This is a genomic window from Fibrobacter sp. UWH1 (genome assembly GCF_002210365.1).
Taxonomy (GTDB): Bacteria; Fibrobacterota; Fibrobacteria; order Fibrobacterales; family Fibrobacteraceae; genus Fibrobacter.
Genome location: NZ_MWQG01000003.1, coordinates 1 through 57,671 on the forward strand (window position 1 = coordinate 1; position 57,671 = coordinate 57,671).

Here is a 57,671-nt window from a genome sequence, read left to right on the forward strand (position 1 = left end):
GCGAATGTCAACAAAAAAGGGTGGCGAAGCCACCCACACATGTTGATGAAGAGCCTATATTTTTTAATATATGTCCACTATCGATATCTCAAACGCTATCTCCGCATTGGCCAAGACCTACTACAAGGTCTTGAAAGTCAATTTGACGGACGATACCTATCAAGTGGTCAAAATTCTCCCTACAGAGACCCCCGACGAGCAGAAAAACGACATCAAGAGCATTTCTCTATGGTTCATGATGTTCGCCGACAGGGGAAATATCTACGAAGCAGACGAAAATATCTACCGAACAAGGCTGACCCTGGATTCCCTCCGCAGCTTCTTTAAGGAAAACGACCGTTTCCGCCTAAGATACCGTCGAAAGACCGACGGCGTGTTCCGCTGGGTGTTCATGGAAATCATCAAGGCCGATGACTACACCGACAAGAACCAGTCCACATGGCTGTTTGTCCAGGACATTCACGATTCCTACGTCCACGAGATGGAAGTGCAGCGTGAACTGGAGCATTTCTGCAAGTATGACACTCTAACCGGATTGAATAACTTTTACTCTTATCAGACCCAGTGCCGCAATTACGCAAGCCAGCAGGAGCCAGAAAGTATCGGCGTGATCTTTGCCGACCTAAACGGTCTCAAGCTGATTAATGACACTCGCGGTCATGCTGCCGGCAATGACTTCTTGCGTTCCTTCACCAGCAAGCTGGTCGAAAATTTCAAGCACGAACTCATCTACCGAATCAGCGGCGACGAATTTCTGATCGTGATCCACGGAAGCGACAAGGAAGACGTTCAATTCCTGGCCGACAACTTCCATGCCTACCTGAGCAAGGATCCCGTTCCCCAGGCCTCCATCGGCTGCAGCTGGAGCAAGAATCCCAAGCATATCGAAGACGTGGCCCGCGATGCCGAAACCAAGATGTATAAGGACAAGGAAGCCTTCTACGAGAAGCATCCCGAATACAAGCGCGGCATTGCAGAACTGAGCTACAAGCGCGAAATTGACGCCATCCTTCGCAGCCTTTCCAATTCTTACGCCCTGATGGCAACCATCGACCTAGAAAAGAACAGCTACTGGGTCTTAAAAACCTTGGCAAAATCCAACGCCCCCAAGTCCTTGACCTTTACCGGAATCATGAACGACACCATTCAGCTGGTGGATCCCGAATACAAGGAAATCGTAGCCCAGTTCTTTGACATCCAGTTCCTGAAAAGGGATCTGAAAAAGAACAAGAGTCTCGTTTACGAATACAAGACCATCGCCGGACAATGGCATCAGGCCACCTTCAGAACCATCGAAGAAATTGATGGGGAACCGTCCAAGGCACTATTCATCCTGGAACTGGTGGACCATGGCCGTGCCGCCCGACTGGAACAAGTTCGCGATTTGCAATTCGAACATCAGATTATCGAAGGTCTCAGCAAGAACTACACCATGATCTGCCGAATTGAACTGGCCTCCAAGAAAGTTCAGCTGTACAAGAATATTTCGCTCGTCGAAAATGTCACTACAGCCATGAAGGTTCTTGACTACGATGCCGTCGTCAAATGGTTCATCCAGAAATATGTTATTCCCGAAGACCAGGATCGTCTAACGGCATTCATGGACTTCAGCAATGTACGTTCTAAACTTGAAAAAATGGAACAGACTTCAATCCTGTTCCGCACCACGCCGGATTTCCACAACACAAAGGGCATTAGCTACAGCCAGTTCCTCTTCTACCGACTGAAAAGCGACCCCGACAAGATTGTCATGGCCACCAAGAACGTGACCAACTCCATGGGATAATTCAAAACCACTTAAGCAAACTTAATCCACTGGATATCATTCAGTGGAATTTTTGTATCTACAATTTGGAGCGTTGCCGTATTCAAGTCCAGTTTGGCGGCAAGACCTTCAATTTCTCTGTAGGTCCCTACGCCTGCAGCAAGGATTTTGTCTTGCACAAAATAACTGACACGAATTGTCGGATGTTCACCACGTTGCAGACGTTCCGACAAGGCGGCCAACGCCTCGTCCAGTTCAATGCGGGAATCCTCCATCAGTTCTTCCTGACGGATGGTCAGCTTCTTTTCGGCAGTTTCCGCAATGGCATCGCTATGGCCGCGGAGGGCGGCAAAGGGAGCAAAAATCTTCGCACGATTTTCAATAGACATGCGAGGATGCTTGATGAGAAAATTCCAGTCGTTCCGCGGGTAAGGCAAATTGATAATGTCTTCGTAGTTATCAGGCACGATGACCTCCGATTTGTCCATTGCGTTCCACCGTAGTGGCTCCTTCCTGCAAGTCCATGCCCTTGATAATGGCATTCTTGCCAAAGCGTTTCTTGATCAGCAGTTCCGCCTTCAAGCGTTTCTTTTCCTTCTCCTGCTTTTCAACATCGGTAAAAAGGTCCACTTCCTCGTAACTCACGTCCAGCACATCGTTAGCCACAAGATTCAGACGTTTCAAGGTCAGCTTCGGATTCACAATCCGGTCGAACAGTTTCATCACCGCCTCGGCAATAGCGGACTGGGAACAAGTATAGCGGCCCAGATTTGCAGATCCGTGAGCGGGCTTCGGTATTTCCCGTCCGTAGTTATCGATAACCGTAGGGCCTACATAAATTCCCTTGTCCACATTTTCGCGGTCATAGCCCATCATCAAGGTTAGACTGTTTGTCACCAGATTCTTGTCTATCAAATCCAATGTCAGGGAATCTACCATTTCGCGAACGACAATGCGGGCCTTTTCTGCCGTGTAGGGGCAGCTCAAAACCTGGCCGCCACCAATGCTGTTGGATTTTGGTTTGTACTTCTTGATTTCGGCAATGGTACAAGGTTCATAGCCCCAGGCATGGTCAATCAGGATTTCGGCATTAATGCCGAACATCTTATAAAGGGCATCGGCATTCTTGATACTTACACGGGCAAGGTCACCCATGGTATAAATTCCACGACCGCGATTCAGGTTACAATTTTCCAGACGTTCCGCAATCCCGCGGCCAATCTGCCAGAAACTGGTAAGAGGACGATGATTCCACAGGTTCCTGCGAAAACTCATTTCGTCCAGTTCCGCAATGCGGACTCCGTCTTCATCGGCATCTACATGCTTGGCCATAATATCCATGGCAATCTTGCACAAGTAAAGGTTGCTGCCGATTCCCGCCGTTGCGGTTATACCCGTAGTTTCAAGTACGTCCTGGACCATGGTCTTCGCCAATTCCCGGGCCGTTTTCTTATAAAGTTTGAGGTACTGGGTAACGTCCAAAAAACATTCATCGATGGAGTAATTGTGAATGTCTTCGGCACTCACATATTTTAGGTAGACGTTATAAACCTTGGTAGAAAATTCCACATATTTCGCCATGCGGGGCGGAGCCACAATGTAATCCACATCCACACCTGTACGACGCTTCACCTCTTTTAATTTCTGGATTACTTCGAATAAGCGGGCTCGGCCAGGAATTCCGTAAGCTTTCAGGCTCGGGCTCACCGCCAGGCAGATGGTCTTTTCAGTACGGCTGGCATCGGCCACCACCAGGTTCGCCTTCAACGGATCCAGCCCCTGCAGGACACATTCCACAGAGGCAAAAAAGGACTTCAAGTCGATCGCTATAAAGGTGCGCCTTTGAGAATTTGCCATAAGGTCAAATATAGATTTTCCTAGATTTTCCCGCATGAACTTTCTAGAAGAAAAAATTCTCCGTGACGGCAACATTAAGGAAGGCAACATCCTTAAGGTTGACAGTTTTTTAAATCATCAGATCGACGTTGACATTATGCGCCAGATGGCCTACGAATTCCAGCGTCGTTATCGCGATGTGGAAATCAACAAGATCCTGACTATTGAAGCCAGCGGTATTGCCATAGCCACTTTGCTGGGCCACCTTTACGACGTACCCGTGGTTTTCGCCAAGAAGAGTCAGACCGCTAACAGCACCGACGACAAGTACGTTGCCCAGGCCTACTCCTTCACCCACAAGAAGATGAACAACGTGTTCATTTCCAAGCCCTACATGAAGGCAACCGATAAAGTCCTCATCGTAGACGACTTCCTGGCAGATGGAGCCGCAGCCCACGCCCTCATCGACCTGGTCCATCAGGCCGGCGGCACTGTGGCAGGTCTCGGCATCGCCATTGAAAAGGGTCAGCAGAAGGGAGGCGCAACACTCCGCGCCGAAGGCTACCGCGTAGAATCCATCGCCATCGTCGAATCCATGGACTGGCAGACTCAGACCATCAAGTTCCGCGAACAGCCGGAACTGCCGTTGCAGAATACAAATTTGAAACTGGGGTAACAGTATGAACAATTCATCAGAAAACATCTATCAGCTGGACGGTCGCGTTCCAGTTCTCAAGGCGTTACCTTTCGGCCTGCAGCATGTGCTAGCCATGTTTGTCGCCAACATCACCCCCATCATGATCCTTGCCGGGGTTGTAAACCTGGATAAGGGGCTGACTGCGGCCCTCGTTCAGAACTGCATGATCATCGCCGGTATCGGCACCCTGGTGCAGCTTTTCCCCATCTGGAAAATCGGTTCCAGATTGCCCATCGTCATGGGCATCAGCTTCACCTTCCTTTCCGTTTCCATCGGCATTGCCACCACCCAAGGCATGGGCACCCTCATGGGCGCCGTGATTGTAGGCGGTATCGTCGAAGGCTTGCTTGGTCTTTGTGCAAAATACTGGCTGAAACTTATCCCCCACATCGTCGCTGCAACCGTGGTGACGGCCATCGGATTTTCTCTCTTGCCTATCGGTGCAAATTCCTTCGCCGGCGGCCAGGGTTCTGCTGACTTCGGTGCCACCCACAACTGGATTGTAGGAAGCGTCACCTTGCTCACTTGCTTGCTCACTCAAGTGTTCGCCAAGGGTTTTCTCAGGTCCCTTTCTGTACTGGTAGGCCTTATTGTTGGCTACATTCTCGCCCTTTGCATGGGCATGGTGGACTTCTCCGGGCTTTCTAACTGCAGCATCATCGCCCTTCCCAAGATACTCCCCTTCACTCCGGAATTCCACTTGGGCCCCATCCTTTCTGTGGTGGCCATCTTCCTGGTTTCTGCTACAGAAACTGTGGGCGATTCTAGCGCCCTGGTGAACGGCGCACTCAAGCGTCAAATCCACAAAGTCGAAATGGGAGGCGCCATCTCCTGCGATGGTTTTGTCAGCACAATTTCCGGTATCTTCGGTTGTACCCCCATCACCTCCTTCAGTCAGAACGTGGGCCTGGCTTCCCTCTCCGGCGTCGTGAACCGATTCACCATCGCTACAGGAGCAGTCATCATGTTGCTGGGCGGTATCTTCCCGCCGGTGGGAACGTTGCTTACAACTATCCCCCAGGCTGTGCTTGGCGGCTGCACCATCATGATGTTCGGATCCATTCTTTTTGCAGGATTCGGCATGATGTCCAAGAGCGGTTTTAGCCAGCGTAACATGATCATTACCAGCCTCTCCCTTAGCGTAGGCCTAGGCTTCACCCAGGCAACTGGCATGTTCAAGGAATTCCCCCAAATTATCCAGACCATCTTTGCAGAGAATTGTGTGGCTGTGGTTTTTGTGTTAGCGGTAATTCTAAATCTTGTTCTGCCCAAGGACAAAACAAAAACAGCATAAGGCTCCAATTCTAAACTATTGTTTACGATCAGGCACAATAGTTCGTGACCTAAATCATCTTTTGCAAAAAAAAGAGAACGACTTTCAGAAAGCCGTTCTTTTTGTCTATATTTATTTTCATGAAAAATACAAGGTTAGGAACACATCTCGCTATTATAGCCCTTTCTTCGGCATGTTTCATCGCATGTGCCGACGACACCAGCACAACCACAGGCTCATACAGATCCTGCAGTCGCGTTTCTTCACTGAATGACTATCAGAAAAATTTCGGTAAGTACAAACTGAACGAAAAAATTCCATTCAAGCATTCCGACGGACAAGACATCTTTCTCACCGTCACAAAGGCGCTTAACGACGCAGACAGCATGTCTTGCCAGGTCTTTCGAGATGTTTGGCTGGAATCCGACTACCCCATCTTATCAATCAAGCTGAATGCCAGTTCCGTCGATTCCTCAAGCACTTCTATCAGAACGATCAAGGCTACCATAGGCAAGCACGAATTCTATCTAGACGATCCGTCTACATCTAACAATCTAGACACTTTGATTGAATCGCTGAAAGTCAACAAGAATACCTATCACGACGTAGCCGTGGTCAAGGACCTTAGTTCCCTCAATAGTGGAGCCATGGTTTACTACAATCAGAAATCGGGAATCATAAGAATCGACCTAGAAGACGAAAGTTCCATCACCTTGAACGAAAGGGAGGGATACTAATGAAAAGATTTCTCATCCTTGCCATGAGTGCACTGTATTTTACCGGCTGCTCGGATTCTTCGTCTTCAGCCAACGACCATCTATATTTCTCCGACACATTAATCCCATACGTCGATGGTCATAAACATTTTACCAAGGATAGTTCCATTTACTTCAAGGACTCCCGTGGTTTTACAGATGAAATAAGGCACTCTATTTCTTTTACCGAAGACGACATTCCTTCATTGAAATACGAGGGAGTCGCAAGCACCATGCCGATTGAACTCGGACTAAGAATAGACGCAACAACTTACGGAGGATCCATTTTTGTCACTTGCGGAGAAGTCAACGCTTTTGTCAGCTCTCGCCCGATAGACGAAAACGACCAGGACAATCCGTTTTTCAAAGGTGAATACAAGGATTCTGTCTCGATTAACGACACGTACTACAAAAATGTCCTTGTCCTTGAAACGCCCCAAAAAAAGGGTGATTCCTGTAACGTAGGCAAATTCTACTACGCCGCCAGAGAAGGCATAATCAGAATAGTTGCCAAGAACGGGACCAATATCGACCGCATCAGCAAGAAGATGTATCAGGAAATCAAGGACAAACGTATCGAAGATGCTGCAAGGGCTGACTCCATTCAAGCCGCCATCGCAGACTCCGTTGCAAAAGCCGTTGCAGATTCAATCATCAAGGCAAATTCCCAGCCTTCCGATACATCAGACGGCACTATCATTTCCCAGGAAGTAATTGATGCAGCCGAATCCATCGCCGACTGCATCAAAAAGGCATACGCCGCAGGCTCCCTTACTGCAATCAAGGATTGCAAGATTTAAGCAAGTTCCTAGTCCGATTTCTTCACCGATGTGTTCATGCTCTTAACATACAGAAAAACGTTAGGGGATTCATCGGTGTAATCGGACGCTCTCAAGAGTTCCATCAAGGCTGTTTCTACACCTAGCTTGGTATTCTTTCGATAGACAAACGAGAAGGATTTCCGCCCATTCACAAAATGCTTGCGCAGATTTTCAAGATCGGTCTGTTGCAAAAAGTTTTTCACATCATCTATATACACCCGACCCTGTCGGGCGTAATTTTCAAGCCACTTGGAATGTTCCGTAGAAAAGCCTCGACGCGGGTCTCTTTCGCTGGGATCCATCTGGACAATGTCAAAAGTATCCGTAGCCAAATTCAACTTCAGGATCTTCGTATAGGAATTACAGACCGCCCCGAAGGCTTCACGCAATTTTCGACGGTCGACACCCTTATTCCTATAATAGTTACTCTTGTCCAATCGCATCATATTGTCAGCGATAGCCTTTAACTCAACCACATCTGACATGGGGAAATTCCGCTTTTCGGCAAAGCCAATGGACAGCGCAAGTTCCTTCACCTTTTGACCTTGCCAGCGAGAGACTTCATTTAAAAGTCTCGTTTTAAAGAAGGTTCCATCGCCATCAAAACGAGCCAAGACCATGAACTCTTCACCACCATATCGGTAAACCTTTCCTTTGGAACCGAATGCCCTGGAAATACAGGCCGCAGCAGCCAACACCAATTCATTACCGGCTTCCTGGCCCAGGCTATCATTTACCTGTTTGAGCCCGTTAATGTCTATGGAATATACAATAGCAGAATCTTCCAACGGCTCATTCCTATAACGTTTAGCGTCTTCTTCCATGGCGTGGCGGTTAAACACCTTGGTAAGGCCATCGGTATTCGCCTCCACCGTCATACGTTCGTTGTGTTCACGGGCAGCAATAAAAATATGGACGATGCAACAACCAATGAAATAGCTCATCGAGTTGAACGGACAGCCCGAGAATTGCAACTGGAGAATTCCAAAAATAAACGGCATGATGACGAACATCAGAACAGGGAATTGTCGGCCATCATCCTTGCGACTATTCTTGATACAGAAGCAGGCCATCACAAGACCGGCCACCACAATAATCAAGTGCGGGGCCAGCATGGCCACCCAGCGCAGGCTTTCGGCGACATAGGCGTTATCTTCTGATATAGAGAATATGGTCGGGTAAAAGAAATTGCGAACAACAAGGACCAATTGCAAAGAAACGATCACAACGCCAAAAACACGAAAAGCCTTCTGATGTTGAATCCCTTTTCGCAGGAAGGTCAGCAAGAAGTCTAACCAGAAATAAGCCGATACGATTGTGCATACATGAAACACCGTCGATGTCACAAAGAACAACGAGGGGATACCTACCGCCTCAAAACTAGACAGTTCCCAGACCGCATCCTGGAAACAGAAAAAAACACTCCAGGCAAGCAATTTTCTAAAGGCTCGATCCAGGGGAGAAATTTCGTCGCGATAGATATACGAATGCCTTAAAATAATGGCAAGCACAACAACATAAACTAAATCAGTAATCCAATAAAGATGATTTTCCATACAGGGTTAATCTAACAAAAAAACAACTCAAAAAAAGACTTTACATCATACCTCTCGGATATTTTTTCAAAATTCATCCAAGATGTATACACTTTCTTATGACATCCTCTTTCAAAAGCGATGTCAAACTAATTCAGAAACAGCACCACTTGTACTGACGCTTACCCGTACAGGCAGCCACTCCAATCTGCTGAAGAAACAACTCTACACAATCGTACTTTGATCACAACAGCATAATATTTACCAAATCTTGCCAAAAACAATACATTTGGTAAAGATATATAATCATAATCTTACCAAATCTCATAAATATCTGGCAGAAATGGGGCTACTCTACCTTTACGGCAAGGACGCGGATAATCTTAAGGCTTACTTGCCAGACGAACTTTATGGGGTGGCTACGGCATCCGATATTGCGGATTTATGGAACCGGGATCATGGCACAAATTTTTCCGGCAAAGACATGTGTAAGCACATCAAAAAATGCGCCCAGGTATCAAAGTACTTCCATTACTTCAACGGTGGTCTTACCGACTACCGAATTGAGTTCGGCGATGAAATCACGGAGATTATGGAAGGGCAAAAGGGAAAGCAGATATATCAACCAACCCGCGAAGAAATCGAACATTGGGGTTTTGCTGAAACGGACCTCAACACATATATTCCTGAATACGAAAAGTTATTCAACGCCGTCAAGCAATTCAAGGACCCAGAAACAGCATTAGACATCGCTTCTTATCTATTGGAGTTCTGCATGCGAGGAAAAAATCCATTTAGGGAAATTGAATTCCTGCGGACGGAATTCGGCCTTGAATTAAAGGACATCAACGAAGTTGAAAGAGTGCTTAGGCCGTTGCAGGAATTCAACAACAATTGCAGAATGTGGACAAACCTAGGGCACACTCCGCTTAGCTTGCCTAGACCAGGTAGCAATGCGAATCCATTCGGATTAGCAAATGGGATTCCTTTCCAAAATAGCGGTCCTAAGGTCGGACGCAATGATCCCTGTCCTTGCGGCAGCGGGCTGAAATTCAAGAAGTGCTGCGGCAAAAACATGAACTAAAGCATCTACACAATAGCCACCTTAATCACGCCGTCCAGCTTATTTTCAAAAATGCGGTAAGCTTCTTCAATGTCCTGCAGGGGGAACTTGTGGGTGATTAGCGGGGTGGTGTCGATTTTCCCCTGCTCAATGAGGGCGAGAATTTCGGCGCAGTCGCAGCCGTCTACACCGCCGGTTTTGAAGATGAGATTCTTGCCGTACATTTCAGGCAGCGGAAGCGTCATAGGTTTGTCGTAGAGGGCCACCACTGTCACGATGGCGTTGGGTCTTGCGCATTCCCAGGCCATGCGGAAAGTGTCTTCGGTTCCGGCCACTTCAATGACAACGTCGGCACCGCCGTGGGCACTTTCCCTTTGCACCACCGCACCACATTCCTCCGGCGTAGTCACAATCACCTGGGGATAATGCTTACGCACAAATTCGCGACGCATTTCATCCTTTTCGCAAACGATAATCTTCGCCGGATTCTTTAGCATCACACAAAGCAGCGTGCAAATGCCTGTAGGGCCAGCGCCAATAATCAGCACCGTGTCCTCAGTCTTGATTTCAGAAATGCGGGCCGCCCAGAAACCTGTAGCCAAAACATCGCCTACAAAAAGAGCCTGCTCGTCGCTGACAGAATCAGGAATCTTGTTCAGGCCCTGATCTGCAAAAGGCACCCGCACAAATTCCGTCTGGCCGCCATCAATGCGGCATCCCAGAGCCCAGCCGCCGTTCTTGTCGGTACAATTGTTCACGAAACTATTCTTGCAAAAGAAGCATTCACCGCAGAAAGTTTCCACATTCACCGTCACGCGGTCGCCCACCTTCACGTTTTTCACATCATCACCGACGGATTCCACAACGCCCACCATCTCGTGGCCCACGGTAATTCCCGGCACCGCCCGCGGCACAGAACCATGCTTAATGTGAAGATCGCTAGTGCAGATGCTCCCCATGGTCACACGGACAATGGCATCCTTCGAATCCTGAAGTACAGGCTTCGGCTTTTCCATCAATTCAAACTTCTTGTGTTCTTTATAGACGTAGGCTTTCATAGTGGTAGGGTTATTTTTGGCTCTACTTTAATAAAAAATCTCAGGCGTGATACGATTTCTTCTTTTTGCAGAAGGGCGTCCAAGCAAATCAAAATATTGGAATTTCCTGATATTTGATGGACGTTTGTTACGCGCAATAGATGTCGTATTTTCTGAATCAATCTTCACGAAATAAACGATTGTATAGTCGTTGTCACTTGCAGCCTCTTTGACAACAAACCCATTTTCGGTTTCTTCCAAGGTATAGGTTTTGCTGACATTGTTTTTTATTTTCCAATCGCCACCATTATAGTAGTATTCGTATTCCAGGCAATGCTTGTTATTTGCAGGATCTCTTACAACAACGAATTTTTCATCTTCTCTACTTTCCCCATCATCATCGGGGCCCCTGTTTGCGTATATAAATATCGAATCATTCTTTATGACTTTGTAAATGGAATCAACAGTATACTCGTAGTTGAGAATAAAGATGGAATCCTTGAATATTCTTTGGTCTAGCCATGGTCTATCTGGGAAATCCCCAACAACAGAAAAGTATTCGTCTTTTTGCTGGTATGAAATTGTAGCCGGCGATGGTGCACACGTGTAGTTCGATTCTTCAACCTTATCGTCCATGGCAACTCTTTTTGATTTGCATAATTCAGAAAGCGTATTGCCATCCCATTTTAATTTTGAGGTCTCATAATAATAGTCCGTAAAAAAAGATTCGCCATCCCAACCATCCATTGGATAGGCTCGATATGTACTGTCTAAAACATAACCTGGAAAGGCATACATTCCTCCAAAGTCATTATGATCGAATATGTTTAGGCAATCTAAGGCAAAAACATTCCATGCGAAGGACATTAGAATAAGGAGGATTTTCTTCATTATTTTCTTTTCTGCTATTTTCCAGATTTCGATTGCGAGATTAAGGACAAATACCCTAAAATCAAACGCCCGGCATTTCTGCCAAGCTATGTCAAGGAGAATATAGTTAAACGTTTTTCTTTCCTTTGTTGCCATTGTCGAATAATGTTATTATATTTAGGTAAAGAAAGTAAGGAAAGTAAAGAATTATGGAGACAGCAAAAGTATCTTCAAAAGGACAAGTAACCATTCCCATCGAAATCCGCAAAAAACTGGGCCTTCAAGAAGGCTCCCATGTGGCTTTTGTTGAGCAAGGCAACCTGATTGTTCTTGTGAATTCATCAATGCTGGCTCTGCGTCAAGCCCAGTCTGAATTTTCCGGCATGGCAATGGCCGCCGACATAAAGTGCGAATACGATGTCACAAAGATGATCAAGGATGAACGGGATTAGCATTGCGAGTAATGCTCGATACCAACGTCTTGCTTTCCGCGCTTTTATTCCCCGGGCAGAAATTTGACTCGCTTCTTGAAAATGTTTTCTCTTTTCATGAACTTGTGATTTCAAATTTTCTGCTTGATGAATTGCGTAAAGTCGTCAAGAAAAAGTTTTCGACAAAGACGGAAGCTTTAGAAAGATTCATCTCGGCTATATCTTTCGAATTTGTAATCATCCCGGAAAAATTCAAACAAGTGGTACCAATCCGAGATCCAAATGACTATCCGGTGCTTCTGAGCGCGTTTACTGGGAATATTGATGTCCTTGTCACAGGCGACAAGGATTTTATGGACCTGAATCTTGCTAGACCAGAAATCCTGACGCCAGCGGCGTACATAGAAAAGTACGTTGCGAAGCAAAGTGAGGACTGAGCCGGAATCTTTTCGTTTATTGCCCCTTGACATCCAAAATTTTCTAAACTATATTTTTATAGTGCACAAAAGTGCATTTGGCAAACTTTGGTTTATGCCCTGCCGTTTTCGCATGTCCGCAGGGAAGGAGATGGATTCTTGAACTTTATCAGCATTCCTTACAATATCAATAGATTTCATGAACATATAACACTAGTGTTATGTTCTTATTGCGTTTGTATAATCTTTTTGTTATTTTTATACAGAAAAATAAAACTTAAAAGTTATATAATGAATCAAAGAATATTGCTCCTTCGCTCGCTCACAACCAAAATAGAGGGCTTTGCTAATGTCGTGGATCATGTTCCGCCAAAGCAGGGCTGGATTTCGTCCATCCGCCAGGCTCTTGGGATGACTGCGTTGCAGCTCGCAAATAGGCTTGGTGTTAGTCAACCTCGTATTGCAAAAATGGAGCAGAACGAGGACAATCTCAAAATTTCCACAATGAAAAAAATCGCAAGTGGATTGGGCTGCGATTTCGTTTATGGTTTTGTTCCAAAAGAACCCTTAGATAAAATGATTCAAAACCAGGCCCAACAGAAAGCTGCCAAAACGTTATCAATTGTCAACTCGAACATGGCTCTCGAAGATCAGCTTGCTAAAGACCCGCACATTCTAGAAGATTTGACAAATGACATGATCAATAAAAATATCAAGCAAATTTGGGACGATTGATGGCAGATATTTTTTCGACTGATGACAACTCCACACCTCTGTCGCCAGAAGAACGCGAAGGTCTCAAACCCAGGTGGATTACTACTCGTAAAGAACTGAACGAGCTAGAAACAAGAAATATTCTGGAAGCAGAAACTTGGTTGACCAATCAAAAAAGGATTGATGTTTTAAATGATTCGTTTTTGCGAAAGTTGCATAAGAAAATGTTCGGTCAAGTTTGGAAATGGGCTGGAGAATACCGTTCTACAGAAAGAAATATTGGTGTGGCTCCATATCATATCCCAACAAAATTAAAGGCTCTGTTCGACGACGTTTCTTTCTGGGTAGAAAATCAAACTTTCTCGAATTTGGAAATCGCGGTTCGATTACACCACAGACTTGTTTTAATACATCCGTTTCCCAATGGCAATGGACGAGTCTCCCGACTGATGGCAGACATGTTTATGCAACAGCATGGAGAAAACAGGTTGCATTGGGGAAACGGCAATTTAACTGATATAACCGATTTGCGTAACAAGTACATAGAATCGCTTCATGATGCAGACCGTGGCGATTTCAAAGCCCTGATAGAATTTGTCAAAGGAAACTATGAAAAATCCAATTGATCAACTTATGGACTGGCGAGAATTCGTTCCCGAAGGAGACGTTCTTGCCGGACTGAATACACTAGCCTTATTTTTCCAAAATGGAGACGTCACAAGCGTTAAGGAAAATCAAAAAAATGTGGCACAACTTTTTGCTTTCCTAAAGGCATGCAAGGGCTTTGTCGAAGATATTGAGCCCCTGCTCTATTCTGCACTGAAAGATTGTTCCGACGATGTAGCCGACACATTTCAGTTTGCTCCCGGCGCAAGGAACATCAAGTGCAACAATGCCGACGAATTTTTCAAAATGTGCGAGCAGAACAACATATCCATCAAGGATGCATGCAGGTTCATCTTTTCTGGCATTACGTTGAAAAAGGCTACGGAACTTTTCAACCAGCCTAGGGAATTTCTCGAAAAGAACTACAACTTCGAAACAAGGCAGAACCGCGACAGGATTTCGCTGAAGTAATCACGACAGGTGATATCCAAGAGCCTCGTATCCCTTAACACGCTTTTGATGCATTCTTGCCAAAACAGGAACATTCCCGTCAACATAGTCATATACGCGAACTTCTGTTTTTCCAACAGATTCGCGATGCAATCTTCCCACATACTGCGCCAGCGTTCCCTTCCACGAAATAGGAAAAGGCAAGAATAAAGTATCCAGTTCCTTGAGGTCAAAGCCCTCGCCAATGTAACGGCCGGTTGCAAGAATTACGATATTCGAATCAATCTTCGCATCATTGATTTCTTCCATAATGCGTTTTAGCTGTTTCTTTCCCATACCACCTTTCAAAAGAAAAAGGTGTTCAACATCTGCATGCAAACGTTCGTAAAACCAGTCCAGGTGCTCTGTCCTTTCAGACAGCACAAGAATTTGACGACGCTCCTTATAAGCCTGTAAAATTTCACCAGCAACCAGCTCATTTCGTTTTTCGTCTTGCCAAAGTTCGTTAAAGACTTCCTGTATTTGCAATTTAGCGGCATCATTCTGGAGACGAAAATCTGTATTTCGCACAATTACAGAATGAGAAAAATCTCGTTCCGTAGCCTGTTTCTTCGCACTAACAGAATAACGCACTGGTCCCAAATTCATTAAAACAATCGGGTGTTGCCCATCCTTACGAGACAAGGTCGCCGACAGCCCCACCTTATAAAGAGCATCGCTTTGGCGAACCGCCTGCTCAAAAGAAAACGCCGAAATATGATGGCACTCATCTACAATAACTTGCCCATATTCATTAAGCCATTCTACAGTTTTTCCATCACGATAAACGCTAGAAATCAGAGCCACATCAATTTTACCGAAATGCTTCTTCTTAGTTCCGCTAAATTGTCCAACTTCTTTTTTGGGAACATTTAGAAATGCGCAAATTCGCTCCACCCATTGATCCATAAGTTGTGTACGATGCACAAGAATCAATGTATTGACTTTTCGTTTCGCAATAAGCCACAGGGCAACAACTGTCTTACCAAAGGCTGTTGTCGCGGACAAAATTCCATTTTCATGTTTCAACAAAGCTTCTGCAGCAAGCAACTGTTCAGGATAAAGATTTCCCTCAAAAGAAACATCCATCGGCAGCCCGCAATTTCGTTCATCATTAACAACAGGTTCGATATTATAATGCTGCAGCAAATTAATCAACTTGTCAAAGCAACCAACAGGAATCGCGATATGCTTCGGGTAAAAATCATAACAATAAAGAATCCTTGGTTTTCCCCACACCGGCAATCTCAAGGCCTGCGCCTGATAAAATTCCGGGTTCTGAAATGATGCCAACCTCAAAATTCTATTTCGGAATAAGGCAGGCAACCCCGCAGATTCAATAAAAATTTGATTGCTGATAGTGATGTTTATTTTTTGCGGTAATACAGCCTTTATTTCAGGATAACTCGGACTACTTTTCCATGGTTCATCGTCAACAGAAGCATCTGAAACAGGCAAAATTTCACGATGGGACTTGGCCTTAAAAACATAATCTTCAGCAAAACTCTTGCCTATTTTCTGTATTGAAGAAAGGTACGCCCATTGGTCCTCATAAACATCACCGGTATCAGGATTTATAAACGACGAATGATTTTTCTCACGAGCCTTTTTTTGTAACGGCAAAGCAATCAGATTTCCTAAGCCACCCTTTGGCATAAAATCCTGATTCGGGAAAAATCTATCAAAAGAATTCATTCCAATTTGCGGACGCAAATCAAGGGCCTTCGTCATCAGAGCAGAACCTAGCTCTCGAGCAAGTTTCGCAGGAATGCATTCGTCAAAGAAAATCCATACATGCCCACCGCAACCAGAGCGGGAACGTTCTAACGAAGCAAAAATATTTTCAGCCTTACAGGCCGACATAAACGCAGATGCGTCATCCAGCCAATCGCCATCATCAAAATCCACTGCAAGGAATTTACAGGTGTCATCTTCTAAAAGAGGATATATTCCAACAACAAAAGGGCGCGAACCATTCCAGCAAGGTTCCTCACCTCTCAAGTGATTTTCGATTACCGATGCCGTCATCGGCAAAAAACATCGACTTGAACAATCTCCGCATTTTACCTTTGGCTTGTTGCAAACTCCCGGCACCCACTCATTCTTACAGACCGGCTGATAGCCCGACTTTCCCGTTTTGGCACTTTCAAAACGCCTTGCATAGACATCTGGACGCCCCTGAAAAAGCGACTGATACAACTTCACCTTTTCCGAGGCAGGAGAAAATTTATCAATAACAGCAGCGGAGCGTTTTAGCAAGGCTATCCGCTCATCAATCTCCTGCAAGCGTTTTAGCAGAGCTGATTTTTCAGCTTCAAGATCGGAAAGAGTTTCGGTCAACACATGCATCGGTAAAATTTAAATTTTTACCGATGGTTTAAAATTTCGGGTTATTGCCAAGCAAGGTCTTTTTCTCATAAAAAAAGCAAGAAAAAGACCCACAATTCTTCAATTTAAACAAAAAACATACAAATTTCTACGGCACATTTATAAATATGCCGTAGATTTTTACACACAATAAACAATACACAAACATTTGCATTTGTGTATTAAATATTGTATATTTAGACCATGTCCAAAATCATGGTAGCACACGATATTGTAGCCTCATACGACGGCATTGTCAGAACATCCGACTTCAACGAAAACGGAATCCACAATGACGAGCTGTCTAGATTCTGCACTAGCGGAAAACTTTACAGAGTTCGCAAAGGCGTGTACAGTGCCGTTCCGACGAACGAAATAGCAGAAGAACGACTGCTTGCAGAACTCTTGCCCGATGTAGTCATCTGCATGGAATCGGCACTCTACTATTACGGCTATAGCGATCACGCCCCCACGGATTGGACAATTTCCGTGCCTAGGTCATTTTCACGTTCCAGACTTAAAATTGACGGCCTTTTTCTAAAAACGCGTTATGTGCAAGAAGAACTTTTCGACCTTGGGCTAAGCACGGAAAACTTCAACGGGTTCGAACTAAAAATTTACGACCGAGAACGATGCGTCTGCGACTGCTTCAAGTACCGCAACAAAATAGACAGCGAGCTATTCAACAAAGCCTTGAACGCTTACGCAAGCGACCCTCAGAAGAATCTAATGAAACTTCTGGATTACGCCCGGAAAATGCGAGTACAAAAGAAAGTTAGAGAAATTATGGAGGTTCTGTTCAATGGCTGATCGCGCAGCATCGGTACTTGCCAAAATACGAAATAAATCCAAGGAAATGGGCTGGAACAGCATGCAAAGCCTTCAGCTATTTTGCCAGGAAGAATTCATCCGCAGAATCAACCTTTCAAAATACAAAGATACATTTATTTTGAAAGGCGGCCTGCTCATTTACGCGCTTTCAAATTTTGGAAGCAGAACAACCCGAGACGCAGATTTTCTCGTTGAGAACCTCTCAAATTCTCCAGAAAGAATGCGCGAAATCATTCACGAGATAATAAATACGGAATCAGAAAATGACTTTGTAACTTTCGAATTGGCAAATCTAAAAGAGATTGCCAAAGAAAAGAAATACACTGGGGTTTCTGCATTTCTCATCGTGAAAATCAAAAACACCCGTACAGGGATAAACATTGATTTTGGATTTGGAGACACAATCATTCCAAAGCCGAAAACAGCAAACTTCCCTGTTCAAGTCGAAGGGTTTTCAAGCCCTCAAGTAAGAGTTTACCCCGTGGAAACAATCATCGCAGAAAAAATTGATGCTATCCTTGATCGAATGGAACTTTCCAGTCGAATGAAGGACTATTTTGACATTCACTTCATTCTTCAAAATTTTGATTTTGACGGTGTAACATTGAAAACCGCCATTGCAAGGACATTCGAAAATCGACAACGTAATTACGATATGAATCGTTTTCAGAAAGTCCTTCAATTTCACAACGATCAATCTATGGGAACCAAGTGGAAAGCTTTTCTGAAAAAAGCAAAATTGTCCGAGATTCCATTTCAAAATGTCATTGAATCCTTGCAGAAATTTCTTGAATCGCCAATGCAAGCCTACTTCGACAATAGAGACTTTTTACTAGAATGGAAAAGTGACGAACAAAAATGGGTATAAAAGGACGCTTTTGACGCATTCTTACCAGTACAGGAACATTTTCATCTAAATGGTCAAGTTCATAGACAAGTCCATAAAGTTCATTCATAATGTTCAATATATTGAACATTTCAAACAATTTTTGTACATTATATAAAACATTATGAAAAGAGCATTATTACCATCGCAGAAAAGAATTTTAAATAACCTTGGCAAGCAGATAAAACTAGCCAGACTTCGCCGCGACCTCTCGGCAGAACAAATCGCCGAACGGGCAGACATTTCTCGTGGCACCTTGATAAAAATCGAAAGCGGTGATGAAGGCGTCTCCATGGGCCATTATTTTAGGGTACTGATTGCGTTGGGACTTGCAAGTGATATACTCCTTGTAGCAAAAGATGACGAACTCGGCAGAAAACTCCAAGACGCAAAACTAAACGTAAGAGAACGCGCCAGCAAGAAATAAGGTCTCGCAAAATGAATAATCGGTCCGTATACGTATTCTTCCATAACGAGCAGGTCCTCGAGCCTGTTCTCATGGGCATTCTGCAAGAAACCTTGCAACGAGACAAAAGCATTTTCTCCTTTGAATTTGACAAGTTCTGGCTAAACAATCCCATTTTTCAAATTTTTGATCCTAACCTAAGCCTATTTCGGGGAAAACAATACGCACCTACTGACAAAGATAACTTTGGCGTTTTCTTAGATTCCACTCCCGACCGTTGGGGGCGACAACTCATTGACCGCAGGGAAACTATTTTGGCTAGAAAGGAAGGACGCCCCGTAATTCCCAGGACTGAATTAGATTATCTACTGGGAGTTTTTGATGAGAGCCGCATGGGAGCCCTGCGATTCAAACAGAGTCTTGACGGTGATTTCATCGACAACGACAAAGAACTAGCGACACCACCTTGGGAATCCCTTCGAAAATTAGAGGCCGCCAGCCTAAAATTGGAACAGGATGAAAATTCCATTGATGACCGTTGGTTAAAAATGCTATTACGTCCAGGAAGTTCTCTCGGAGGAGCGCGACCAAAAGCAAATGTTGTCGATGAACATGGTCATCTATGGATAGCCAAGTTCCCAAGTAAAAAAGATCGAAAAGATGTCGGAGCTTGGGAAACTGTCTGCATGACTCTTGCAAAAAAATGCGGTGTAGAAATCAGCGACTTTAAATGCATTAAACTCGGTTCCAAATATCACACTTTTTTAACAAAAAGATTTGACCGAACAGAAAATAACGTCCGCAAGCATTTTACATCGGCAATGACGCATTTGGATTATAACGATGGAGCTAATGGAGGAACCGGAGCCAGCTACCTTGAATTGGTAGAGTGGATTTCTGAACATTGCGTAAATGTGCAAGGCAACTTAGAGCAGCTTTTCAAACGAATTATTTTCAACATTGCCATTTCCAATTGTGACGACCACCTGAGAAACCACGGTTTCCTCTTAACGCCCAAAGGCTGGACACTGTCACCAGCTTATGACTTGACACCCGACGAATATGGAACAGAACTTTCGTTGAACATTAACGAAAGCGAAGCAAATCTAGATTACAATTTGGCAAGAGAAGTTGCGCCCTATTTCGGCATCGCGCCAAGCGATGCAAACAGGATTATCAAAAAAACAAACGACGTTGTTTCAAAGTGGCAAAAGGTCGCAACAGACATAGGCATTTCGCGAAGCGAGCAAGAATTTATCGCAACGGCCTTTAGAACAAAAGATGGTGTTTGAATAAAACAGAACTCGTAATAAAGAAAAGGAAGAAAGTAAATAAACCGCTAGTGGATTTGAATACACACGGTCCCGGATATAGCGTTTAATACAAAAAAACAGCCCATAACGAATCCGTTATGGGTTGTTTCCTTCAAAAACTATTCCGTCACTTGGCTTCGAGTCAATGTATATGTATTAGAGCCACCGATACCCATGCCATTGAGATAAACAGTACCATTAACATCATAACGAATTGCATATGTAATTCCACCACCGCCATCACGAATTCCAACGACTTCCACTTTGGATTCTGCGGGAACATCAAAAGAAACTTGTTTGTGATGTATCATAAACGGTTCTGTAATAGCAACTCCATCTACTTTAAGTTGAACATAATCTCCATCCTCAGCGGCATAGTCCCAAATATGAACCTTAGTCGACTTTTCAGTCTTGTCATGCGTTATTACCATATCCGCTTGCCGAACGGTTATTTGATCATCGTTCTTTACTAACCTAGCCCCAAGTTCCAATTTGTCCGACCACTGCTGTTTCAAGATTTCCTGAGCACCAACACTCGTGCTAATAGGGGTGTCCATGGGACTAACACCTCGCACTGCAAAAGAAATTGCCAAAAGTCCTGCCAAAACTGCTGACCAAAGTACCAATCTCTTTTTACGACGAACGACCGTTTCAGGCGAAGAATTTTCATGAAGACAATCCTTGTTTCCATCCACAGCATCGGAAAACTTATCAATTTTTTCCTTCTGTTTGACATCGACATCATCCTTCGATGTTTCCGTTTTCATATCCTTTCGTAAAGATTCATTTTGTGCCGGAGAAAAGGATTGAATGTCAGGAGTATCTTTTTCAATCCCCAATCTAGAGGAAGAAGTTTCTCCACCATTCAGCTCAGCGTGAGCAACCCCTTCAATTTTCATTTTACGTTTTTTCTGTTCCATAAAAATTCTATATCCTAATTAAACGGATGTTTTCTAAAATAAAATCCCATAATAATTCTACACACCAATACTTGAACTATTACAGCAATAATTGTCAACAGATGCCTTGTTGGTTCAATGACATCAAATCCATAAGCAAGAATTTTTTCAGCCAACGCAACAATAAAAAAATTACACAGAGCAAAAATACTGAACGGATAAAGTTTGTCAATCATGGTATAGCAACGTCTAAAAAATATATTTGTCAGCAAAAAAGGAATAGACACTATTTTAAAATATGTCAGTCCAAAACTAGGCAAACTATAGCCCGTAGTAAGCATAGATAGAATAAACATTAAGATTCCTAAATAAAAAAGTGCTCCCAATACCATAGTGGGAATCAGCACTAAGCAAAACCACATTCCTGCAAAAAATGTTCTTACCGAATCAAACATTCAAAGAATCCATCGGATATTTTTGAAAGAAAAGGCACATTACAAAACGTCCAAGAAGCAAAAATCCCAAAGCAATCAAATTTGAATTAAAAATCGCATACGATATCTGAATCAACGCAACGATTGTTAAATAAGCTAAAGTAGTCGCATACAGGGGGCGAATTAGAGGATTCCTTATATAAATTTCTTGAAAGATTTCCTCTGTAATTACAAAAGGAGGAATGAAGAAAAATAAAGTGACAAGTGTAATCGCCAAATTCCCCGATACAACAGTCAAGGTTCCATCCAAAATGGATACACATATTATAGCTTCAACAATCGTTACAAAAAGTAATATGATCCACGCAGCAAGTACATTCATGGACCAAGCGTAAGCACCGAACCTGTTTCCTTGATTCACACTACACCCCCTCCAAATCACAGGCCGTAATGGTTGTAAGCGCAGTCTTGGAAAAATCATTGGAATCACTCAGTCGAAGAGCTTGATTATTCAGGGATTTTTCAAAGATGTTTCTTACATATCGACCATTGCCAAATTGAGGGTTCATCTTTGCTGATTCAAAATTTTTCCGCAAGCATTCGCTAGCACCGTCATCCAAAATATATCCCTGGTCACCGTAGAACTTGCCCGCAATTTGCATAAGTTCATCCGTAGAATAATCTGGGAATTCAATGATGTTTGCAAATCGAGAATGCAAGCCAGCATTTTGATTCAGGAAATTTTCCATATCCCTACTGTAACCTGCAAGAATCACCACCAATCTATCGCGATTATCATCCATCATCTTAACAAGGGTATCTATCGCCTCGCGGCCAAAGTCATTAGGGCCACCTTGGGCAAGTGCATATGCCTCGTCAATAAATAGGACTCCGTTGAGTGCAGACTCAATGACCTCTCTTGTCTTTATGGCTGTCTGCCCAACATAGCCGGCCACTAGTCCCGAGCGATCCGTTTCCACCAACTTATTCGTGGTGATTACATTCATATTGTAAAGGACATTCGCAACGGTCCTGGCCATCATCGTTTTACCGGTGCCTGGATTGCCTGCAAAAATCATGTGCATCGTTTGCGTGTCAGAGGTTTTCAATCCAGCTTGTTTGCGAGCCTCCTTAAGCTTTAAGCGAGCTTGTAAGCTCCGGATGTACTGTTTGACGGAATCAAGTCCAATAACTTTTGACAATTCGCTTTCAAGATCAAAATCCTTAGGTCCAAAGCATCCAAAATCTTCAGGAATTAAAAGATCCAAATTCACAGGATTTTTCACGACACGCTTCGACTGTTGTAAAATCGCGGCCTCCACAACATTACGGACAAGTCTTCCGTTTCCGCCATCATTTTTGCCCTTGACCTGCGAAGCCTCAAATATCCTAAGAAGCGGTTTTTCGCAATCCGCATCCATTTTGTACCCCTTGGACTTAACAGTAACTTTTGCAATGTCAAGCATTTCTTTGGAGCTGTAATCTTCAAAATGAACAATATTAGGGAACCTGGATTTCAATCCGGAATTTGTCTTAAGAAAATCCTTCATTTCCAATTCATAGCCAGCCAAAATGACGACAAGATTCTCCCTATTATCTTCCATCCCCTTTACAATAGCGTCTATGGCTTCAAGCCCAAACGGATCTCCGGCATCTCGACAAAGCGAATAGGCTTCGTCAATAAACAGGACTCCACCGAGAGCACTATTGATGACTTCATTTGTTTTCTGTGCGGTTTGCCCAAGATATTGTCCAACAAGATCAGCTCTTGTCACTTCGCGTAAATGCCCCGAGGAAAGCACTCCTATAGCCTTCAGGTATTTCGCGACAATCCTCGCAACAGTAGTCTTTCCCGTTCCCGGATTTCCAGCAAAAATCATGTGCATGGAGATATCCGCTTTCGGAAGACCATTGGCCGTTCTGATTTGCTGAATTTTGACATTCGTCTCCAAATCACGAATGTAATCCTTCACCTTTTTCAGACCAATAATGTTGTCAAGTTCCTTCTTGACATCAGCCAATTCCGAAGCATTTATATCTTTGGAATAATCAGCAAAATTCAATTTTTTGCCAGAGGCTAGAGATACAAAGAATTCATTTTCTACACTGGTAAGATGAATCTTCGTATTCGTCGCAATTGCATTTTGCAAAAGCATTTCAGTGAGGCCCTTGTAAAGGAACTCTTCTACGAACTTCTTTAAGCCCTTGATACCTGCATCTTTTGAAAATATCTTCACAAGTGCATTGACAACATCATCATCAAAAGACGCTTCAATATGAAGCATCCGAGAACATTTGTCAATCAAAGCCCTGCATTCCGTAAATGCAATATCCTGAAGTTGCTTTTGCGAGATCGGTTCCAGTTCAATAACATCACCGAACAATTTCGTAATCTTATTCCCAAGAACAGAAAGTATTTTCGCCTTGGGAAGTGTACTAATAAAAACAAAAAATTTGCCATTGGCAGAAATTTCAGAAATCGGATTGGAGTGAAGAACTCCCGTCGCATCCATCAGCATTCCGTTATTAGACACATAACGCTTATTCAGTTTACAAACGCCATTTTCCAACAACTGCTGAAGAATATCCAATTCACCAGCCCCTGCTTTTTCCGGTTGCTCAAATATAATGACATCAGCCTTAGACTTCAGGCAAGCATATATATCGCTCAAGAACAAAGTTCCAGAAGAATCGCTCGCATAACGGCCAAGATCAATAATCTCCGCAGACGATGATGTCAAAATTTTTTGTTGGCAGAGAATTTTACTGATGCACTGGATTGCATAAGCCTTTCCCCTACTAAGGTGTCCCAAAAGAAGAATGGAGTTTTTCGGCTTTTCTTCTTCGTACCCACTTACAAAAGGACGCTTAAATGCAGTAACCAAGGATTGAATATCCTTTTCAGACCCAATCCAAATTTTTGCAAGTTCCTTGGGAACAGGATTAAAATTAAAAGATTTTGCATTGTCCTTTACAGCATGTGCTGAAGCCTTGGAATCCTGTCTTGTAAAAATCGTAGCGAACCCTTTTTCCGGTTCATGCCCTTTCGGTTCTGATTTCACAGATTCCGATTTCGATTCGCTTTTCAATACCGTTTTTTCTACAGACGATGTAGATTGTACTTTTTGGGTTGCCCTCAAACCCTGAGGCAAGTTCTTTGCCGCAGTAAAAATCTGGTATTCAGGAAAAAGAAATTTCAGCAACTCTTTAAGATTCATCTCAGCACCTTCAATCTAAATCTATTAAAAACTGGTGACTTTTTATGTCAAAAACAAAAAATGTCCCCTATATTCGCAAAATATCGAACATACGTCTTGATAGGGACATGCTCTACACAGTTTGAATCGCTGAAAAATCGCAAGACCCAGGTCCATCTTTGGCGAAGACGTTCCTCGCCCTTTTTTGTGGGAAAAAGTTTCGTAAATCATCAGACGATATGCCGAGCTGATGATTTCGTCAAGGATTACACTTCCTTGGCAATCGCCTTCACCGCCCAATCTTTTGGGAAAGAGATGTGCTCCAATTGAATAGCTGACGAATACTTTTCAAACAACGCCTTAATTGACGGGAGAAATTCTTCATTCCACTTTTGAGGATTCGGATACAAGTTCCGCACAGCAAGGAACGCCGCCCAAAGAGAGCGTTCATCCTTTTCTTCAACTTCCTCAATGTTTGCAGGAATTGCGGAGAAAATCCTATAGTAAAGCCTTCCATAATGGGCACAGATATTTCGCAAGTCTGTTGCGCACCTCAGCCAACTTTTTAGATTTTTCGGGACGGTCTTATAACATTCACTCGCAAAGTGTTTTTGATCCGCAAGAACAAGGTCCGCATAAAAATAGGACAGCATGCCAAACGAAAATAATTCCACGGCCACCCAAATAGGGAACACGCCATCATAGCAATCCTGGTGATGCTTCACAAAAGGAACATTAGAGCTATGTTCAACTTCTCTATTGAAAGTTTCTAGGAATTTTTGGTGTTTGTGCGAGCGAGAATAAATCGACGCATCCAAATAGCCAACAGGGCTATATTTATGCGCATGAAAATAAGCAAGTCTCGCCCTCATAGAAATTTCTATTTCTTCAAGAGCCGAAAAAAGCGATCTTCTCAACAGTCGATCAAATTCATATATCTGCACAATTCTTGAGAAACTTGTTCCGGCATTATAGGTACCATCGGCTTTTCTAAATGGCAGGAAATATGCAGACAATCTGTAATAATTTATGGACTCAAGGCAGCGAACAGCATCATCAACATTCTCAATACAACAGCCACGTTGTTTGATTTTTTCTACTTGTTCCCTATAAGTTGTTGCCCTTTTTGTTTCCATAAAAAAATGTCCCCCCTGGGACACATCAATGAGAGGTGCGGGGGGTCCTGTTGTTTCAAATATACAATCTATTTCAAAGAAAAGCAAGCGCCCATTCGCCCGTCTAGGCGTGAAACACCCTCTATTTTAAAGTAGGAAGTAAGCCGGGGCGTTACGGGGGCGGCGTCTGAGCCCACGTAGAGGGGGTGGAGAGCAACAAAGTGCGAACCAGGGGGAGTCTTCCCCTTTTATAAAAAAAGACCGCAGCGGTTAGGCTACGGTCTAATTTTTTGCGGGTCTGGATCCTTCGGCGCGACGCGCCTCAGGATGACGTTTGTCGATGCAAGGGCCCTTCGACAGGCTCAGGGACCTTTCACTTCACCACGATATTCACCAGCTTACCAGGAACTGCGATAACCTTAACCACAGTCTTGCCATTAGTGAATTCCTTCACGCGGTCATTTTCCATGGCGAGGGCTTCCAAAGCGGCCTTGTCCATGTCCTTGGCGACGCTTGCCTTGGCACGGAGCTTGCCGTTCACCTGGAACACGACTTCGACGGTGTTTTCCACAGCCTTGGAAGCGTCGGCTTCAGGCCATGCCACGTTGGTGAGGGATCCTTCGTGACCGAGAATGCTCCACATTTCTTCGGCGATGTGGGGAGCAAAGGGCTGCAGGAGCTTTACGAAGGTTTCGCAAGGTTCGCGGTAGCGCTTGTCCATCTTCATCATTTCGTTGTTGAAGATCATCAGCTGGCTGATAGCGGTATTGAAGCTCATGTTTTCAATGTCGCTTGTAACCTTGATGATGGACTGGTGCATAATCTTCTGGATTTCTTCGGGAGCGGCTTCGTCAACGAAGACGGGAGCAGCATCGTCGTCGCCTACCACAGAACGCCATGCGCGGCCCAGGAAGCGGTTCATACCTTCGATGCCCTTGGTCTGCCAAGGCTTCACGGCATCCAGAGGACCCATGAACATTTCGTACAAACGAAGGCTGTCTGCACCGTAGTCGCGAACCACGTCGTCCGGGTTCACAACGTTCTTCAGGGACTTACTCATCTTGGCAACGATCTGCTTCAGTTCGATGTCGGTACCCTTCTTGAAGAACTTGCCGTTCTTTTCTTCCACTTCGTCGGTGGGAACCTTGGAGCCGGCTGCGTCTTCGTAAGCGAAGGCAAGAATCATACCCTGGTTAAAGAGCTTCTGGAAGGGTTCGTCGGTAGAGACGAGGCCCAGGTCGAAGAGGACCTTGTGCCAGAAACGGCTGTACAGCAAGTGAAGCACTGCATGTTCTGCACCGCCCACATAAAGGTCAACAGGCATCCAGTACTTTTCAAGTTCCTTCGCGAGGAAGGCGTCGCCGTTGCAGGCGTCGATGTAGCGCAGGTAGTACCAGCAAGAACCAGCCCACTGCGGCATGGTATTCGTTTCGCGGATGCCCTTGCGGCCGTTCTTGTCCGTGACCTGGAGCCATTCGGTAGCGTTCGCAAGCGGAGACTGACCGCCATCACCCGGCTTGTAGTCCTGGAGTTCCGGCAACTGAACCGGCAGCTGGTCGTCATCGACGGTAGAGATTTCGCCATCTTCCCAGTGGATGATGGGGAACGGTTCGCCCCAGTAACGCTGACGGCTGAAGAGCCAGTCACGGAGCTTGTAGTTCACGGTAGCCTTACCGATCTTGTTGGCTTCCAGCCATTCGATTACCTTAGCCTTGCCAGCTTCCTTGTTGAGGCCGTTGAGGCAGAGGGTATCGTTCTGGCTGTTGATGTAGGTGCCGTCGGCAGCCCAGCATGCTTCGCCAGCGAGAACCTGAGGCTTCACGTCTTCCGGGCAAGAAGCGTCCGGTTCCATGATGCAGATAACAGGCAGGTTGAACTTCTTTGCGAATTCAAAGTCGCGGGTATCGTGGGCGGGCACTGCCATGATGGCGCCGGTGCCGTAGCCAGTCAAAACGTAGTCAGCCACCCAAACCGGAATCTTGGTGCCGGTCAGCGGGTTGATAGCATAGGAGCCAGAAAACACGCCGGTCTTTTCCTTGGCAAGTTCGGTACGGTCCAGGTCGCTCTTGAGAGCGGCGGCGTGAACGTAGGCTTCCACAGCTTCCTTCTGTTCCGGGGTAGTGAGGGTCGGGACGAGAGCGTGTTCCGGAGCCACCACCATGTAAGTTGCACCGAACAGGGTATCACAACGGGTGGTATAGACGCGGAGCTTGTTTTCGGTGGGCTTGCCGTTGGCATCAGCGATTGCGAAATCTACTTCTGCGCCCTGGCTCTTGCCGATCCAGTTCTTCTGCATGTCCTTCACGCCCTGGGGCCAATCAAGCTTATCGAGGCCCTTCAGCAAGCGGTCGCCATAATGGGGGATACGCATGAGCCACTGCTTCAGGTTACGGCGTTCCACTTCCTTGGTGCCGCACTTTTCGTGAGAACCGTCGTTCAAAACTTCTTCGTTAGCGCAAACAATCTTGCAGTGCTTGCACCACCAGACCTGAGCGTCGGCATAATAAGCAAGGCGCTTAGAATCCTTGAACTTGCGAACTTCTGCTGCACCCTGAGCCTGAACATCGGCGGGGATGGGCAGTTCTTCAATGGGGCGGCCCTTCTGCTGGACCTCATCGAACCAGGTGCCGTAAAGACGCTTGAAAATCCACTGGGTCCACTTGTAGTACTTCGGGTCGGTGGTGTTCACTTCCTTTTCCCAGTCGTAAGAAAGGCCGAGGCGCTGGATCTGACGGCGGAAATTGTCGCAGTTCTTCTTGGTGGTGATTGCCGGGTGTGTACCGGTCTGGATTGCATACTGTTCAGCGGGGAGGCCGAAGGCATCCCAACCCATGGGGTGCAAGACGTTGAAACCCTTGGAACGCTTGTAGCGGCAAATGATATCCGTTGCGGTGTAACCTTCCGGGTGGCCAACATGGAGGCCTGCGCCGCTGGGATACGGGAACATGTCCAAGCAGTAGAACTTGGGCTTAGACTGATCGGTGCCAGTCTTAAAGGTCTGATGTTCAGCCCAGTAAGCCTGCCACTTGGTTTCAATTTCTTGCGGATTATACTTTGCCATTTTTTCCTCGTTCAGCGGTGAGTTATGAGCAACGAGTAACGAGCCTTATAATCGCAGTTTCGCTGCACCTTTATGATGCGCGAAGCGCCACTATTCAACTCAAACCTCAAAGCCCGCCAAGGCAGGCGACCTCATACCTCACGGCTAGTTAAAATTTTACGGCGAAAAATTTAGAAAATACATAAACAAAGTGTTTTCAAAATGTTATAATTCTAGTATGTTCGCACCTAAGTTTTCTCACAAGCCGATTTTGACCATCGCCATGGCAATTGCCCTAGGCGGATTCTGTTCCATCGCATTCGCCCAGGGAGTTTTCGAAGGTTCCGGCGAAGAGGACAATAGTGGTTGCGTCGGCGACGGTTGCGGAATGGAATTTAACGAAGTTTCCAATTCTACGGATGATACGCAGAGCGACAACGCAAACGGTGTAGAGACTGTAGATGAAAACGGAGTAAAGACCGTCGTATACGGCACGGATTCAACCGCCCAGGATTCCGTAGCACAGGACTCCACCAAGGCAGCGGATTCCACGAAGGTAACAGAATTCTTCGATGACGAAGACACCCGCGCCAACTACGTGCAGGAAAACGCCAGCGAATACCGCGCCCGCAAAGAAGGCTTCTCCAAGTCCATCCAGTTCGGCTTCAGAGCCGGTGCCGGCGCAAACATGAACATCCTCGGAAACCATACCGACGGCTGGAACGTAGGCTTCGACCTAGAAGCAGGCGCCATCGCCAAGCTCCCCATCGGAAACGATTTCTCTGTCGCCGCCGGCCTGGATTTCAGCTACCGCACCTACAGCTACGAAGGCGACAACGACTACAGCCACAACGAAGCAAGCATTTCTGAAATGCTGTTCCAGATTCCCGCCTTTATCCAGTACGCCTTCGATGAAGACGGATTCTTCCTGGGCCTGGGCGCAAACATCAGTCTCAAGATGTCAGGCGAAACCGAATTCAAGCAGACCGTCGACACCAAGGATAAACATTACAAGGATAAGCGCAGCAACACTATGCCCACCGTCGGCGTGGAACTGGGCAGCCTCCTGAACATCGGTTACGTTATCAATAAAAATCTGCAGGTCGACCTGCGCTATGTCCAGAACTACACAAACCTGCTGGACCAGGACGTTATCGCCGAATCCACCCTGATGAAAACCAAGCTCTTTACAAGCCACGTAACTTTGGGTGTAACTCTCCTACTTTAGAGACTAAACTTCCCGTTTCTTAAGTAAACTTTTTTTTCAACACTATTTTTACACGAATAAAATATTTTAGCTAGCTGGTATTCCAAGCTAGTTTTTTATTTTTACATCATGAATTTCAAGAAGTTTAGCCTTTTAGCAGCACTGACTATGGCGCTCTCCATGCCCGTATGGGCCCAGGACAGCGAAACTCCCAGCGACGATGAATGGGTCTCTGCCGACGACGCCAACAAGGCACCCGTCGAAGAAGAAGCCACCTATGACGGCTCCGCCGACAGCGAATTCGCCAATGACGAAGAATACGCCAGCGCCTATGCCAAGTATAAGGCACAATCCACCAAGAAATCCGACATTGAACGTCAGCGTAACGAAGGTTTCGCTCGCGCCGTGCTCCTTGGCGTCCGCGGTCAGGTCGGCGCCAACACCTTCCTGGGTCACAACTCCGATGGTTGGGGAACCGGCTTCCAGATCGGTGGCGGTCTTCTGGTCAAGATGAACCTGGGCATCAAGCACTTGAGCCTGGTTCCAGAACTGACTTTCAACTACCGCTATTACACCTACGAAAAGGACATGGAGATTTACACCAACGAGGCAAGCATCGACATTATGATGTTTGAAATCCCCATGGTTGTCCGCTATACCGTCGAAGACTGGGGCTTCTTCATCGGTGCCGGTGTGAATCTCGGCCTGAAGCTCACCGGTTCCTCTGAATTTTCTACCAGTGGCGAAACTCGCGAAAATACGGTGGCCACCTCCGGCATGGAAGTGGGCGGTGTTTTCGACCTGGGCTACATGCTGACTCGCTGGGTCAGTCTCGACCTGCGATTTGTCTGGTGCTTTACCAGTCTGTTGAACGAAACCCTGGTGGCTGAAGAAGCATTCTCCGAATCAACATTGAACACATTCTACACCAGCGTCGGTGTAAGTTTCATGTTCTAAAAAAAGATTTGCAGATATTAAAAAGGCCTGTTCCAACGAACAGGTCTTTTCTTATGCATACCTATAAAAAGAAAGGCAAAGCCGCCAAGCCTAGCGCTTGGCTGCCAAGGTCTTCCGGAGCTTCTGGATTTCGCGTTCCATCAAGCGCTTTTCTACCGCAAAGAACCGGTCGTTCATCTGAATCGCATTCTTGTAGATTACGTCGGCAAGGTCCGCCTCTCCAGCCTGCAGAGCCATGATTACGCAATTGCGCAGGAAAAATTCATCCATGTCCTGCATCTCGTAATGGTCATAGAAGTCAGCCATCAAGAGGGCTGCCTTGGCGTAATCCTTGGCTCGAGCCGCTTCCGTGATGTTGAATTCATCCACAAAACTCTGGGGGAAGGCGCCAGCGGCAACCGCCTCACGAACCTTCACATAAACGCTGTTGGAATCGCGAACCTCCAGGGGAACGCCTCGCAGGTAGTCGGCATATTCCTCGCGGAACTTGGTGTACCCCACAGAGGCTTCCAGAACCGTATCTGCCGACGCCACCACCTGAGCCACCTCTTGGGCGGTAGAATCAGCCACGACGGGAGTGGCGTCCTTCATCAGCTGTTCCACATAAGCAATCAAGGCCATTTCCTTGAAGGCATCCTTTTCTTCTGCGGCCATGGCCTTCACGCGGGCAGGGCGACGCTTGGCAAAATCTTCCGGATCGAGATATTCCGGCCAGCAGACTTCACAGGAATCGAACACCTGCACGATGTGAGCCTCGGAGTGAACAAAGCGGGCTTCCTCGGCGCGATTATCCACCATAGGCACAAAGACGCTGTTGGGTTCAACACCATCAAGCAGAGACGAAACCATCTTGTTGGTAAACAGGAAGTTCCTTTCGCCAAAGAATTCCGGATCGCGATGAATGCGCTCAAATTCCTTCACCAGTACCGAGTCGGTGCTAAAGCGGCCGATACCCTTCTGGTAAACCGGCTGGTCGCTGGCGATCATGATAATATCCGGTTCATCCGTCGACTTGTACAAACTGACATAAGGGAACGTCTGGTCCAGAGCCTTCAGAATATTCAGGAACATCAGATCGTTAAATTCATAAGTCTGAATCCACTGCACCCAAAGTCCGCCCGGCTTCATATAGCGGCGCATCTTGGCGTAGAACTCGTGGGCAAAGAGACCGGCCACGCCGCTGACCCAAGGATTAGAGGGAACGCTAATGATCATGTCATACTGGCGATGATTCGTATGGAAGAAGGTCGTCGCATCGTCAATAAAAATGTGAATACGAGGATCGTCATATCCGCGGTTATTCCAGGGGTAAAAACCCTTGGCCAAATCCATCATGGCTTCTTCGATTTCAACGCAGTCAAAATCCTTCAGCAAGGGGTCGGCCAGCAAATAATGGGCACCCATACCGCTACCGAAACCCACCATGGCGGCATCGTAAGGTTCAGTCTTTACGGCCATGGGCATAAAGGCGGTTGCCGCCTGAGTCAGTTCATCACTGGAAATAGGCTGAGTGCGGTCCTTGTTCAAGCTGGCATCAGCCTTACCGTTAGTCTTCACATAATAGTGAACCTTGGATTCATGGAAGCTGATGGTCGCCGTCTTTCCATCAATGACACGAATCTTTTCATCGGGATGCAAGTTCTTGAAAGAACGGAATACGCCGGACGTTACCAGATGAGGATCGAAGTTCACAAAGAGGGTCGGCAAAACCATGGCGGCGGCAGCCACATAGAACATGACATTGCGACGCCAACGTTTGCGGTAAACGGCCAACAGAATAAAACCAATGGCAAAGTCCAGCAAGGCAGCCACCACAAGGGCACCCTTCAGCTGCAACAACGGCAAAAGCAAAAGTCCACCGCCAGCAGAACCGATAATGGAACCCAGAGTATTCCAGCCGTACACCTTGCCAATGGGAGCTTCGCTCTTGAAGGCACGAGTCAAGATCAAGGTAATCAGCGGCAAAGTCATACCGGCAAAGAAGCTGGTAGGCACCATCCACAGCAAAGACAAGGCGTACTTGAACAGACTCCAGCAAACGTAACCATCCGTAGTCGGATTAAAAATCTGGTTGGCCTCGTTCATCATGGCCCAGAACGGCTGATGGAAATACAGCGTACAGAGCGCAAAGAAAGCCATAAAAATCTGGGCCAGGGAAAGCACCACCAGAGAATCCTTCTTCAGGAGCTTACCGCTGACAGCACTGCCGATGGCAAGGCCCAAGATAAATGCAGAAAGCATCTGGTCAAAACTATGGCTAGAGCTCCCCATCAAAAGGGAAAGCAGTCGAGTCCACACAATCTCGTACACAAAACTGGTCAGGCCCGTTACCGCCGCAATCCACAGCCAGGCATTCTTAGGCGGCATGGGCAAGTTGTGCTTCGCCACAAAATCTTCGTTGGGGTCTTCTTCTTCGCCTTCGTCGTCAGTCGCATGCACAGGAGAAGTCGCCAATCCGATAAAACCGAAAACTGCAGCCAGCAAGAAGTTGATGGAAGCGGCCACAATCAACGTAGCATGATTACCAATTTCAGGAATCAGCAAGTAGCTGGTAGCCAAGATACCGATGGCAGAGCCCAGGCTGTTGGTAAAGTAGAGCATGGGCAGCGAAACTTCCGCACCGCTCTTGCGCATAAGGCCCGCAGCAATGAAGGGGAACGTCATACCCACCGCAATGGCAATGGGGAGCGTAGAACCTGTCGCCAGAATCACCTTGGCAATTTCTGCACCGCGAGAACTCAAAGACGCCGTAAACTCGGAGTCATAGAAAATTCCCGTCAGCCAGTTGTACATGGGGTGGTAAGCCACGCCGCCAATACCGATACCCAATTCCACCAAGCCGTAGCCCAAGAGCGGGCGCTTAGTCTTCGTCACCAGTTTTCCGGCAACAAAGCTACCGATGGCAAGGCCGCCCATGTAAATGCAGAGGGTCAGCACCTGACCGTAACTGGAATGTCCCAGGAACAATTTGAGGTAGCGCGCCCAGGAACCTTCGTAAATCAGGCCAGCAAAGCCCGACAAGGCAAACAGGAAATAAATCAGAATATTCATGGCGTAAATTTATACAAATTATGCCACTATAGTACAGCCCTCGTCAGGTTTATTCCATCTTGTTCAATAATCAAGATAAACTTTTGATTACGAACATGACTAGGCACTTGGACAATTATATCAAAACCGTTCATTTTCATTTCGTACAAAACCTGCCCATTCAGCGAGAACAGTCTCACGTTCTTTTCTCCTGGCACAGACGAACGAATGTGCAGGGATCCATTCCGCAGCATTGCCCTAGTACGAAACATCTGCGTAATAGACGGCTTTCCCGTTCCAAAAGGTTTCAAAGAGTCATTAATTTCAGCATAGCTAAATGAATAGGGAACACTCCGCGACGAAGACGATAAGTGAGGAACAAAAACCGCACTAGAACTTGAGCTCGAAATTTTTATTTCCTCCATATACGGCGTGGACCTAGAAACCTTGAACGTCACATAGTTCTTGTCTTCGGACTCCGTGATTTCGGATAGCGTAATATTCATGTTAAGGCCGTTGCGAAAAACAAAACCGTCAAATGAAGTGACATTCCCGGTTCCAGGGAACACGTCGGAGGGAAGGGCAGGGCCAGCATCATAGGAGCAAACCTCTCCACCAGCTAAAACCATCCTCATTCCTGACTTGGCCCTCACAAGATACTCACGAGCATGGCACCTAAAAGCATTTACCTGCATTTCCCAAGCTGAGTCGCTATAGTCCACATACCATATCAACATGCCGGAATTAGCTTGTCCCATGTCCCATTTTTTATTGGTTCGGAATTCCAACATATACATCTCATTATCATTTTCGGGATTGGTAATGGAAATCGCTACGTTGTCGTCCAACTTGTCCAAGCGTACAAATTCTTCATTTCCCAGTTCCGAGGGAACAAGCCAACCCATTAGCATTCTGTCGAAGGAAAAATACAGCGGCGAAGGATCTTTTGGTTGGTCCATTATCGACCAGGATCCAACAACAGTTGAGCCGTAACCAACACGAATGTCCGGTAAGCCAAGCATATGGCCGAACTCGTGAACGAAAATTAAAATACTTTTCTGTTCATCAACACTGGCAAAACGACGAACAAACAATTTGTCACTGATCTTGAGCGAAACCTTATGCATCGCAGGCCACAAGGAACGCTCAACATACGTTCTCTCCCCTGCATAAATAAAAGCAGAAAAATCAATATAGCCATCACCATCGTTGTCATACACAGAAAGATTCACACCCTGAGAAAGCAACGTATCAACAGCCTGGGAAAAAGCTAATTCAGCTTCATCTCCCGTAGTGTTCGAGGGGTTGTCATAAAATTCCTTGGCATTCGGAAGGGTTATGGGTCCATACACATCAAAAGAGGGGCGATACTCCCCCATGGAATTATAGACGTAGTAATCCCTGACACTGCCGAAATTGTCACCTTCCTTGAACCCTTCCTTGTTCAGAAAATCCGTATAGAAGTTCCTAGGATTTTCAATTGCGAACTTGACATCCTCAAACTGTACGAGAATAACAGGAACACGAACATCCCCTTGGGTAATATTCTTATTTAAAAGAGGATACGCCAAGCAAGCCGTTGCCTCAATCAACAATAAAACCGCAATATTAAAAAGCCGCATCAATCCTCCTGTATCCAATAGCAATAATCTAACCCGATTTGACAACAAACAAAGTAAAAGTTTGCTTACTTGTTTTCTTTATTATTGAAACAATCGACAGATGTCATCTTCTGATTAAAAACGAGTTGCAAACAAATATTTTTCAAAAAACATTTATTACAATTTACGACATCAATCTTACGATGGCGTTATGAAGGGCATTTTATTATTGACAATTATTTCTTTACGATAGAAGCCATCTTCTGGGTAAGGCGTTCCTTCCACGGAGTAAGGCCCACCACGTTATCCACCGGCAGCGAGAACGCGATTCCCTGGCCCATGGTATCAAGGCCAGCCTTCTGGTAAAGGGCATGGAGAACGTCATCCTTGATCTTTGCATCCACAAGGATCATGACGATTTCCTTTTCGGGCTGGATAGCGATGTGGAAAAGGGATTCCGCTTCCTTGTTTGCGGTTCCGCGTGCATTCAGGATGGTACCGCCGCGAGCGCCAGCTTCCTTGGCAGCATCCATCACGGCTTCAGAGAAACCTGCATTCACAATACAAAAAATGACTTCGTGATTGAATCCACTCATTGTTCATTTCTCCGGACCGCATCGCGGTTGTCGCTTAAAAAGTTAAAAATGGACTTGCCGATAATGCTTGCCATGGGAATGGTATAGGCAATGCCCTTACCGCCCACGATGGTGTTAAACTTTTCTTCAAGACTGTCCAGGGCCGCGGTCAAGTTTTCGTCACCGATAATGCTAAAGATTACGGCACGGTCAGAATCCGTAAGGCCCATGGCAGTGGCAATTTCCTTGGGAGCCGTACCCTGGCCATAAACCACCATCTGCATATTCACGCCAAAACTCTGGATGTGGTCCATATAGAAATCAGCCTTGCTGCGGCTCACCACCGTAATCAGCACCTTCAGCTTATTCATTGAGACCCTGGAATGACCCGACTTTGCAGGGGCGCGACGAATGTACTTCTTTAAATCAGCCATACCTCTCCCTACATAAAGTCAATAATCTGTTCGTCATCCGCATCCTGGATTCGACGCATCATCATTCGGTTTCTTACAAATCTAGAGGCCACCGCCTTAAAACCCAGAATCTGAATCGTAATCAGCGGAGTCATGGCCACCATGGCCACCACACCAAAAGCATAGCTCAAAATGCCACCTTCGCCATGAATGGCAGAGCAGGCACCAATGGCCAAAGGCAAAATAAAACTGGAAGTCAAGGGGCCGCTAGCCACACCACCGGAGTCAAAGGCGATGGCCGTATAAAGCTTAGGCACAAAGAAGGAAAGTCCCAAAGAAAGGAAGTAACCGGGAATAAGGTAATAGATTACCGGGAAACCATAAATCAGACGGATCATGGAAAGTCCGATAGAAATACCCACACCTACAGAAAGGGCGATCAACATGGAGCGCTTGGTGACAAGGCCGCCAGTAATTTCTTCTACCTGTTTATTGAGAACGTGAACGGCAGGTTCCGCAAGAACAACCACCATTCCAATCACAAAACCAGAGATCACCAGGGCACGGGGCAGTTGAGCCAGCTGTTGCCCCAATTCAAAGCCAATAGGCATAAAGCCCACCGCCACAGCCGTCAAGAAAATCACAAGTCCCACAAAGGTATATACGATACCGAAGCCGATCTGGGCCAGCTTGGCGCGAGAAAGCTTAAGCACCGTCAGCTGCAAGGTCACGAAGAACGCCACGATCAATCCAAGGGCAACCAGCACTTCCTTGGCAACGCCTGCCACCGCCGGCAAGAAATTCGCACCAAGGCTTGCGTCAATGGAATAAGCTTCTTCGGAAAGGGTATAAGTCAGGTCACCCTGAGCAAACAGAACAAGACCCATCAAGGCAAGCATGGGGCCAACAGAGCAAAGAGCAATCAGACCGAAGCTGTTTTCGCTGGCATGCTTACCGCCAATGGCACCAGCCACACCCACACCCAGGGCCATGATAAAGGGAACCGTAATGGGGCCTGTAGTCACACCGCCACTATCAAAGGCCAGCGGCACAAAAACTTCCTTGCCCAGCGAAACCATCAACATTCCCAACATGAACAGAACCATGTAGAAGAAGATGATAATCGCTGAAAGGTCCTTCTTAAAAACAATCTTGAAAATGGAAATCAAGAGGAACAGGCCCACGCCGATACCTACCGTAGCAATCAGCATGGTAGGGTTCACAGCATTCTTCACCTGCTCCGCAAGCACCGACAAATCCGGTTCCGCAATGGTAATAAGCACGCCCATCACAAAGCAGACCGAAGCCAGCAACAGAACGCGGCGGGATTTGGCAAGACCGGAACCCATATGTTCACCCATAGGGGTCATGGCCAGGTCAGCGCCCAGGTTGAACAGGCCAATGCCCACCACCAGAAATACGGCGCAAACCGCAAAGACAACCATTTCCTTAAAGCTCAGCGACACCAGCGGCGTAAAGGAAACAATCAAGACAATCAGTGTTATGGGCAACACTGACGCAAAGGATTCCTTTAACTTAGCCAATAAAATTTTGAGCATCGCTCCGCAATATAGCTTTATTCGCTCACTGCAGGCGGCTCGACCTCCGGAGCAGCGGGTGCTTCCGTTGCGGGAACATCAGAAGCGGCGGGCTCTTCCATTTCGGGGGCGGGCAATTCTTCATACCCCTTGGCGGTCACATGTTCCTCGGGAACAAAACTCATCACGCGGCGGATATCGTCAATGGCGTCATCTGCAAATGCCTTCAGCAGTTCATAGACGGCCTCGGCAAAATTCCTCATGTCGTCGCCTTTATAGTTCCTGGATTCATCGTAAGCCTTACGCCAGATAAAGCCCTCGGTTTCGGTCTTACGCAAGGTGAAGGTAACGGCCAGACGGGCAAAGCGATCGTTTCCGCGGTCCACTTCTTCCACGGCATTCACATGGGTCATGAATTCCAGATCCGGCTTGACAGCCACATCCACATCCAGTACGCCAAAGAGGGCCGAAGACTTCATCATAGAAGTCACAGACTGTTCCACCAGAAATTCCGGGCGGGCAGCCCACACGGAATAAGTGTAGAACATGAAGTCATAAGGCGATTCGCGATACACGATATTGTTTCGACGGTAGGCCGGGTCTACAGAGGCATGGGTCACCATCAAAGTGTAGGGGAACACCGGATCTGCGGTAGCCTTCTTCACCTTGGGAACAGGCAGCATGTAATATTTGACTTCCCTATCAGGGCCGCCAAAGCAACCCGTGAGAACCATCGCAACGGCGCAAGCCATCCAAAAGGCAATCTTACCCATCATTACTTCTCCCTATCAGAAGCCTTGGGACTGCGAATCAGGCTAGAGGGCTGATTCTTGATCTTCTGGCTGAAATCGTTGAGGTTTTCCAGAATGGCATTCAGCTGCTTAAGAGCATCTGCAAAGTTCGTCTGGTTCTTATACAGGAACACATCCACTCTCCTGGACATAGCTTCCAGCGAATGCAAAGTCTTGACCAGGTCGTCGTTCATCTGCTTGGTATCGAGAGCGGCCATCTTCGCCTGGATCTGGTCCAGCGTATTCTTGACTTCTATAGCCAAGTGGGACTCGTCAAGTTCTGCGGTAATGCGCTTCAGGGAACCCATAGACGTATCCAGTTTTGCTACCGGAGCCTCCATGGACTTCACCAGACGATTGCCGTTATTCAAGAGAGCGTTTCCGGTAGCCATCATGGTCTTGGTGCCGGCGGAAGCCTCTTCAAAATTAGAGAGGGTGCGTGAAATCTTCTTGGCATTCTTTTCTGACAGAACGTTGTTCAAATTATCCAGAAGCATTTCGATGCGGGCCACCAAGTTTTCTGCCTGGCCCGTAATTTCGCTGATGCGGTTCACGCCCGCCTGAACAAAGGAGCCATCGGGAAGATTTTCTTCTGCGGCATCGCCACCATTCAAAATCAGGTAGCGGTTTCCCGTCAACGAAATACCACTCGTCATCTGCACCTGGGTACCCGCCTTAATAGGCGTTTCGGGGCTTACCTCAAACCAGACCATCACATTGTTCAAGTTCTTCGGGTCAATCAGAATCTTGCGCACATGACCCACATCGATACCGTTCAGCATCACGCGGGCATCCACCGACAGACCCTGCACCGATTCAGAGAAAATCGTGTAATAGGTAACTTTCTGATTGTGGATCTTTTCACCAATCAGATAGCCCACAAAGCCCACAATTCCCACAAAACACAATAGCAGGAATAAACCTAGCCTTATTCGTTCCGCTTTCGTAGTTTCCATAAGTTATCCTTTCCTACCCTCAGTTTTCAAAGTCAAAATTTATAAATCCGGCATTACCCAATTCATCGGGGCATTCACGCCTAAAGAACGTCCGGATCTCGGGAATATCCGATTCCAGCCCCTGCTGCAGATTTCCATCCAGAAGGACCTCGCCCTCCTTCAAGAAAATGAACTTGTCGCAGATGGTCTTGATGCTTTCAAGTTCGTGAGTCACGATGACCACCGAAATCTTCAAGTCGTCCCGCAGTTCCAAAAGCAGTTCGTCCAGGGACCTGGCGGTAATAGGGTCAAGACCTGCAGACGGTTCATCACAGAACAGCAGTTCAGGTTCCAGCGCCAGGGCGCGGGCAAGGGCCGCACGTTTACGCATACCGCCCGAAAGTTCCGACGGATACTTGTTAAAGGCATGAAGCAGATGCACCTTCTCCAAACGATCCGCAATCACATCGTCCATGATGCTCTTGGGAATCCCCGGCTTGTGACGTTGCAGGGGCAAGGCCACATTCTCGGCCACAGTTAGACTTGTTAACAAGGCGCCCCCCTGGAACAGCACTCCCGTACGCTTGCGAACTTCATCGGGAATAGGGACCGTAGCAGGATAAGCTTCCCCAAAAAAGGAGATGTTACCGCCAAGGGGTTTTTCTAACTGTAAAATATTATTCAGAAGCGTCGACTTGCCGCAACCGGAACCGCCAAGAATCACGCGGATCTCGCCGGCAGCCACCTCGAAGCTTACGTCCTTCAGGATCACCTTGCGTCCGTAGCCCGCCTTCAAATGTTCCACTTTCAATAAGGGAGTCATAAAACCTCTAGTAGAATATGAAGGAGAACAGGGCATCCGCAAGGATGATACCCGCAATGGAATAAACAACGCAGACCGTGGTGGCCTTACCCACCGAATCGGCACCGCCTCGAGCCCTGAAGCCCTGGAGGCAGGCAATCAAGGTCACGATCCAGCCAAACACCATGGACTTGACAATGCTCTTGAACAACAGCACCATGGGCAGGGCCCCGCGCAAACCTTCCCAGTAATTGCGGGGCGAAATTTCACAAATCCAGAACGCCACCAGAAAGCCGGCAAAACAGCCAATCACCGATGCCATAAAGGAAAGAATAGGCACGGCGATAGTCATGGCCTTAAAGCGGGGCAAGATCAAATACTGAACCGGATGGATACCCATGGTACGCAAGGCCTTGATTTCTTCGGCCACGCTCATACTGGCGATTTCTGCCGTAATGGAACTTCCGGAACGGCCCGCCAAAATGATGGAAGTCAGCAGGGGGCCCATTTCGGCAAACATCAAAAAGCCCACACCCACAGAAAGGTAATCGGCGGCACCGAAAGTATTCAGCTGGTTGGCACTCTGGAGCGCCAAGGTAAAACCAATCAGAAATACCAACAAGAAGACAATGCCGGCAGCCTCGCTACCCAGGCGCAGCAACTGTTTGGCCACACCGCCAAAAGGCAAGCGCTTACGGTCAAAACGGCCCACAAAAGTCCAATAGACACTTTCGCTGAGCAGGTAAAGCAAGGTCTTCAAGGTATCAATGACTTCAAAGCCCATCCACCCCAGACGTTCGACGAATCCTGCGGCCTCGGCGATTTCGCCGGCAGGCACGTCAATTTTACGCACCCTCGACAATTCCGCCTTTATTTCCGGCGAAAAATTCGCAAGTTTCAGACGATGTCCGAGACGTTCCGCTTCCAGGGCTAACTTTGCGAACAGGGCCTTGGATTCCAGATCCAACCCCACGAAATTGGCCCCATCCAATCGCAAATCTGACCTCCTCAGAACGCGCATACACTTGCCAAGCCAACTTGACAACTGCTTCGGAGCAATCCGTTCCGGGAGCGTTAATGTAACCAAATCCTCCATAAGCAAAAAGTAATATATTTTTTGACACTTCTATATAAGTCTCACTTTTTTTTGCAACCGCCAAAACACCACAATCATCAAAAGTGCGAAATGAACACGAATCTGGTCGAATCCACAATCATCCAAAAGCTGAAGCTCGGTAGCCGCGAAGCCCTGGCCCTCCTCTGGCAGGACCACAGCAAGAACGTACTGAACCTGGCCTTCCGCATGATGAAGGATCGCGACCAGGCCGAAGACATCCTGATGGACGTATTCGTTCAGATCCCCAAGGCGATACATAAATTTCGTGGAGAATCGGCGTTGAACACCTGGCTGTACAAGCTAACCGTAAACGCCTGCCTCATGAAACTTAGAGCGCAAAAAAGACATAGCGAACTGGAAAGCGAAAACGCCCTCCTCATTATAGAAGAGGCCCTAGGCCAGAACGAAGGCGAGAACATTGACATTCCGGGCCACACACAGAACGAAGCCGAGCATTACGATCCGGAACTTCTGTCCCAAGGTCTGAACACCTTACCCGCCGAAACACGAAGCATGCTCTGGCTCAAGGATGCCGAAGATTTAGACATCAAGGACCTTTCCGAGGTTTACAACCTCCCCGAAGGAACCATCAAGGCAAAACTCAGCCGAGCCCGCCACCGTATCAAAGACTTTATAAGGGAGCGAATCCACCATGCAAAACAAGCTTGATTTTTCTAGTCTGGAACAGCTCACCCCAAGAGCAGACTCCTGGGAAAAAGTCTGCGCCCGCCTGGACGCGGATTCCAGCAAGGTAGACGCCCTGCCCAGCAACCTCATCCCCTTCCGCATCATGAGTGCCATCCCCCTGGCCGCAAGCCTGGTGCTGATCGGCATTAGCGTTCTCATGACCGCATTCTCCAACACCTCCGAGAATATTTCCATCAGCACCATTACTTCTACCGAGGTATCCAGCTGGTATCATGGTCTGGGCAGCGACAACGACAACGACGATTTTGACACATTGGACGAAAACGTAACCCTCAGCTATTTCTATAAGGACGCAAAATAATGAAAGGATCAGCAAAACTCTTTATCGCAAGCCTCATCGTGTTCGCCGCCTCCGCCGGATTCTTCGCAGGATCCGTATGCATGAAACCCTGCCCCAAGGGCCCCATGGCCATGGAAGGCTTCCAACCGGGCATGATGCCGCCGCCTCCGGGATTCGATGGTAAGAATCCTCCCCCGGAAATGAAGGGCCCCATGGGCCAGCACGGCCCCAAGGGTCACAGAGGCCCCCACGGTCCTAACGGTCCTGACCGCGAAATGATGGACTCCTTGCTGCAGGTCACCGCCGACCAGAAGGTAGCCCTCGAAAAGAACCGCACCGAAGCCGAGGAAACCCTGAAGACCCTCCGCAAGAATAAGTTCGAGGCAGAAAAGGCCCTGGGCGAAGCTCTGAACACCGAAGACATCAAGGCCATCGAAACGGCAAAGGCAAACGTCCTGTCTGCCGACAAGGCCCTGCTGGACCACCGCATCAATTCCATCGCCGCCCTGAACAAGATCCTGACCAAGGAACAGCGCGAGAAGTTCCGTGCCTTCCACAAGGAAGCCATGAAGAAGTTCAGGGATCACAAGGATCATGGTCCTAAGCCCGGCATGGGTCCCGATATGGGCCCCAAGCTCGAAGGCGAACCCCAGGAATAACAGACGAATTTCCTTGATAAGCAACAAAGGCCCCGGCAATTGCCGGGGCCTTTTCCGTTAAATTTTTTGTTGTGCGTTAAATGTTAAAGTCTAATTGTTAAACGAAGGCGAATATTACCAGGAGGGCCGTCGCAACAGCGAGAACGCCGCTGATGAAGGCTTCCACCTTCGGGCCATACTGCTTTGTCTCAGTATGCGTCTCATCTTGAAAACGCTGTTCCATAATACCTTCCTTTACACCACAGGGTTTCCCATCCCTGTCTTTACAAATTACAAAATTTCGTCATTCTTGAGGTGAGTTTCGTCACAGAAATCTATGGACTTTCCATCCACGAGTATTAGGGGTTGGAATATTAGAAATTGTCTTATTCCAACTTTTTCTATATTTCCGCCCGTATTTAACTCCCGCCTAGCGGAAAGGATTAAACTATGTCTAAACTGACTGATTCTATGGAATGGAAGGCTCTCGAAGCCCACTCCGAAGTTGCAAAGACCTGGCACATGAAGGAACTCTTCGCCAAGGATCCCAGCCGCGCTGCCAAGTTCAGCGCCGAAGCTTGCGGCCTCTTCCTGGACTACTCCAAGAACATCATCACTGACGAAACCATGGCCAAGCTCCAGGACCTCCTGAAGTCTGCCAACTTCGAAGAAATCCGCGCTAAGTACTTCGGTGGCGAAAAGATCAACACCACCGAAAAGCGTGCAGTTCTCCACACTGCTCTCCGCTACAAGGGTAACGATCCTATCTGCGTCGACGGCAAGGACGTTATGCCCGAAGTCCGTGCTGTTCTCAAGCACATGGAAGAATTCACCAACCTGGTCCGCAACGGTTCCTGGAAGGGCCACACCGGCAAGTCCATCAAGTATGTGGTGAACATCGGTATCGGTGGTTCTGACCTTGGCCCGGTGATGGTTACCGAGGCCCTCAAGCCCTATGCTGGCGAAAACGCTCCCGAAGTGTTCTTCGTTTCTAACATCGACGGCACCCACATGGCAGAAACCCTGAAGAAGGTCAACCTGGAAGAAACCCTCTTCATCGTCGCTTCCAAGACTTTCACCACCCTCGAAACCATGACCAATGCAGAAACCGCCAAGGCTGCAGTTCTCAAGGCTTTCAACGGCGACGAAAAGTCCATCGCCAAGCACTTCGTTGCTCTTTCCACCAACACCGAAGCTGTTTCCGCTTTCGGTATCGACCCGGCCAACATGTTCGAATTCTGGAACTGGGTTGGCGGCCGCTACTCTCTGTGGTCTGCAATCGGTCTGTCCATCTCCCTGCGCATCGGCTTCGATAACTACATGAAGCTCCACCAGGGTGCTTACGAAATGGATCAGCACTTCAAGACTGCTCCTGCCGACAAGAACCTGCCGGTTATCCTCGCCCTCATCGGTGTCTGGTACAACAACTTCTTCGGTGCATCCAGCTACGCTATGCTCCCCTACGACCAGTACCTCCATCGCCTGGCCGCCTACTTCCAGCAGGCTGACATGGAATCCAACGGTAAGTTCGTTGACCGCGACTGCAACCGCGTCGACTACCAGACTGGCCCGATCCTCTGGGGCGAACCGGGTACCAACGGTCAGCACGCCTTCTATCAGCTGATCCACCAGGGCACCAAGATGATTCCTTGCGACTTCATCGCCCCGGCAAACAGCCACAACGCAGTTGGCGATCACCACCAGAAGCTGCTCTCCAACTTCTTCGCTCAGCCCGAAGCCCTCATGAACGGCAAGACTCAGGAACAGGCTGCAGAAGAACTCCGCAAGGCTGGCAAGTCTGAAGAAGAAATCGCTTTCCTCGCTCCCCACAAGGTGTTCGAAGGCAACAAGCCCACCAACTCCATCATGATGGACTACGTTTCTCCGGAACGTCTCGGTGCTCTCATTGCCATGTACGAACACAAGATCTTCACCCAGGGCGTTATCTGGAACATCAACAGCTACGACCAGTGGGGTGTTGAACTGGGTAAGCAGCTGGCCATGAAGATCCTCCCGGAACTGAAGGCTGACACCGAACTCAAGCACGACTCTTCCACCAACCAGCTCATCAACTGGTTCAAGAAGAATCAGAAGTAAGCTTCGCTTCCCTAGAGATTGCAAAAAAACACAGCAACAGTGACCTCGGACGAGGCCACTGTTTTTTTGTTCAAACCTTTTCAAAAAAAAGATATATTAGGGAATAATTTAAAAGGAGTCTTATGAAAAAAATCGCTTTTGTAATATCTGCTGCAGCTGCTGTAGTCTTGATGCAAGGCTGTGCCGCTTCCGGTATATCAGCCGCCCGTTATTGGGACGGCCACAAGTTCCTGATGCTTGAAGATCATTGGGGCGAGCCTACAGAAAAGCAGGAAGCCGAAGACGGTTCCTACCGGGCAATATTCCGTGCCGGCGAAGATTGCACTGCAACATTCTACGTCAACCAGGCAGGCATCATCACGTCTCACAATTTTGTAGGACAATCCTGCAGTTTCGACGCCTACAACCGCCTGAAGAATATCGAGCACTAATCTAATAGGCACGCGAAGCGTGTCATTCTGATTACGCATCGAAATCGAGGCTTCTGAATTTACATTCTTTTAACAAAGTAACTCTTGCCAAATTTTAGATAAATTCTAATATTCATCCCGAGCGTTACGAACAGTCTCCTGAACACTTGAGTTAATCAAGTGTTTTTTCTTATAGGAGACAATATGCACATTCAAAAAACAACAAACATCATCGGCAACAACGAATCCCCCAAAACGGAAATCGCGTCTCTATTGGCGGATTGCGCCTTCAAGTACGTGTACACCCGAGACAATCCCAAATCCCGTGAAAACTTGCGGCAGCTGATGTCTACGCTCATTGGCAAAAAGCTGAAAAAGGCGGAGCCTCTAGCTACAGAAATTTTCGCGTCCGCACAGCCCAATACCGAAAAGACATCCCGCTTTGACGTGCGCGTGGTCATGGACGATGGCGACGAGGCCGATGTAGAAGTCCAGCTATGGACCGAAAAGGACGATTACGCCAAGCGGCTTTCGTATTACGGAGCCAAGCTCTACGCCTCCCAGGCGATCAAGGGTGCAAAATATAAGGAACTAAATAAATGCTACCAGATTATCATTTCGCAGGATTGCATTTTCCCGCACACCTCCTGGCTCCTGAACTTGGATATTTCCGCACAGGAAAATCGCATGTTCAAATTCGACACCATGCACTGGTGCATTATCCAGCTAAATTACCTGGAGCAGGCAATCCGCGAGGATGCGGGGCACGGTAACAAGTACTTGCAAAACCTTCTGGAATTGTGTAAATTTATCGCGGAACCCACCCGGGTTGAACCTTTTGAAGACGTGTACGAGGATCTTATGGCATTCAGCGCAGAGCAAATTGAAGCCTACCGCAAGGAAATGGAGGAGCGTCGTAGACTGGACGCGATTTCTACCCGCAAGTACACCGAAGAGCTGATCAAACAGCAGGAAGAGGAAATCGCAGAGCAAAAGCAGGCCATCGAAGCCAACAGGCAAGAACTTGCTGCGAACAAACAGGAGCTTGCAGCGAATAAGCAAGAGCTAGAAGCAGTGAAAGCCCAAGCCGACAAAAACGCCAAGGAACGAGACGCATACGCCGAGATTCTCAGGCAGCACGGCTTGCTATAATTTCAAATAAAAAAAGGCTGCGCTAAATTTCAGATTTAGCTTTACTTCAGCAGAATCTTCAGGAGAGATTCTGCCGTTTCATTTTCAACAAAACGGACGCCTGTCACGGGCCTATATTTAAAGGCCATGTACTTTGCAAGTTGCAGGGCAGCGAACTTGCGGTCCCGAGAATAGCAGACGGAAAGTTCATACGTTCCATCTTCTGCAGATGACAGGCAATCCATCTTTGAAGCCATTTCACAGATGGTCTCGTCAGGCAGTTCCAGCAGTTCCTTGATCTTATCGCCGTCTTCGGAATTCAATTTCAGCTCGATGCCATCAACATCTGATTTCGTCGTATTGGAGAAAATCGATTCCTTAAGGCCTAGGAAGGTTTTGTTGTTTGAAATTTGCATTAGCGAGACTTCTTGATTTTATACAGCTTTTTATCTGCACGATCAAATAGATCGGGAATGGTCTCGCCAGATTCCTTGACCGCATCATAGCCGATGCTTACAGATAAGGGGCACACAAAGTTTGCGGATGCCTCGGCAAGGGCGGCCTTGATTTCCTGCACAAGGCCATCGCACTCCTGCTCGCCATTGTACTTGGCCACCACCACGAATTCGTCACCGCCAAAGCGGGAAATAAAATGCCCCTTCGGACCACAGACTTTCTTGAGGACATTGGAAACAATGAGCAAGGCCTCGTCACCCTTCATGTGGCCAAAGTCATCGTTGATATGCTTGAACTTGTCCATGTCCAGCACGAACAAGTAAGCCTTGCCTTCGACAGGCGGATTCTGGATAAGACGATCCAGATAAATGTTAAACTGGTTCCTGTTATTCAGCTTGGTCAAGGGATCCGCAGAAACCTGCCCACGCTGATCCGACAGATGGTTGGTCAACAAGGTCAGCGCCATGCCCATGGCAGAACTGGGAAGATCCGGAAAGAACACTTCCAACGTCATGCCCACAATGGTAAAAAAGCCGAAGGACGACAGGGAAAGATACATGGAGCGGTCTACATAGAAGCGCTTATTGAATGCCCTGCTCAGGCAGCCAAACATGGGAACAAGCAGGTAAACGCCAAGAATAGCCACGTAAGGCAAGTACAAGGGACCGCGCATATAGCCATCGGCCGCATCCACATAAAAGACCCAGCCATTCCAAATAGAGAGAACGCTAGCCACCGCGAAGAACGCCACCGGCAAGGAAATCAAAATACGAATCCAGGTGCTAAGACTTGGCTTAATGAACACCCGCCTCACCATGTAGACAAGCCACATCCAGGGCAGCAAGGCCGTCACCGCAAAATAAAGTCCATTGAAAGCCCGGGTCAGAAAAATTCCATCAGCACCAAAGAAGCCTGGATAGGTCCCGATATAGAGAAGGCAGGAAGTGATGGCCACCAGCACGCTACGTACAAACAGAGCCCGGACGCCGCTATGGCGGATAGGCACATAGGCACTTTGCAGCACCAGCAGCAAAATGAAAATACAGAAAAATAAGACTCTTACAGATTGAGGGGTCATTGACATTAATATAAATACAAACCGAAAGGGGCGGCCAATCTTTTTCAGCCGCCCCACACTCTAGGCCGCTTTAAACCGCAGCGATCTACTTTACAAAGGGCCGCAGGAGGATTTCAGCCTCGTCGCCTTCCGCAAAACGGATGTCGCATGTGGGAACGTAATCGAAACTCACATACCGGCAAAGTTGCATGGCGGCAAACTTGCGATCCTGGGAGTAGCACATCGAAAGACAGAACATCCCGTTCTCGGCGGGAACGGGCCGCCCCACCTTGCCAAGGACTGCCTCCAGGGACTCCCAAGGCGTTTCCAGGAGCATGGCCACCTTCTTGCCGTTGGTAAAATCGTATTCCATATACGAGCCCTTCACGATGGAGTTGGTCAGGGTGTAAATGACGTTTTTCTTTAGGCCGAAGAAAGCCTTCTTGACCTGGATATGAGAATTCTTGAACAGGCCACAAGCCAGTTCCATGTTGTTTATAAATTCCATTTTCTTTCTCTTTTTTGAGTGGATAAAAGGGGGTTCGCTCGCTCGGGAAGGCAAGCGCGAAAACCGCGGTTAGTGACCGCGATGAACGTCTAATTTTTTTTGAGAAAGAAAGATTAACAGAGCATACGTTCTAAGGTGTACACAAAGTAATCCTTAGAAACGTTAGAGGTTCGGGTAGGAGGAATCCCCTGCTGCAAATGGATTGCATCCGACGTAACTGCACCATGCAGCAAATCGCTCCAGGGGCCAGCAATCTTGAGCAGGGCTCGGCTGCCAAGGCCACCCTGAAGTTTGCGGGAGCTTAGCCTCTTGAGAAGTTCACCCCTGATCGAAGTGCGGGGAAGCAATCCTCGAGTGTCATCCTGTGCATCAAGGATTGCAGCGGCTCCGTCTTGATGGACCATACCGGTTTGCAGTACTTCCTGTGACGTCCCCACATCTTTATCTGAAACATAGGCACCGACATTAATGCTCAGGAACAACGCAAAAATCGCGTTTACCAAAAGCATCAAGATATTTTGCCTAAGCCAGTTCATAACGAATAAACTACATAAAAATCGGGCCGGTCAGTTGTAATTTTTTAGAAAAAAGGCGATTTTTTTTGTCTACAGCCCTTTTTACAGAAGTAAACAGTTTTTGCTACCGCCACCCACCCGACCGCCCCCGGGCCGAAGTATATTTCTGTACATGGAAAACATGAAATTTGGGATTCTTGGGTGCGGCTATATCGCCGATTTGATGGCAAAGGCCGTAAAGACTTTAGAAAACAAGGGCATGGGCGTAGAACTTTACGCCGTAGCCGCCAGGGACAAGGAAAAGGCCCAGGCCTTCGCCTCCCAGCACGGGGCCCACAAATTTTATGGAAGCTATCAGGAACTGGTCAATGACAAGGATGTGGACCTGATCTACATCGCCACGCCCCACTCCCACCATTATGAACAGGCCAAGCTGTGCATCAACGCCGGCAAGAACCTGCTGATAGAAAAGGCATTCTGTGCCAACGCCAAGCAGGCCACCGAAATCATCGCCCTGGCACGCGACAAGGGCGTTTTCCTTTGCGAAGCCATGTGGACCCGATTCCTGCCAGCCGTGCAGACAGTGCGTCAGTGGATTGCCGCAGGACGCATCGGTGAAGTGCAAAGCGTCGAGGCCGATTTCTCGCAGCCCCTAACTCATGTGGAACGCCTGGTGAACCCCGCCCTTGCAGGCGGCGCATTGCTGGACCTGGGTATTTACAGCCTGACCTTCGCCGACCTGTTCCTGGGCGGACCCATCGCTAATCTGGATGCCCGCTGTATCAAGACAGACACCGGTGTGGATGCCACCGACTGGATCAACATTACCTACAGAAGCGGCAAGAAGGCCTACCTGAAAACATCCATTACGGAACCGTGGCATAACGAAGGAACCATCTACGGAACCCAGGGCCGTATCCGCGTGGTGAACCTGAACAACATGGAAGAGTTGCAGGTTTATGACGCCACCGGAGCCTTGGTAGAAAGCGTGAAACCGGAATGCCTCTGCAATTGCTATGAATATGAAGTCCTCGCATGCAGCCAGATCCTTCGACGCGCTTCGCTTGCTCAGGATGACACAAACGCAGGTTTGCTTGTTCAGGACATCGAAGCGGGAGAATGCGCGGAAATGCCCCTGAACAAGACCATGGAAATGATGGAGCTGATGGATTCCCTGCGGGAACGATTCGGTGTCAGCTACCCCTTTGAAATTTCGCCGGGCGACACCTGGAACCGCAATGGCGACAAGTCCATACTGCAGGTATTCGACATTGAAACCAGCCGCATCACCTCGCTGAAAAGATTCGACTTTGTCATCGAGGCCCCCAACTGGAGTGCCGACGGAACTTACCTGACTTACAACAGCAACGGACGAATCTACAAGATGGACTTGATCCGCGATAGCGACGGCAACCTCGCCGCCGGCAAAATCGAAGAAGTTCCCAGCCACTACGTAAACAACTGCAACAACGATCATGTACTGGATCCCGATGGTAGCGGCCTCTATGTCAGCCACCACACCAAGGAAGACGGACTTTCCCGTATCTACAAGATTTTCTTTGACGGACGTATGCCGCAGTTGGTGACTCCCCTGGCCCCCAGCTACCTCCACGGCATCTCCCCCGACGGAAAGCACCTGGCCTACTGTGCCGAACGAAACGGCGAATACGACATTTACACCATTCCTGCCGAAGGCGGAAACGAAACCCAGCTCACAACCGCCCGAGGCCTTAACGACGGTCCCGAATACGATTGCAAGGGCGAATACATCTACTTCAATTCCGTGCGCACTGGCCGCATGCAAGCCTGGCGTATGAAGGTGGATGGCTCGGAACAGGAACAGCTAACTTTCGATGAACATCGGAATACATGGTTCCCCCACATCTCGCCAGATCTGCAGAAGATCGTCATGGTGGCCTACCACGAGACTGATGTTCGCCCCGGCGAACACGTGCCTAACAAGATGGTGGAACTGCGACTGATGAGCGCCAACAAATCCGAGAACGGAACCCTAGACACTCCCAAGACTATCCTGAAACTCTTTGGCGGGCAGGGAACCATCAACGTGAATTCCTGGGCTCCCGACAGCAAGCACTTCGCTTTCGTCGTTTACGAAAAAGGCCGCTAATTTTCTGGCTAGTGGTGACAATTCACCATTCAATTTCAGACTGATGGTTGGCGAAGTTCTGCATTCAGAAACCGCTATGGCAATCAGATAGAGAATGTAAGGGACACCGTCACGAACATTCCGTTTCCGAAGCGGGCAATGGCACGGCTGTCATCAGAGATAATGGACGGTCCGCCGGAAGTTCCTCCTGCGGAAGGATCTGAAATTTCTCCGCCTTCTACTGAGTTCATGCCATCTGCGGTCTTCTGCACGTCAATGTAGAGGGGCACAATCTGACGAGCGTGTAGCGAAAGAGCCAGACGCCACCATTTAAGATTCAGGCCCAATCCGACAAAAGTTCCAAAACAGCTGGCCTCGCGACCGAACGCCGTTTCTTTGGAGGCTGTAGCAAAAAGTACCGTCGTCTCTTCAACTTGCTTGCCATCGATAGAACCGTCGGCGTAAAAGAAATCCGCCGAAACGACAGGCTCCAGCGCAAGGCTGCGGGTACCTCCTGCGGAACCGAGCCCGAAAGGTTTGCGGTAAGCGGCACCCACCATGACGGCAGAGATTTCCATGTCAGCGGTTTCTCTGAAATTCTTCTGCAAGAAGCTGAACGAAAGCACCTGCAGTACGGAATTGGGCAGGGCGCGGTTAGGGGCCAGAGATTCGTAGAAGCGGCTGCCCGAGTTGGTCAGATGTAATTCCATGCGGGCGGCAGCGGCGGAAACATTTACGGGGCCTATGTCAATCCCGAAATCAATCAGATGGAATGAACCCGAGAATGGCAAATACAGGAACCTTTTGCGATTACCGTCCTGGGAGCGAATTCCCTGCATGAACAAATCTGCGGTGACGTAAGTGTAGTTCAACTCCGCACCGAGCCGATCGAGGCCGAACCCAGCGCCCAGAATCCAGACGCCAAGGGAATCCCTGATGTAGTATTCTTCGTCGCGGTTTACCGGACTGCTGCTGACGTTCCCCAGGGAACCTCTCAGACGATATCCGCCGAATTCGACTTCGGCCCATGCGTCCTTCTGCAACAGGGACGATTCCCAGCCCGCATCAATTACAGGCAGTCCCGTCCCCTCTTCCGGGGTCCAGACCATACGGCCCACCCCAAGGGAAATCCCCTTGAAACTGGCACCCAGCAGCACATGGTCGAACTCGCTCTGGAACCCGGCCATAAAGTTTGCGGTATTCCACCTGACATCCAAATCCCAACCTTCTATCCACTGAAATTCCAGCTGAAGATAGTCAATGCCGCCAAAAAAGGTATGGGATCCAACATGTACCGAATCCCGGTTAGACAAAAAAAGCCCGCTGCAGGCAATTTCTGCACTGCAGGCGAGGCTTACGGCCATTAGGCAAATGGCGAGAACCTTACTCACGATTAATAGTCGTAATCGTAGTCGTAACCGTAGGATTCATCATAGCCGCTCTGATAATAGTCATAGTAGTAATCATCATCGTCGTAATCATCGTCTTCCATGAATGCTCCGACCCAGTCCCACAATTCATCCGTGGTCATCTTGGGGAACACACCGCCAAAAGTTACATCGGGGAAGATGATTACCTGCTTCAGTTCTTCTACGGATTCGAAATTGTCCAGTTCAATCACAGAAGCAGTCTTGTTTCCCTTGGCATCGGTAAAGTAGAACATATTGGGCCGCGTACTTCCACGAGTCTTCAAGAACTTGACCACGCCGTCTTCCACCTTGCAGAATTCCGGACTGATGGTATATGCGTACTTTTTCAGGATCAGGCTGTCCTTCATCTCGTAGTAAGAGGGCACGTAGTAATCCATCAGGCTGAGGGTTACGTCGCAGCCGTTTGCCACCACATCATAGGCGGCATCAGCATAGGTGTAAGACCCTAAATAGCCATAGACCATAACCATAAGGCCATCGGCAGCTTCATCGTCAAAGTAATATTTCTTGTCCACAATATAAGCGGAACGATTATCGATCGGGCCAGAAGTAGAGGCAACATTGTTTTCAGCCATAAATTCCAATTCAGAGGCACCAAAGGAATTTCCATCCAAGCCTTCTTCCCAGAAGCTGCCAGGAAGATCCTTGTACCAGTCAGCCGGATCCACAATCTTGTAGTAAGGCAGATACTTCTTGAAGTTGGTAATCTTGAAGAACTTGCCCAGGTTCACGACAATGCTGCGTTCGCCCAGTTTGAATTCCATGTCGCCATGGAGAGCATTCTTGAAGAAGTTTAAGGAATCAATAACCATCTGCAAGTCAGACACGCTGACATCGGCATCTTCGTCATTGCCCACCACATAGACATCATTCATCTGGGTGGCAAGACCGTTGGCGGCTTCGTTAATGCCATACTGCAAGCCAAGCTGCACATAGGTAATGGCGCTATCCAGCATATTGGGGATCGCTCCATAGGCTTCGGCCCAGTTATCCTTGATGGTTCCAAAGCTGTTGTCTGCATCCATAAGGCTCAGCAACTTCTTGACACCGGGATTGGTCTTGTAGTTGGAGATGTCCATGGAATCCAGGGTCTCAATCCAACGGAAGGATCCGTTTTCGGTAATGTCCACATTGACACTGGCCACGCCAACCAACAAGGCTCGCATCAAGTAGAGGGCGCCGAGGGCCGGGGCGAATTCACCATTGTCAAGTTCCACGGGGCGGCTGCCACCGTTATACTGAATCGTCACGTTACCATTGCGAACCACGTTGGTCAGGTAGGTAATGGCGGTATCCGTTACAGGCAGCAGGTTTTCGCCGATGGCATCCTGCACGCGCACGATTACGGACTTGCCAGAGGCTTCCTTAGCCAGGGCGCGGGAACCCACCACCACCTGAGCAGTCTGTTCACTAGAAATCTTGTAGAGGCTATAATTGTCGCCAGTCTCGATGGTACCATTGCCCCTCAAGGTATCGATCAAGGCCTTCAAGCCATCGTTATTGACAATGTTGGCGATAGAGGCAAGGGCGTAACCCACCTGGGCTTCACAGTTTGCAGGATTGCCTGCAAGAATGTTGCCGTAGGAACTCTTGACAGAGGCACCCTTCTGCTGGGCCCCCTGCAAATCACCATCGCTCAGAGCCTTGAAATATTCAACCAGGCCTTCCTTGTTTTGTTCCAGTGCATAGACCGAACCCGCATCAATGTCAGAGTTACAGCTAGCAACATCAAAGCTCTGCACGTCGCTAGAGCCAGCGGCAACTGCGTCGGAACTGGAATCGGAATCAGAGCATCCTGTAAAAACACCAGCCAAACCAAACATGGCAAGGCCGCATGCAGCAATCGCTGCAGACTTCACAAACTTCATGGGAAATCCTCCTATTTAACGACTACCCAAAAGATATCGAACAGGAATATAGCACATTTGTAAGCAAAAAAATCGTTCAACCCGAAAGTCGAACGATTTTTCTTTTTTAGCTAAGGAGTAAAGCCAAATTACCAGGATTCATGGAGGTTATAACCGAGAAGCACGCGGCCACCGTCGTTGCGGTAACGCTTAATGACGATCTGGATGTCATCGGAAGACTTAGCCTCGAAGTCAACCATTTCATAGCCATTCATGCTAGATTCGCTTTTATATTCCACACGATTACCCATTTCATCCTTGGTAATGACCTTGAGGTCAATATCCTGATGAACAGTGTTCCTGCTGATCATGTTATCACCGCGCATGAGCCAGGCGATAGCAATACGATAACGTCTGCCCTTAGTGATACCAGATTCGGTAAATTCGATAGTGTTGGAGTTGCTGAAGTGGCTGGAGTTCTTACCCATCCAGTAACGGGAACGGTTGTTGGTAATCATTTCATCGAACTGGGGGAGACCCATGCCAATGTCACCAGCATGGTCGGAAACACGACAATCCTTTTCGTAGGCATACTTAATTATATCAGCGTCGGAAGCGTCAGTGGCAGTAGTCAGCAACAGAGCCTTAACCACTTCCGGATGCCACCTATAGAAGGAATTCAAGGAAATCAAGTCAGAAACCAGGCCTGCGGTATAAGCAGCAGCAACTTCAGATCCATAAGCAGTCGGAACATACGGATCACCAACGCTAAGATTAGTATTGCCCGAATAAATATCATAGGTCTTGTCTTGATCTATGTACAAATATCCGTAACCAGAAATTTCAGGCTTGATAAAATTGGTACCCGAAGCAGAGAACGTCGGATTGGAAATCGATGGGTAAAACACCTTTTTTTGCATAGGTTTGATTGCACCAACCGTAATCGCATTCAAGGCGGCAGCATTATTATTTGCCATTTCCATCGGAGCAACGCCTACCACACGGTTGTAGTAGATGTAGTCATCCAGAATAGCGGACTCTTCACCATAGATATTAAGATTTCCAGTGTTATTCTTATAAGCAGATGCATTCATAAGACCAACAGCAAGATTCTTGTTTTCTGGATTTTCGGGAAGAACTGCAAATCTCTTCTGATCTTCGTAGCAACCTTCATCATAAACGTAGACAAGTGCTTCGGGAGCGACATGAGAAACCGTTCCGGCACGACGAGTGGTCCTAATCCTAGTTTCAGCATCGTGAGAAGAGGATTTAGAGCAAGTATAACCATTCATCTTATTCTGAAGACCGCTATAAGTATTGCCCTTGTCAAAAGCAAAAACATTTGCATTATAACCATAGGCGGCATTATTGTGAGCGTATAGTCCGACACCGGTATTTGCGTGAGCATGTTCAATATTAAGGTAATAACCATAATGGTAACCATAATACTCGCTGCCGTACGGAGCAGTATTAGAGGCACGAACACTATAGGTCGGAGCAGGAGGATACAGGGTAAAGGAGCTAGGAATAGCAACCTTGGGAGCCACGTAATTACGATAGTAAGAACGGTAACGCTGTTCGATGGAATTTACGTCAGATTCGTAAGACTTCTTGCTCACGGCATTACCCTTATCGTACAGGTAATACTGTTCGCTATAACCCGGACGAGCAAGCATACCCTTAGAAACAAATGCGCCATAGACGGTTTCGATATTGTCGCTATCATCGTTGAACGGATTGTCCTTGTACACATCCTTCATGGAAGAGTATACTTTGCTTGTAGAAGTTGCTGCCAGGGGTTCGGCAGTCTTCTGAACGGTAGCGTTCTTGAGAAGGACGGGCTGCTTCTGATCTGCGCCAATGGCACGACCGAGAACATCTCGCTTAAGGGTGACTGTATTTTCTGCAGAAGCGTAGGCACCAGCGGCAACTACACCTACAGCCAGAACGGCAGTAAGTTTTTTCATCGTTTTCCTCTTTGTAACCCTACGCATTGTGAAAATGCGAACAAAATTTAGATAGAGATTCTTTTATTCAAAGGCCTACAAGAATAAAATATTGTCTCAGGAAAAATCGCATGATAAAAATCACGTAAAAACGCACATCACTCACGTTTTTTCAATTTTCGAACAAAAAAAATAAAATGCAAGACCAAGAAACTCAAGGACGTAATAAGCAACACTGAATAGTCACTAGTCAAGTTCAGACGAAAAGGAAGAATTCCAAAGAAAAACAACTTATAACGCAACAGAACCAAAACACCTTCGTACCCAAAACAGGCCATACCAAAATAGTAGATGAACAGCACAGGCATTTTAAAGTTAAACAGCATCTCGGCTCCTTTTCTCTGTTACATCTTCATAACAGTTATCGGATCTTGATGCTGACTTGTCAAATACTTTTATGCAAAAGTTCTATTCAGATAACGAACGACAGACTTTAGAAATCTCAATTACACGTCAAATACAGCAGCGGTCTCTGCCGCCTCGTTTTCGGCGCAGGCGAGCCAATAATCGAACTGTCCATCCACAAATTTCTGTAGAGGTTCTTCAGCAGATCTGGCAGCGTGTTCATATAACTTGTGGAACGTAAAATCCTGCTTTTTCGGAGTCTTGGACTTCAATTCCACACCCTTGGTAAAGCTGAGCAACTTCTTGGTAGAAAGTTTGACCTGCACATAGGCATGCAATTTTTGAGAAAGCAAATTGCAGGTCCTGTACAAATC

General features: G+C 47.4%; 54 protein-coding genes and 1 pseudogene (1 of these 55 running past the window's edge). 25 read left to right on the forward strand and 30 right to left on the reverse strand.

Going from position 1 to position 57,671, the window contains the following annotated elements; translation table 11 throughout:
• The first annotated feature begins 70 nt into the window (after positions 1–70).
• Entirely contained in the window at positions 71–1,786 is a 1,716-nt protein-coding gene (locus B7992_RS01985) for a GGDEF domain-containing protein (RefSeq protein ID WP_088665483.1), read from the forward strand.
• A gap of 11 nt (positions 1,787–1,797) precedes the next feature.
• Here B7992_RS01985 and B7992_RS01990 read toward each other — a convergent pair whose 3' ends face one another.
• Positions 1,798–2,253 (reverse strand): hypothetical protein, encoded by a 456-nt coding sequence (locus B7992_RS01990; protein WP_073157850.1) that lies wholly within the window; start codon positions 2,251–2,253, stop codon positions 1,798–1,800.
• Positions 2,225–3,622, reverse strand: a complete 1,398-nt coding sequence (locus B7992_RS01995) for a DNA methylase (protein WP_073157853.1) — start codon at positions 3,620–3,622, stop codon at positions 2,225–2,227. The genes B7992_RS01990 and B7992_RS01995 overlap by 29 nt, the downstream gene beginning before the upstream one ends.
• Positions 3,623–3,656: 34 nt before the next feature.
• Between B7992_RS01995 and B7992_RS02000 the strand changes: the two genes are divergently transcribed.
• The 4 genes from B7992_RS02000 to B7992_RS02015 all read left to right on the forward strand — a co-directional run bounded on the left by B7992_RS02000 (position 3,657) and on the right by B7992_RS02015 (position 7,126).
• On the forward strand, positions 3,657–4,277 hold the full coding sequence (locus B7992_RS02000; RefSeq protein ID WP_088665484.1) for a xanthine phosphoribosyltransferase: 621 nt from the start codon (positions 3,657–3,659) through the stop codon (positions 4,275–4,277).
• Between the two features lie 4 nt (positions 4,278–4,281).
• Positions 4,282–5,592: a nucleobase:cation symporter-2 family protein gene (locus B7992_RS02005; RefSeq protein WP_073157859.1), complete on the forward strand. Its 1,311-nt coding sequence runs from the start codon at positions 4,282–4,284 to the stop codon at positions 5,590–5,592.
• Positions 5,593–5,711: 119 nt separating this feature from the next.
• Positions 5,712–6,308: a hypothetical protein gene (locus tag B7992_RS16260; RefSeq protein ID WP_139258242.1), complete on the forward strand. Its 597-nt coding sequence runs from the start codon at positions 5,712–5,714 to the stop codon at positions 6,306–6,308.
• The gene (locus B7992_RS02015) at positions 6,308–7,126 is read left to right on the forward strand and encodes a hypothetical protein (protein WP_088665485.1); all 819 of its coding nucleotides are present in this window, start codon (positions 6,308–6,310) and stop codon (positions 7,124–7,126) included. Before B7992_RS16260 ends, B7992_RS02015 begins: the two co-directional genes overlap by 1 nt.
• Before the next feature lie 8 nt (positions 7,127–7,134).
• Here B7992_RS02015 and B7992_RS02020 read toward each other — a convergent pair whose 3' ends face one another.
• Positions 7,135–8,703, reverse strand: coding sequence for a GGDEF domain-containing protein (locus B7992_RS02020; protein WP_088665486.1), 1,569 nt, complete (start codon positions 8,701–8,703; stop codon positions 7,135–7,137).
• Between the two features lie 322 nt (positions 8,704–9,025).
• On the opposite strand from B7992_RS02020, the gene B7992_RS02025 reads away from it, so the two are divergent.
• Positions 9,026–9,766, forward strand: a complete 741-nt coding sequence (locus B7992_RS02025) for a YecA family protein (protein ID WP_141100338.1) — start codon at positions 9,026–9,028, stop codon at positions 9,764–9,766.
• A 5-nt stretch (positions 9,767–9,771) separates the two neighbouring features.
• Here the strand turns inward: B7992_RS02025 and B7992_RS02030 are convergent, their stop codons facing one another.
• Positions 9,772–10,803 carry an alcohol dehydrogenase gene (locus B7992_RS02030; RefSeq protein WP_073283552.1) on the reverse strand — a complete coding sequence of 344 codons (1,032 nt, stop codon included), beginning with the start codon at positions 10,801–10,803 and terminating at the stop codon, positions 9,772–9,774.
• Positions 10,804–10,830: 27 nt separating this feature from the next.
• Complete coding sequence (locus tag B7992_RS02035) at positions 10,831–11,808, reverse strand: hypothetical protein (protein ID WP_073283555.1); 978 nt, start codon at positions 11,806–11,808, stop codon at positions 10,831–10,833.
• A 53-nt stretch (positions 11,809–11,861) separates the two neighbouring features.
• Between B7992_RS02035 and B7992_RS02040 the strand changes: the two genes are divergently transcribed.
• The 5 genes from B7992_RS02040 to B7992_RS02060 all read left to right on the forward strand — a co-directional run bounded on the left by B7992_RS02040 (position 11,862) and on the right by B7992_RS02060 (position 14,290).
• Positions 11,862–12,104, forward strand: coding sequence for an AbrB/MazE/SpoVT family DNA-binding domain-containing protein (locus B7992_RS02040; RefSeq protein WP_073157877.1), 243 nt, complete (start codon positions 11,862–11,864; stop codon positions 12,102–12,104).
• Between the two features lie 11 nt (positions 12,105–12,115).
• Complete coding sequence (locus B7992_RS02045; RefSeq protein ID WP_139259098.1) at positions 12,116–12,520, forward strand: putative toxin-antitoxin system toxin component, PIN family; 405 nt, start codon at positions 12,116–12,118, stop codon at positions 12,518–12,520.
• 270 nt (positions 12,521–12,790) lie between these two features.
• Positions 12,791–13,234, forward strand: coding sequence for a mobile mystery protein A (locus tag B7992_RS02050; protein WP_073157883.1), 444 nt, complete (start codon positions 12,791–12,793; stop codon positions 13,232–13,234).
• Positions 13,234–13,839 (forward strand): mobile mystery protein B, encoded by a 606-nt coding sequence (locus tag B7992_RS02055; RefSeq protein WP_073283559.1) that lies wholly within the window; start codon positions 13,234–13,236, stop codon positions 13,837–13,839. The genes B7992_RS02050 and B7992_RS02055 overlap by 1 nt, the downstream gene beginning before the upstream one ends.
• Positions 13,823–14,290 carry a hypothetical protein gene (locus B7992_RS02060; protein WP_139259099.1) on the forward strand — a complete coding sequence of 156 codons (468 nt, stop codon included), beginning with the start codon at positions 13,823–13,825 and terminating at the stop codon, positions 14,288–14,290. Before B7992_RS02055 ends, B7992_RS02060 begins: the two co-directional genes overlap by 17 nt.
• Here B7992_RS02060 and B7992_RS02065 read toward each other — a convergent pair whose 3' ends face one another.
• Positions 14,291–16,648: a DEAD/DEAH box helicase family protein gene (locus tag B7992_RS02065; protein WP_217897569.1), complete on the reverse strand. Its 2,358-nt coding sequence runs from the start codon at positions 16,646–16,648 to the stop codon at positions 14,291–14,293.
• Positions 16,649–16,879: 231 nt separating this feature from the next.
• Between B7992_RS02065 and B7992_RS02070 the strand changes: the two genes are divergently transcribed.
• From B7992_RS02070 to B7992_RS02085, 4 genes are all read left to right on the forward strand, one after another.
• Positions 16,880–17,485, forward strand: coding sequence for a type IV toxin-antitoxin system AbiEi family antitoxin domain-containing protein (locus B7992_RS02070; protein WP_073283568.1), 606 nt, complete (start codon positions 16,880–16,882; stop codon positions 17,483–17,485).
• Positions 17,478–18,374, forward strand: a complete 897-nt coding sequence (locus tag B7992_RS02075; protein ID WP_088665489.1) for a nucleotidyl transferase AbiEii/AbiGii toxin family protein — start codon at positions 17,478–17,480, stop codon at positions 18,372–18,374. The genes B7992_RS02070 and B7992_RS02075 overlap by 8 nt, the downstream gene beginning before the upstream one ends.
• Before the next feature lie 142 nt (positions 18,375–18,516).
• Entirely contained in the window at positions 18,517–18,819 is a 303-nt protein-coding gene (locus tag B7992_RS02080; protein ID WP_073157900.1) for a helix-turn-helix domain-containing protein, read from the forward strand.
• Between the two features lie 71 nt (positions 18,820–18,890).
• On the forward strand, positions 18,891–20,090 hold the full coding sequence (locus tag B7992_RS02085; protein ID WP_217897570.1) for a type II toxin-antitoxin system HipA family toxin: 1,200 nt from the start codon (positions 18,891–18,893) through the stop codon (positions 20,088–20,090).
• Positions 20,091–20,230: 140 nt separating this feature from the next.
• Here B7992_RS02085 and B7992_RS02090 read toward each other — a convergent pair whose 3' ends face one another.
• The 6 genes from B7992_RS02090 to leuS form a co-directional block, all read right to left on the reverse strand.
• Entirely contained in the window at positions 20,231–21,031 is an 801-nt protein-coding gene (locus tag B7992_RS02090) for a hypothetical protein (RefSeq protein WP_073238612.1), read from the reverse strand.
• Between the two features lie 14 nt (positions 21,032–21,045).
• Positions 21,046–21,465: a hypothetical protein gene (locus B7992_RS02095; protein WP_073238609.1), complete on the reverse strand. Its 420-nt coding sequence runs from the start codon at positions 21,463–21,465 to the stop codon at positions 21,046–21,048.
• Positions 21,458–21,865 (reverse strand): hypothetical protein, encoded by a 408-nt coding sequence (locus B7992_RS02100; protein WP_139259100.1) that lies wholly within the window; start codon positions 21,863–21,865, stop codon positions 21,458–21,460. Before B7992_RS02100 ends, B7992_RS02095 begins: the two co-directional genes overlap by 8 nt.
• A 1-nt stretch (position 21,866) precedes the next feature.
• On the reverse strand, positions 21,867–24,662 hold the full coding sequence (locus tag B7992_RS02105; RefSeq protein WP_073238603.1) for an AAA family ATPase: 2,796 nt from the start codon (positions 24,660–24,662) through the stop codon (positions 21,867–21,869).
• Between the two features lie 245 nt (positions 24,663–24,907).
• Positions 24,908–25,777, reverse strand: a complete 870-nt coding sequence (locus B7992_RS02110; protein ID WP_088665526.1) for an Abi family protein — start codon at positions 25,775–25,777, stop codon at positions 24,908–24,910.
• A 352-nt stretch (positions 25,778–26,129) separates the two neighbouring features.
• Complete coding sequence (gene leuS / locus B7992_RS02115) at positions 26,130–28,817, reverse strand: leucine--tRNA ligase (protein WP_088665491.1); 2,688 nt, start codon at positions 28,815–28,817, stop codon at positions 26,130–26,132.
• A gap of 217 nt (positions 28,818–29,034) precedes the next feature.
• On the opposite strand from leuS, the gene B7992_RS02120 reads away from it, so the two are divergent.
• Together B7992_RS02120 and B7992_RS02125 are read left to right on the forward strand one after the other, a co-directional pair.
• Positions 29,035–30,024: a porin family protein gene (locus B7992_RS02120; protein ID WP_088665492.1), complete on the forward strand. Its 990-nt coding sequence runs from the start codon at positions 29,035–29,037 to the stop codon at positions 30,022–30,024.
• A 108-nt stretch (positions 30,025–30,132) separates the two neighbouring features.
• Positions 30,133–30,960, forward strand: coding sequence for an outer membrane beta-barrel protein (locus B7992_RS02125; RefSeq protein WP_073238593.1), 828 nt, complete (start codon positions 30,133–30,135; stop codon positions 30,958–30,960).
• Positions 30,961–31,050: 90 nt separating this feature from the next.
• Here B7992_RS02125 and B7992_RS02130 read toward each other — a convergent pair whose 3' ends face one another.
• The 9 genes from B7992_RS02130 to B7992_RS02170 all read right to left on the reverse strand — a co-directional run bounded on the left by B7992_RS02130 (position 31,051) and on the right by B7992_RS02170 (position 41,642).
• Positions 31,051–34,011: a fused MFS/spermidine synthase gene (locus B7992_RS02130; RefSeq protein WP_073283583.1), complete on the reverse strand. Its 2,961-nt coding sequence runs from the start codon at positions 34,009–34,011 to the stop codon at positions 31,051–31,053.
• Between the two features lie 26 nt (positions 34,012–34,037).
• On the reverse strand, positions 34,038–35,612 hold the full coding sequence (locus tag B7992_RS02135; protein WP_088665493.1) for a M6 family metalloprotease domain-containing protein: 1,575 nt from the start codon (positions 35,610–35,612) through the stop codon (positions 34,038–34,040).
• Positions 35,613–35,827: 215 nt separating this feature from the next.
• Positions 35,828–36,187: a P-II family nitrogen regulator gene (locus B7992_RS02140; RefSeq protein ID WP_073161522.1), complete on the reverse strand. Its 360-nt coding sequence runs from the start codon at positions 36,185–36,187 to the stop codon at positions 35,828–35,830.
• Complete coding sequence (locus tag B7992_RS02145; RefSeq protein WP_073161521.1) at positions 36,184–36,600, reverse strand: hypothetical protein; 417 nt, start codon at positions 36,598–36,600, stop codon at positions 36,184–36,186. Before B7992_RS02145 ends, B7992_RS02140 begins: the two co-directional genes overlap by 4 nt.
• Before the next feature lie 8 nt (positions 36,601–36,608).
• Positions 36,609–38,138 carry a DUF1538 domain-containing protein gene (locus B7992_RS02150; protein WP_073161520.1) on the reverse strand — a complete coding sequence of 510 codons (1,530 nt, stop codon included), beginning with the start codon at positions 38,136–38,138 and terminating at the stop codon, positions 36,609–36,611.
• 17 nt (positions 38,139–38,155) lie between these two features.
• Positions 38,156–38,893 carry an ABC-type transport auxiliary lipoprotein family protein gene (locus B7992_RS02155; protein WP_088665494.1) on the reverse strand — a complete coding sequence of 246 codons (738 nt, stop codon included), beginning with the start codon at positions 38,891–38,893 and terminating at the stop codon, positions 38,156–38,158.
• Positions 38,893–39,864: an MlaD family protein gene (locus B7992_RS02160; RefSeq protein WP_073161518.1), complete on the reverse strand. Its 972-nt coding sequence runs from the start codon at positions 39,862–39,864 to the stop codon at positions 38,893–38,895. Before B7992_RS02160 ends, B7992_RS02155 begins: the two co-directional genes overlap by 1 nt.
• Before the next feature lie 19 nt (positions 39,865–39,883).
• Positions 39,884–40,666, reverse strand: a complete 783-nt coding sequence (locus B7992_RS02165) for an ABC transporter ATP-binding protein (RefSeq protein WP_073161517.1) — start codon at positions 40,664–40,666, stop codon at positions 39,884–39,886.
• A gap of 7 nt (positions 40,667–40,673) precedes the next feature.
• Entirely contained in the window at positions 40,674–41,642 is a 969-nt protein-coding gene (locus tag B7992_RS02170) for an ABC transporter permease (RefSeq protein ID WP_158236537.1), read from the reverse strand.
• Between the two features lie 189 nt (positions 41,643–41,831).
• On the opposite strand from B7992_RS02170, the gene B7992_RS02175 reads away from it, so the two are divergent.
• Genes B7992_RS02175 through B7992_RS02185 form a run of 3 tightly spaced genes read left to right on the forward strand, consistent with a single transcriptional unit; the run spans position 41,832 to position 43,409 of the window.
• The gene (locus B7992_RS02175) at positions 41,832–42,431 is read left to right on the forward strand and encodes an RNA polymerase sigma factor (protein WP_254793757.1); all 600 of its coding nucleotides are present in this window, start codon (positions 41,832–41,834) and stop codon (positions 42,429–42,431) included.
• Positions 42,415–42,771, forward strand: coding sequence for a hypothetical protein (locus B7992_RS02180; protein WP_073161515.1), 357 nt, complete (start codon positions 42,415–42,417; stop codon positions 42,769–42,771). Before B7992_RS02175 ends, B7992_RS02180 begins: the two co-directional genes overlap by 17 nt.
• On the forward strand, positions 42,771–43,409 hold the full coding sequence (locus B7992_RS02185; RefSeq protein ID WP_088665496.1) for a Spy/CpxP family protein refolding chaperone: 639 nt from the start codon (positions 42,771–42,773) through the stop codon (positions 43,407–43,409). The genes B7992_RS02180 and B7992_RS02185 overlap by 1 nt, the downstream gene beginning before the upstream one ends.
• 97 nt (positions 43,410–43,506) lie before the next feature.
• On the opposite strand, the gene B7992_RS17050 is transcribed toward B7992_RS02185, so the two are convergent.
• Positions 43,507–43,632, reverse strand: coding sequence for a hypothetical protein (locus tag B7992_RS17050; RefSeq protein WP_254917582.1), 126 nt, complete (start codon positions 43,630–43,632; stop codon positions 43,507–43,509).
• 206 nt (positions 43,633–43,838) lie between these two features.
• Between B7992_RS17050 and pgi the strand changes: the two genes are divergently transcribed.
• The 3 genes from pgi to B7992_RS02200 all read left to right on the forward strand — a co-directional run bounded on the left by pgi (position 43,839) and on the right by B7992_RS02200 (position 47,047).
• The gene (gene pgi, locus B7992_RS02190; protein ID WP_073161513.1) at positions 43,839–45,485 is read left to right on the forward strand and encodes a glucose-6-phosphate isomerase; all 1,647 of its coding nucleotides are present in this window, start codon (positions 43,839–43,841) and stop codon (positions 45,483–45,485) included.
• Between the two features lie 122 nt (positions 45,486–45,607).
• Positions 45,608–45,916: a hypothetical protein gene (locus B7992_RS02195; RefSeq protein ID WP_073161512.1), complete on the forward strand. Its 309-nt coding sequence runs from the start codon at positions 45,608–45,610 to the stop codon at positions 45,914–45,916.
• A 183-nt stretch (positions 45,917–46,099) separates the two neighbouring features.
• Positions 46,100–47,047 carry a PD-(D/E)XK nuclease family transposase gene (locus B7992_RS02200; protein ID WP_088665497.1) on the forward strand — a complete coding sequence of 316 codons (948 nt, stop codon included), beginning with the start codon at positions 46,100–46,102 and terminating at the stop codon, positions 47,045–47,047.
• Between the two features lie 41 nt (positions 47,048–47,088).
• Here the strand turns inward: B7992_RS02200 and B7992_RS02205 are convergent, their stop codons facing one another.
• The 4 genes from B7992_RS02205 to B7992_RS02220 all read right to left on the reverse strand — a co-directional run bounded on the left by B7992_RS02205 (position 47,089) and on the right by B7992_RS02220 (position 49,583).
• Complete coding sequence (locus B7992_RS02205) at positions 47,089–47,442, reverse strand: hypothetical protein (RefSeq protein WP_088665498.1); 354 nt, start codon at positions 47,440–47,442, stop codon at positions 47,089–47,091.
• Complete coding sequence (locus tag B7992_RS02210; RefSeq protein ID WP_088665499.1) at positions 47,442–48,566, reverse strand: diguanylate cyclase; 1,125 nt, start codon at positions 48,564–48,566, stop codon at positions 47,442–47,444. Before B7992_RS02210 ends, B7992_RS02205 begins: the two co-directional genes overlap by 1 nt.
• 79 nt (positions 48,567–48,645) lie before the next feature.
• Entirely contained in the window at positions 48,646–49,047 is a 402-nt protein-coding gene (locus B7992_RS02215) for a hypothetical protein (RefSeq protein WP_088665500.1), read from the reverse strand.
• A 113-nt stretch (positions 49,048–49,160) separates the two neighbouring features.
• Entirely contained in the window at positions 49,161–49,583 is a 423-nt protein-coding gene (locus tag B7992_RS02220; RefSeq protein ID WP_088665501.1) for a hypothetical protein, read from the reverse strand.
• Between the two features lie 160 nt (positions 49,584–49,743).
• On the opposite strand from B7992_RS02220, the pseudogene B7992_RS17325 reads away from it, so the two are divergent.
• Positions 49,744–50,472, forward strand: a pseudogene (locus tag B7992_RS17325) (Gfo/Idh/MocA family protein); the annotation flags it as partial.
• Positions 50,473–50,772: 300 nt separating this feature from the next.
• On the forward strand, positions 50,773–51,690 hold the full coding sequence (locus tag B7992_RS17330) for a TolB family protein (RefSeq protein ID WP_369680973.1): 918 nt from the start codon (positions 50,773–50,775) through the stop codon (positions 51,688–51,690).
• Between the two features lie 83 nt (positions 51,691–51,773).
• Here the strand turns inward: B7992_RS17330 and B7992_RS02230 are convergent, their stop codons facing one another.
• The 4 genes from B7992_RS02230 to B7992_RS02250 all read right to left on the reverse strand — a co-directional run.
• Positions 51,774–53,060: a hypothetical protein gene (locus B7992_RS02230; RefSeq protein WP_141100339.1), complete on the reverse strand. Its 1,287-nt coding sequence runs from the start codon at positions 53,058–53,060 to the stop codon at positions 51,774–51,776.
• 2 nt (positions 53,061–53,062) lie between these two features.
• A complete protein-coding gene (locus tag B7992_RS02235; protein ID WP_088665504.1) occupies positions 53,063–54,967 on the reverse strand; it encodes a hypothetical protein in 1,905 nt (634 codons plus the stop codon).
• A 128-nt stretch (positions 54,968–55,095) separates the two neighbouring features.
• The gene (locus B7992_RS02240; RefSeq protein WP_088665505.1) at positions 55,096–56,913 is read right to left on the reverse strand and encodes a S8 family serine peptidase; all 1,818 of its coding nucleotides are present in this window, start codon (positions 56,911–56,913) and stop codon (positions 55,096–55,098) included.
• 485 nt (positions 56,914–57,398) lie between these two features.
• Positions 57,399–57,671: the 3' end of a hypothetical protein gene (locus B7992_RS02250; protein ID WP_073159840.1), read on the reverse strand. It continues 285 nt past the right edge of the window; only the last 273 of its 558 coding nucleotides appear in the window; its start codon lies off the right edge, out of view — the gene reads right to left on this strand; its stop codon occupies positions 57,399–57,401.

Excerpts from the sequence above, each read along its gene's own strand:
- B7992_RS01995 (WP_073157853.1), bottom strand. The coding sequence starts at position 3,622 with ATGGCAAATTCTCAAAGGCGCACCTTTATAGCGATCGACTTGAAGTCC.
- B7992_RS02005 (WP_073157859.1), top strand. The coding sequence starts at position 4,282 with ATGAACAATTCATCAGAAAACATCTATCAGCTGGACGGTCGCGTTCCA.
- B7992_RS02050 (WP_073157883.1), top strand. The coding sequence starts at position 12,791 with ATGAATCAAAGAATATTGCTCCTTCGCTCGCTCACAACCAAAATAGAG.
- B7992_RS02015 (WP_088665485.1), top strand. The coding sequence starts at position 6,308 with ATGAAAAGATTTCTCATCCTTGCCATGAGTGCACTGTATTTTACCGGC.
- B7992_RS02235 (WP_088665504.1), bottom strand. The coding sequence starts at position 54,967 with ATGAAGTTTGTGAAGTCTGCAGCGATTGCTGCATGCGGCCTTGCCATG.
- B7992_RS02165 (WP_073161517.1), bottom strand. The coding sequence starts at position 40,666 with ATGACTCCCTTATTGAAAGTGGAACATTTGAAGGCGGGCTACGGACGC.
- B7992_RS02095 (WP_073238609.1), bottom strand. The coding sequence starts at position 21,465 with ATGTTTGATTCGGTAAGAACATTTTTTGCAGGAATGTGGTTTTGCTTA.
- B7992_RS02150 (WP_073161520.1), bottom strand. The coding sequence starts at position 38,138 with ATGCTCAAAATTTTATTGGCTAAGTTAAAGGAATCCTTTGCGTCAGTG.
- B7992_RS02110 (WP_088665526.1), bottom strand. The coding sequence starts at position 25,777 with ATGGAAACAAAAAGGGCAACAACTTATAGGGAACAAGTAGAAAAAATC.
- B7992_RS02020 (WP_088665486.1), bottom strand. The coding sequence starts at position 8,703 with ATGGAAAATCATCTTTATTGGATTACTGATTTAGTTTATGTTGTTGTG.
- B7992_RS02180 (WP_073161515.1), top strand. The coding sequence starts at position 42,415 with ATGCAAAACAAGCTTGATTTTTCTAGTCTGGAACAGCTCACCCCAAGA.
- B7992_RS02220 (WP_088665501.1), bottom strand. The coding sequence starts at position 49,583 with ATGAACTGGCTTAGGCAAAATATCTTGATGCTTTTGGTAAACGCGATT.
- B7992_RS02145 (WP_073161521.1), bottom strand. The coding sequence starts at position 36,600 with ATGGCTGATTTAAAGAAGTACATTCGTCGCGCCCCTGCAAAGTCGGGT.
- B7992_RS02210 (WP_088665499.1), bottom strand. The coding sequence starts at position 48,566 with ATGTCAATGACCCCTCAATCTGTAAGAGTCTTATTTTTCTGTATTTTC.
- B7992_RS02175 (WP_254793757.1), top strand. The coding sequence starts at position 41,832 with ATGAACACGAATCTGGTCGAATCCACAATCATCCAAAAGCTGAAGCTC.
- B7992_RS02000 (WP_088665484.1), top strand. The coding sequence starts at position 3,657 with ATGAACTTTCTAGAAGAAAAAATTCTCCGTGACGGCAACATTAAGGAA.
- B7992_RS02140 (WP_073161522.1), bottom strand. The coding sequence starts at position 36,187 with ATGAGTGGATTCAATCACGAAGTCATTTTTTGTATTGTGAATGCAGGT.
- B7992_RS02025 (WP_141100338.1), top strand. The coding sequence starts at position 9,026 with ATGGGGCTACTCTACCTTTACGGCAAGGACGCGGATAATCTTAAGGCT.
- B7992_RS02075 (WP_088665489.1), top strand. The coding sequence starts at position 17,478 with ATGGCTGATCGCGCAGCATCGGTACTTGCCAAAATACGAAATAAATCC.
- B7992_RS02035 (WP_073283555.1), bottom strand. The coding sequence starts at position 11,808 with ATGGCAACAAAGGAAAGAAAAACGTTTAACTATATTCTCCTTGACATA.
- B7992_RS02240 (WP_088665505.1), bottom strand. The coding sequence starts at position 56,913 with ATGAAAAAACTTACTGCCGTTCTGGCTGTAGGTGTAGTTGCCGCTGGT.
- B7992_RS02060 (WP_139259099.1), top strand. The coding sequence starts at position 13,823 with ATGAAAAATCCAATTGATCAACTTATGGACTGGCGAGAATTCGTTCCC.
- B7992_RS02070 (WP_073283568.1), top strand. The coding sequence starts at position 16,880 with ATGTCCAAAATCATGGTAGCACACGATATTGTAGCCTCATACGACGGC.
- B7992_RS17050 (WP_254917582.1), bottom strand. The coding sequence starts at position 43,632 with ATGGAACAGCGTTTTCAAGATGAGACGCATACTGAGACAAAGCAGTAT.
- pgi (WP_073161513.1), top strand. The coding sequence starts at position 43,839 with ATGTCTAAACTGACTGATTCTATGGAATGGAAGGCTCTCGAAGCCCAC.
- B7992_RS02045 (WP_139259098.1), top strand. The coding sequence starts at position 12,116 with ATGCTCGATACCAACGTCTTGCTTTCCGCGCTTTTATTCCCCGGGCAG.
- B7992_RS01985 (WP_088665483.1), top strand. The coding sequence starts at position 71 with ATGTCCACTATCGATATCTCAAACGCTATCTCCGCATTGGCCAAGACC.
- B7992_RS02030 (WP_073283552.1), bottom strand. The coding sequence starts at position 10,803 with ATGAAAGCCTACGTCTATAAAGAACACAAGAAGTTTGAATTGATGGAA.
- leuS (WP_088665491.1), bottom strand. The coding sequence starts at position 28,817 with ATGGCAAAGTATAATCCGCAAGAAATTGAAACCAAGTGGCAGGCTTAC.
- B7992_RS02215 (WP_088665500.1), bottom strand. The coding sequence starts at position 49,047 with ATGGAATTTATAAACAACATGGAACTGGCTTGTGGCCTGTTCAAGAAT.
- B7992_RS02105 (WP_073238603.1), bottom strand. The coding sequence starts at position 24,662 with ATGAATCTTAAAGAGTTGCTGAAATTTCTTTTTCCTGAATACCAGATT.
- B7992_RS02090 (WP_073238612.1), bottom strand. The coding sequence starts at position 21,031 with ATGGAACAGAAAAAACGTAAAATGAAAATTGAAGGGGTTGCTCACGCT.
- B7992_RS02125 (WP_073238593.1), top strand. The coding sequence starts at position 30,133 with ATGAATTTCAAGAAGTTTAGCCTTTTAGCAGCACTGACTATGGCGCTC.
- B7992_RS02040 (WP_073157877.1), top strand. The coding sequence starts at position 11,862 with ATGGAGACAGCAAAAGTATCTTCAAAAGGACAAGTAACCATTCCCATC.
- B7992_RS01990 (WP_073157850.1), bottom strand. The coding sequence starts at position 2,253 with ATGGACAAATCGGAGGTCATCGTGCCTGATAACTACGAAGACATTATC.
- B7992_RS02055 (WP_073283559.1), top strand. The coding sequence starts at position 13,234 with ATGGCAGATATTTTTTCGACTGATGACAACTCCACACCTCTGTCGCCA.
- B7992_RS02160 (WP_073161518.1), bottom strand. The coding sequence starts at position 39,864 with ATGGAAACTACGAAAGCGGAACGAATAAGGCTAGGTTTATTCCTGCTA.
- B7992_RS02085 (WP_217897570.1), top strand. The coding sequence starts at position 18,891 with ATGGGCATTCTGCAAGAAACCTTGCAACGAGACAAAAGCATTTTCTCC.
- B7992_RS02120 (WP_088665492.1), top strand. The coding sequence starts at position 29,035 with ATGTTCGCACCTAAGTTTTCTCACAAGCCGATTTTGACCATCGCCATG.
- B7992_RS02155 (WP_088665494.1), bottom strand. The coding sequence starts at position 38,893 with ATGATGGGTAAGATTGCCTTTTGGATGGCTTGCGCCGTTGCGATGGTT.
- B7992_RS02200 (WP_088665497.1), top strand. The coding sequence starts at position 46,100 with ATGCACATTCAAAAAACAACAAACATCATCGGCAACAACGAATCCCCC.
- B7992_RS02195 (WP_073161512.1), top strand. The coding sequence starts at position 45,608 with ATGAAAAAAATCGCTTTTGTAATATCTGCTGCAGCTGCTGTAGTCTTG.
- B7992_RS02135 (WP_088665493.1), bottom strand. The coding sequence starts at position 35,612 with ATGCGGCTTTTTAATATTGCGGTTTTATTGTTGATTGAGGCAACGGCT.
- B7992_RS02205 (WP_088665498.1), bottom strand. The coding sequence starts at position 47,442 with ATGCAAATTTCAAACAACAAAACCTTCCTAGGCCTTAAGGAATCGATT.
- B7992_RS16260 (WP_139258242.1), top strand. The coding sequence starts at position 5,712 with ATGAAAAATACAAGGTTAGGAACACATCTCGCTATTATAGCCCTTTCT.
- B7992_RS02185 (WP_088665496.1), top strand. The coding sequence starts at position 42,771 with ATGAAAGGATCAGCAAAACTCTTTATCGCAAGCCTCATCGTGTTCGCC.
- B7992_RS02080 (WP_073157900.1), top strand. The coding sequence starts at position 18,517 with ATGAAAAGAGCATTATTACCATCGCAGAAAAGAATTTTAAATAACCTT.
- B7992_RS02130 (WP_073283583.1), bottom strand. The coding sequence starts at position 34,011 with ATGAATATTCTGATTTATTTCCTGTTTGCCTTGTCGGGCTTTGCTGGC.